At 61.3% G+C, this 57,671-nt stretch carries 51 protein-coding genes and 2 pseudogenes (2 of these 53 only partly in view); 28 read left to right on the top strand and 25 right to left on the bottom strand.

Features of this window, described 5'->3' with window-relative positions; all coding sequences use genetic code 11:
* Window positions 1-622, bottom strand: the 5' portion of a protein-coding gene (locus tag DIR46_RS01725; protein ID WP_109343700.1) for a sialidase family protein. The gene continues 542 nt to the left of window position 1, outside the view; 622 of the gene's 1,164 nt are visible here — the first part of the coding sequence; the start codon lies at window positions 620-622; its stop codon lies beyond the left edge, outside the window.
* Between the two features lie 338 nt (window positions 623-960).
* Here DIR46_RS01725 and DIR46_RS01720 point away from each other — a divergent pair, with 338 nt between their 5' ends.
* Entirely contained in the window at window positions 961-2,052 is a 1,092-nt protein-coding gene (locus DIR46_RS01720; RefSeq protein WP_109343699.1) for an MBL fold metallo-hydrolase, read from the top strand.
* A 57-nt stretch (window positions 2,053-2,109) separates the two neighbouring features.
* Here DIR46_RS01720 and DIR46_RS01715 read toward each other — a convergent pair whose 3' ends face one another.
* Window positions 2,110-3,216: a metallophosphoesterase gene (locus DIR46_RS01715; protein ID WP_109343698.1), complete on the bottom strand. Its 1,107-nt coding sequence runs from the start codon at window positions 3,214-3,216 to the stop codon at window positions 2,110-2,112.
* A gap of 140 nt (window positions 3,217-3,356) precedes the next feature.
* Between DIR46_RS01715 and DIR46_RS01710 the strand changes: the two genes are divergently transcribed.
* Both DIR46_RS01710 and DIR46_RS26315 read left to right on the top strand, forming a co-directional pair.
* Window positions 3,357-4,124: a YdcF family protein gene (locus DIR46_RS01710; RefSeq protein WP_109343697.1), complete on the top strand. Its 768-nt coding sequence runs from the start codon at window positions 3,357-3,359 to the stop codon at window positions 4,122-4,124.
* Window positions 4,125-4,169: 45 nt separating this feature from the next.
* Entirely contained in the window at window positions 4,170-4,370 is a 201-nt protein-coding gene (locus DIR46_RS26315; RefSeq protein WP_162819371.1) for a hypothetical protein, read from the top strand.
* Here the strand turns inward: DIR46_RS26315 and DIR46_RS01705 are convergent.
* From DIR46_RS01705 to DIR46_RS01690, 4 genes are all read right to left on the bottom strand, one after another.
* Window positions 4,344-5,480, bottom strand: coding sequence for an FtsW/RodA/SpoVE family cell cycle protein (locus DIR46_RS01705; RefSeq protein WP_162819370.1), 1,137 nt, complete (start codon window positions 5,478-5,480; stop codon window positions 4,344-4,346). The genes DIR46_RS26315 and DIR46_RS01705 overlap by 27 nt on opposite strands.
* Before the next feature lie 44 nt (window positions 5,481-5,524).
* Entirely contained in the window at window positions 5,525-5,836 is a 312-nt protein-coding gene (locus DIR46_RS01700; protein ID WP_109343695.1) for a PadR family transcriptional regulator, read from the bottom strand.
* A gap of 191 nt (window positions 5,837-6,027) precedes the next feature.
* The gene (recJ, locus tag DIR46_RS01695; protein WP_109343694.1) at window positions 6,028-7,731 is read right to left on the bottom strand and encodes a single-stranded-DNA-specific exonuclease RecJ; all 1,704 of its coding nucleotides are present in this window, start codon (window positions 7,729-7,731) and stop codon (window positions 6,028-6,030) included.
* Complete coding sequence (locus DIR46_RS01690; RefSeq protein ID WP_109343693.1) at window positions 7,728-8,753, bottom strand: hypothetical protein; 1,026 nt, start codon at window positions 8,751-8,753, stop codon at window positions 7,728-7,730. The genes recJ and DIR46_RS01690 overlap by 4 nt, the downstream gene beginning before the upstream one ends.
* 159 nt (window positions 8,754-8,912) lie before the next feature.
* Between DIR46_RS01690 and DIR46_RS01685 the strand changes: the two genes are divergently transcribed.
* The 14 genes from DIR46_RS01685 (at window position 8,913) to DIR46_RS01625 (ending at window position 25,569) form a co-directional block, all read left to right on the top strand.
* The gene (locus DIR46_RS01685; RefSeq protein WP_109343692.1) at window positions 8,913-10,196 is read left to right on the top strand and encodes a lipoprotein-releasing ABC transporter permease subunit; all 1,284 of its coding nucleotides are present in this window, start codon (window positions 8,913-8,915) and stop codon (window positions 10,194-10,196) included.
* Between the two features lie 48 nt (window positions 10,197-10,244).
* Window positions 10,245-11,510: a lipoprotein-releasing ABC transporter permease subunit gene (locus DIR46_RS01680; RefSeq protein WP_109343691.1), complete on the top strand. Its 1,266-nt coding sequence runs from the start codon at window positions 10,245-10,247 to the stop codon at window positions 11,508-11,510.
* Window positions 11,503-12,204: a lipoprotein-releasing ABC transporter ATP-binding protein LolD gene (lolD, locus tag DIR46_RS01675; protein WP_109343690.1), complete on the top strand. Its 702-nt coding sequence runs from the start codon at window positions 11,503-11,505 to the stop codon at window positions 12,202-12,204. Before DIR46_RS01680 ends, lolD begins: the two co-directional genes overlap by 8 nt.
* Before the next feature lie 3 nt (window positions 12,205-12,207).
* Window positions 12,208-13,014 (top strand): TatD family hydrolase, encoded by an 807-nt coding sequence (locus DIR46_RS01670; protein WP_109343689.1) that lies wholly within the window; start codon window positions 12,208-12,210, stop codon window positions 13,012-13,014.
* Between the two features lie 128 nt (window positions 13,015-13,142).
* Window positions 13,143-15,965, top strand: coding sequence for a type VI secretion system Vgr family protein (locus tag DIR46_RS01665; RefSeq protein ID WP_109343688.1), 2,823 nt, complete (start codon window positions 13,143-13,145; stop codon window positions 15,963-15,965).
* Window positions 15,962-17,668, top strand: a complete 1,707-nt coding sequence (locus DIR46_RS01660) for an esterase/lipase family protein (RefSeq protein ID WP_109343687.1) — start codon at window positions 15,962-15,964, stop codon at window positions 17,666-17,668. Before DIR46_RS01665 ends, DIR46_RS01660 begins: the two co-directional genes overlap by 4 nt.
* Window positions 17,665-19,335 carry a T6SS immunity protein Tli4 family protein gene (locus DIR46_RS01655; protein WP_109343686.1) on the top strand — a complete coding sequence of 557 codons (1,671 nt, stop codon included), beginning with the start codon at window positions 17,665-17,667 and terminating at the stop codon, window positions 19,333-19,335. Before DIR46_RS01660 ends, DIR46_RS01655 begins: the two co-directional genes overlap by 4 nt.
* Before the next feature lie 62 nt (window positions 19,336-19,397).
* Window positions 19,398-20,153 (top strand): ComEC/Rec2 family competence protein, encoded by a 756-nt coding sequence (locus DIR46_RS01650; RefSeq protein WP_229446457.1) that lies wholly within the window; start codon window positions 19,398-19,400, stop codon window positions 20,151-20,153.
* A 320-nt stretch (window positions 20,154-20,473) separates the two neighbouring features.
* Window positions 20,474-21,130, top strand: coding sequence for a ParA family protein (locus DIR46_RS01645; protein WP_109343685.1), 657 nt, complete (start codon window positions 20,474-20,476; stop codon window positions 21,128-21,130).
* A 6-nt stretch (window positions 21,131-21,136) separates the two neighbouring features.
* Window positions 21,137-21,589 (top strand): hypothetical protein, encoded by a 453-nt coding sequence (locus DIR46_RS01640; RefSeq protein WP_162819369.1) that lies wholly within the window; start codon window positions 21,137-21,139, stop codon window positions 21,587-21,589.
* Window positions 21,582-22,043 (top strand): hypothetical protein, encoded by a 462-nt coding sequence (locus DIR46_RS26310; RefSeq protein ID WP_162819368.1) that lies wholly within the window; start codon window positions 21,582-21,584, stop codon window positions 22,041-22,043. The genes DIR46_RS01640 and DIR46_RS26310 overlap by 8 nt, the downstream gene beginning before the upstream one ends.
* A 193-nt stretch (window positions 22,044-22,236) precedes the next feature.
* On the top strand, window positions 22,237-23,604 hold the full coding sequence (locus DIR46_RS01635; protein ID WP_205289059.1) for an HNH endonuclease: 1,368 nt from the start codon (window positions 22,237-22,239) through the stop codon (window positions 23,602-23,604).
* Between the two features lie 30 nt (window positions 23,605-23,634).
* A complete protein-coding gene (locus DIR46_RS01630) occupies window positions 23,635-24,066 on the top strand; it encodes a recombinase family protein (protein WP_109343683.1) in 432 nt (143 codons plus the stop codon).
* Window positions 24,067-24,069: 3 nt separating this feature from the next.
* On the top strand, window positions 24,070-25,569 hold the full coding sequence (locus DIR46_RS01625) for a recombinase family protein (RefSeq protein ID WP_109343682.1): 1,500 nt from the start codon (window positions 24,070-24,072) through the stop codon (window positions 25,567-25,569).
* A gap of 205 nt (window positions 25,570-25,774) precedes the next feature.
* On the opposite strand, the gene DIR46_RS01620 is transcribed toward DIR46_RS01625, so the two are convergent.
* Window positions 25,775-26,488, bottom strand: a complete 714-nt coding sequence (locus DIR46_RS01620) for a hypothetical protein (protein WP_162819367.1) — start codon at window positions 26,486-26,488, stop codon at window positions 25,775-25,777.
* 624 nt (window positions 26,489-27,112) lie between these two features.
* Between DIR46_RS01620 and DIR46_RS26305 the strand changes: the two genes are divergently transcribed.
* From DIR46_RS26305 to DIR46_RS01610, 4 genes and pseudogenes are all read left to right on the top strand, one after another.
* Window positions 27,113-27,760, top strand: a complete 648-nt coding sequence (locus tag DIR46_RS26305) for a hypothetical protein (RefSeq protein ID WP_162819366.1) — start codon at window positions 27,113-27,115, stop codon at window positions 27,758-27,760.
* A gap of 175 nt (window positions 27,761-27,935) precedes the next feature.
* Window positions 27,936-28,640, top strand: a complete 705-nt coding sequence (locus DIR46_RS26300; protein WP_162819365.1) for a hypothetical protein — start codon at window positions 27,936-27,938, stop codon at window positions 28,638-28,640.
* A 124-nt stretch (window positions 28,641-28,764) separates the two neighbouring features.
* Window positions 28,765-29,736: pseudogene (locus DIR46_RS01615) on the top strand (IS481 family transposase); the annotation flags it as partial.
* Between the two features lie 107 nt (window positions 29,737-29,843).
* Window positions 29,844-31,913 carry a plasmid replication protein, CyRepA1 family gene (locus DIR46_RS01610; protein WP_109343680.1) on the top strand — a complete coding sequence of 690 codons (2,070 nt, stop codon included), beginning with the start codon at window positions 29,844-29,846 and terminating at the stop codon, window positions 31,911-31,913.
* A 215-nt stretch (window positions 31,914-32,128) separates the two neighbouring features.
* On the opposite strand, the gene DIR46_RS01605 is transcribed toward DIR46_RS01610, so the two are convergent.
* On the bottom strand, window positions 32,129-32,722 hold the full coding sequence (locus DIR46_RS01605; RefSeq protein ID WP_205289058.1) for a tyrosine-type recombinase/integrase: 594 nt from the start codon (window positions 32,720-32,722) through the stop codon (window positions 32,129-32,131).
* A gap of 203 nt (window positions 32,723-32,925) precedes the next feature.
* Window positions 32,926-33,363: an EVE domain-containing protein gene (locus tag DIR46_RS27845; protein WP_162819364.1), complete on the bottom strand. Its 438-nt coding sequence runs from the start codon at window positions 33,361-33,363 to the stop codon at window positions 32,926-32,928.
* A 455-nt stretch (window positions 33,364-33,818) separates the two neighbouring features.
* Here DIR46_RS27845 and DIR46_RS26295 point away from each other — a divergent pair, with 455 nt between their 5' ends.
* Entirely contained in the window at window positions 33,819-34,994 is a 1,176-nt protein-coding gene (locus tag DIR46_RS26295; protein ID WP_162819363.1) for a phospholipase D family protein, read from the top strand.
* A gap of 68 nt (window positions 34,995-35,062) precedes the next feature.
* Here the strand turns inward: DIR46_RS26295 and DIR46_RS01595 are convergent, their stop codons facing one another.
* The 3 genes from DIR46_RS01595 to DIR46_RS26290 form a co-directional block, all read right to left on the bottom strand.
* A complete protein-coding gene (locus tag DIR46_RS01595; RefSeq protein WP_109343677.1) occupies window positions 35,063-36,166 on the bottom strand; it encodes a DNA methyltransferase in 1,104 nt (367 codons plus the stop codon).
* Window positions 36,163-37,143: a DNA methyltransferase gene (locus DIR46_RS01590; RefSeq protein WP_109343676.1), complete on the bottom strand. Its 981-nt coding sequence runs from the start codon at window positions 37,141-37,143 to the stop codon at window positions 36,163-36,165. Before DIR46_RS01590 ends, DIR46_RS01595 begins: the two co-directional genes overlap by 4 nt.
* Window positions 37,144-37,500: 357 nt before the next feature.
* Entirely contained in the window at window positions 37,501-37,863 is a 363-nt protein-coding gene (locus tag DIR46_RS26290) for a hypothetical protein (RefSeq protein ID WP_162819362.1), read from the bottom strand.
* Between the two features lie 330 nt (window positions 37,864-38,193).
* Here DIR46_RS26290 and DIR46_RS27840 point away from each other — a divergent pair, with 330 nt between their 5' ends.
* Window positions 38,194-38,895: an Nmad2 family putative nucleotide modification protein gene (locus tag DIR46_RS27840; RefSeq protein WP_162819361.1), complete on the top strand. Its 702-nt coding sequence runs from the start codon at window positions 38,194-38,196 to the stop codon at window positions 38,893-38,895.
* Between the two features lie 156 nt (window positions 38,896-39,051).
* Window positions 39,052-40,671, top strand: a pseudogene (locus DIR46_RS01580) (DNA internalization-related competence protein ComEC/Rec2); the annotation flags it as partial.
* Between the two features lie 5 nt (window positions 40,672-40,676).
* On the opposite strand, the gene DIR46_RS01575 reads toward DIR46_RS01580, so the two are convergent.
* The 4 genes from DIR46_RS01575 to DIR46_RS01560 form a co-directional block, all read right to left on the bottom strand.
* Window positions 40,677-41,678: a hypothetical protein gene (locus DIR46_RS01575; protein ID WP_109343674.1), complete on the bottom strand. Its 1,002-nt coding sequence runs from the start codon at window positions 41,676-41,678 to the stop codon at window positions 40,677-40,679.
* A gap of 20 nt (window positions 41,679-41,698) precedes the next feature.
* Window positions 41,699-42,187: a hypothetical protein gene (locus tag DIR46_RS01570; RefSeq protein WP_162819360.1), complete on the bottom strand. Its 489-nt coding sequence runs from the start codon at window positions 42,185-42,187 to the stop codon at window positions 41,699-41,701.
* Window positions 42,188-42,319: 132 nt separating this feature from the next.
* On the bottom strand, window positions 42,320-43,690 hold the full coding sequence (locus DIR46_RS01565) for a sensor histidine kinase (protein ID WP_109343672.1): 1,371 nt from the start codon (window positions 43,688-43,690) through the stop codon (window positions 42,320-42,322).
* A 1-nt stretch (window position 43,691) separates the two neighbouring features.
* A complete protein-coding gene (locus tag DIR46_RS01560) occupies window positions 43,692-44,378 on the bottom strand; it encodes a response regulator transcription factor (RefSeq protein ID WP_109343671.1) in 687 nt (228 codons plus the stop codon).
* A 135-nt stretch (window positions 44,379-44,513) separates the two neighbouring features.
* Between DIR46_RS01560 and DIR46_RS01555 the strand changes: the two genes are divergently transcribed.
* From DIR46_RS01555 to DIR46_RS01545, 3 genes are all read left to right on the top strand, one after another.
* Window positions 44,514-45,083: a Spy/CpxP family protein refolding chaperone gene (locus DIR46_RS01555; RefSeq protein ID WP_109343670.1), complete on the top strand. Its 570-nt coding sequence runs from the start codon at window positions 44,514-44,516 to the stop codon at window positions 45,081-45,083.
* Window positions 45,080-45,988 carry a peptidase associated/transthyretin-like domain-containing protein gene (locus tag DIR46_RS01550; RefSeq protein WP_109343669.1) on the top strand — a complete coding sequence of 303 codons (909 nt, stop codon included), beginning with the start codon at window positions 45,080-45,082 and terminating at the stop codon, window positions 45,986-45,988. The genes DIR46_RS01555 and DIR46_RS01550 overlap by 4 nt, the downstream gene beginning before the upstream one ends.
* 66 nt (window positions 45,989-46,054) lie before the next feature.
* Window positions 46,055-46,861, top strand: a complete 807-nt coding sequence (locus DIR46_RS01545; RefSeq protein WP_109343668.1) for an alpha/beta fold hydrolase — start codon at window positions 46,055-46,057, stop codon at window positions 46,859-46,861.
* Between the two features lies 1 nt (window position 46,862).
* Here DIR46_RS01545 and DIR46_RS01540 read toward each other — a convergent pair whose 3' ends face one another.
* Entirely contained in the window at window positions 46,863-47,117 is a 255-nt protein-coding gene (locus DIR46_RS01540; RefSeq protein WP_109343667.1) for a hypothetical protein, read from the bottom strand.
* Between the two features lie 169 nt (window positions 47,118-47,286).
* Between DIR46_RS01540 and dcd the strand changes: the two genes are divergently transcribed.
* On the top strand, window positions 47,287-47,853 hold the full coding sequence (gene dcd / locus DIR46_RS01535) for a dCTP deaminase (RefSeq protein WP_005670287.1): 567 nt from the start codon (window positions 47,287-47,289) through the stop codon (window positions 47,851-47,853).
* A 7-nt stretch (window positions 47,854-47,860) separates the two neighbouring features.
* Here dcd and DIR46_RS01530 read toward each other — a convergent pair whose 3' ends face one another.
* The 8 genes from DIR46_RS01530 to DIR46_RS01495 form a co-directional block, all read right to left on the bottom strand.
* Complete coding sequence (locus tag DIR46_RS01530; protein WP_109343666.1) at window positions 47,861-48,751, bottom strand: sigma-70 family RNA polymerase sigma factor; 891 nt, start codon at window positions 48,749-48,751, stop codon at window positions 47,861-47,863.
* An 84-nt stretch (window positions 48,752-48,835) separates the two neighbouring features.
* Entirely contained in the window at window positions 48,836-51,094 is a 2,259-nt protein-coding gene (locus DIR46_RS01525; RefSeq protein WP_109343665.1) for an arginine/lysine/ornithine decarboxylase, read from the bottom strand.
* Window positions 51,095-51,268: 174 nt separating this feature from the next.
* The gene (locus tag DIR46_RS01520) at window positions 51,269-51,901 is read right to left on the bottom strand and encodes a DUF4337 domain-containing protein (protein ID WP_109343664.1); all 633 of its coding nucleotides are present in this window, start codon (window positions 51,899-51,901) and stop codon (window positions 51,269-51,271) included.
* Window positions 51,898-52,401 carry a dihydrofolate reductase gene (locus tag DIR46_RS01515; RefSeq protein WP_109343663.1) on the bottom strand — a complete coding sequence of 168 codons (504 nt, stop codon included), beginning with the start codon at window positions 52,399-52,401 and terminating at the stop codon, window positions 51,898-51,900. Before DIR46_RS01515 ends, DIR46_RS01520 begins: the two co-directional genes overlap by 4 nt.
* Entirely contained in the window at window positions 52,398-53,192 is a 795-nt protein-coding gene (locus DIR46_RS01510; RefSeq protein WP_109343662.1) for a thymidylate synthase, read from the bottom strand. Before DIR46_RS01510 ends, DIR46_RS01515 begins: the two co-directional genes overlap by 4 nt.
* A 4-nt stretch (window positions 53,193-53,196) precedes the next feature.
* Entirely contained in the window at window positions 53,197-54,255 is a 1,059-nt protein-coding gene (locus DIR46_RS01505; protein WP_307719120.1) for a threonine aldolase family protein, read from the bottom strand.
* A gap of 116 nt (window positions 54,256-54,371) precedes the next feature.
* Window positions 54,372-56,393, bottom strand: coding sequence for a methyl-accepting chemotaxis protein (locus DIR46_RS01500; protein WP_109343661.1), 2,022 nt, complete (start codon window positions 56,391-56,393; stop codon window positions 54,372-54,374).
* Between the two features lie 157 nt (window positions 56,394-56,550).
* A protein-coding gene (locus DIR46_RS01495; RefSeq protein WP_109343660.1) for an ABC transporter transmembrane domain-containing protein crosses the window boundary here: on the bottom strand, window positions 56,551-57,671 show its 3' portion. Its footprint extends 727 nt past the window's final position; only the last 1,121 of its 1,848 coding nucleotides appear in the window; its start codon lies off the right edge, out of view; the stop codon is at window positions 56,551-56,553.

Below are 57,671 nucleotides of genomic sequence, written 5' to 3'. Positions count from 1 at the left end.
CGCCGTCGCTCAGCGCCAGCGGCGAGGTGCGCACGAGCGCGCTGGTATTGAATAGCGGCGAGGTCGGCAGCACGCGGCGTACGCGGAAGCTGGCGCCCTGGTCGCTTGACACGATGTGGGCGATGCGCGAGGCCGCCCAACCGCCCAGGCCGGTGGCGACGACGTACAGGTGGATCTTGCCGTCGCGGTCGGTCCATGCGACCGGATTGCCGATGCGGCGCACGCCGAAGCCGAGTTCGGCGCCGAGCGATTCACGGCTGGCGACCATCCACGGCGCGCTCCAGGCGCCATTGGCCCAGGTCGAGGCGTACACCTTGACGTCGGGGCCGCTCTCGCGGCTGCCGGCCCACCAGAAGGCCAGCATGCGGTTGCCCGGCAGCGGCGTCATCGAGCTGGCGTGGGCCGACGGCATGCCGTGCGGCGCCGGAATATGGGTGCTCGACAGTTCGGTGAGCGAGACCGGGCCGCCGCGCACGGCGCCGGCCAGGCTCGGCTGGGCGGCGGCATGGGCGCTGCGGCTCCAGCGCAGGGCCTCTGCGCCGAGCATGAGCAGCACGAGGAGCACGCAGCCGAGCAAGGCGAGGTTGCGGGGGCGCGGCCGAGGGATCTGGGGATTCTCCATTCGCTTCCAGTAGAGGGAACCCGGCTTTGCGACCTGCACCGGCGGGTTCGAGCATCGAAAGTCCCGGGAAGCGAGGATGTCGCTGCGGGATTGCCGACGCAAAATGGCCGGCCAGCAAAGGCGCTATCGTACCGGAAAGCGGCGGAAAACACATCAGGCAGGGGCGTTCAGCGGCCGAAATCGATGCCGAACACCGCGTCAGGACACCCGCCTGGGCCGCCAGGCCAGGCAGAACATGGCAAGCTTGCCAAGCTGTCGGCAATTTCTCGATGACAAGCCTGCAACGCTGCCCGCAACTCAGCCTATACTTGCGTTTTCGACAGTCTGGGCTTTGCTGCATGCGTACTTTACCCGCATTACTCATCCTGATCCTTGTCTTGCTCGGGTCCGGATGTGCGAATCAACATCCCTATTTCGACTCCACCAAGCCGCACCACCGGCCCCAAGGCTTCGCCAACAACTATCCGAACAATCCCGCCTACCAGCGGCCGAAACTCGGCTTCTTCGAGGGCTGGGCGGCGCGCATCAGGAACTGGACCGAGGACGAAGCCGTGCGCGCCCCGAGCGCGCCGATCCCGACCGTGGCGCCCGATCTCGCCTTCATCCACGCCAACCGCGACACGCCGGCGCTGACCTGGATCGGCCATGCGACCTTCCTGTTCCAGACCGGGACGGGCGTGAACCTGCTGTTCGATCCGGTGTTCGACGAACGCGCCTCGCCGCTGTCCTTCGCCGGTCCGAAACGTCAGCAGCCGCCGGGCGTGGCGATCGCCGACCTGCCGCGCATCGACGTCGTCCTGATCAGCCACTCGCACTACGACCACCTGTCGCGCGACTCGCTGCGCCGGCTGTACCGCCAGGCCGGCGGCCCGCCGTTGCTGGTGGCGCCGCTGGGCGTGGACCTCTGGTTGGAGAAGAACGTCACCGGCGGCGACCGCTCGCGCATCGTCAAGCTGGACTGGTGGGACAAGACCGTCTACCAGGGGCTCGAACTGCACCTGCTGCCGGTGCACCACTGGTCGGCGCGCTCGCCGTGGGATCGCAACGAGACGCTGTGGGGCGGCTTCGCGGTGACGCGGCCGGGGCATGCCTTCTTCTTCTCGGGCGACCTGGGTTACTCGAAGGACATCCAGGACATCGCGGCGCGTTTCGACGGCTTCGACCTGGCGGCGATCGGCATCGGCGCCTACCAGCCGGTCTGGTACCGCAACTCCCACGTCAGTCCGGACGAAGCGGTGCGCATCCACCGCGAGCTGCGCGTCAGGCGCAGTGTCGGCATGCACTGGGGAACGTATCCGATGGGGCAGGAGCGGCTGGACCAGGCGCCGATCGACCTGGCCACCGCACGCAAGGCGCAGGGCGTGGCCGACGACGCATTCTTCGTGATGAAGATCGGGGAGACCTACAAAGCGCAGCCCGAGGACAGGTAGGGAGCACGGCCATGCCGTCCACGCGTTGAAAGTCGTAGCGTCGAAATACTCGTGGCGTCACGGCGTGCGCAGCGTCAATTTGAGGATCTCGCCCGGCTGCCACAGCCGCATGCGCGGCCCCCAGCCGCCGGCGCCGCGGCTGATCACCAGCTGCATATCGCCTTCGCGGTGCACCCCGACCAGGTGCGGGAACTCGCGCTTGACCAGGTAGCTGAAGGGCCAGATCTGGCCGCCGTGGGTATGCCCGGACAGCATCAGGCTCACGCCTTCGCGCGCCGCGCGCTCGACCAGGCCGGGCGCCGGGATGTGCGCCAGCAGGATCGTGGCGCCTTGTGCGCGGTTCGGGATCGTGCGGCCCAAGCCGGCGTAGATGTCGCCTCCGCCGCGCATGGCGCGGCCGATGTCGTCCAGCCCGGCCAGGTGCAGGCCGGGCGCGATCTCGACCCGCTCGTCGCGCAGCCATTTCACGCCGCCGGCTGAGAATTCGGCGATCGTGCCGCCGGCGTCGCCATAGTATTCGTGGTTGCCCGTCACCGCCCACACGCCCAGCGGCGCGCGCAGGCGGCGCAGCACCGGCGCCAGCTGGTCGTCGTTGATCGGCTCGTCCTCGACCTGGTCGCCCAGCATCACGACCGCGGCCGGTTCCAGGTCATTGATCTGGTCGACCCGCTTGCCGAGCCAGGCGGCGCGGCGCTGGGCGCCCAGGTGGGTGTCGCTGATCGCGACCAGCGTCATGCCATCCAGCGCTGGGGGCAGGCCGGCCAGCGGGAGATCGTATTCCACGATCGCAGGCGCCCGCACCGCCTGGAAGATGGCGAAGGCGCTGACCGACACGCCGGCGATGGCGCCGGTTGCAAGAATCTTTGGCGCCCACTTGCGCAGCCACAATCCGAAGCCGGTCGCCAGGTCGGCCAGCAGCAGGTACTGGGTCATGACGAACAGGATGCCGAGCCAGGTCATGGCGAACTGGCCCGGCCACCAGCGCCAGTCGAGGGCGGCGTCGCCCAGGCGCACGCCGAGCAGGTAGATGGCCCAGACCAGCACGGCGCCGAGCCACCACCAGCGTGCCTTGACGCGCGTGCGTATCGGCGCCAGCGCATGCAGGCGATGCGCCACGTAGAAATGCATCAGCGTGCCGATGCCGTTGAGGATGAGTGAGAACATGCGTACTTACACCGGTTCAGGCCGGCGAGGATAGTCCGGAACCGGGCAAGCTTAGCTGGAATGCATTCTGCATGTCGCCAGGAACTATCCTGAGGTCCAGGGTTTATACTGCAAGGTCCCCGTCCATCACCCATCGCCCAGTGACAGAACTGCTCAGCGCGCTTGCGCGCAACCTGATTCTTCCTCCCGCCAGCCTGCTTCTCCTGACCGCGATCGGCCTGCTGCTGCGCCGCCGCTGGCGGCGCGCCGGCAGCATCGTCGCCGGCACGGCGCTGGCGCTGCTGGTCTTCTTGTCCAGCAATGCCGGCGCGGGCTTCCTGGTCAGGCCGTTGGAAGCCATGGCGATCCCGCTGCGCGATCCGGCAAACGCCGGCGCGCAGGCGATCGTGGTGCTGGCGGCTGGCCGCCTGCGGGCGGCGCCGGAATACGGCGAGCGCGACATCCCCGACCATATCGCGCTGGCGCGCCTGCGTTACGCGGCGCACCTGCACCGGCGCACCGGGCTGCCGATCCTGGTCAGCGGCGGATCGCCACGCCCAGGCGGCGCGAGCCTCGCCGATGCGATGGCCGTCGCGCTGCGCGAGGATTTCGGCGTGCCGGTACGCTGGGTGGAGGGGCGTTCGCGCAATACGGCCGAGAATGCCGCCTTCAGCGCGGCGCTGCTGCGCCTCGACAAGGTCGAGCGGGTGCTGCTGGTGACCGATGCGATGCACATGGAGCGCGCCCGCACCGTGTTCCAGCGCAGCGGGCTCCAGGTGACGGATGCGCCGACCATGTTCTTCGGCGAGCAGGCGCGCGGGCTGGGTGCATGGCTGCCGAGCGCCGAAGGGATGCGACGGTCATGGTATGCATGGTATGAGCTGGTCGGGATTGCCTGGTATCGGCTGCGTTCGAATGCATCGCGGTAGCACGAGCGGCACCTTCAACGCACACGACTTCATCCATCCAGGAACATGGAAAAAACGATTGTCGCCGCACTGATATTGGCCAGCGTCCTTGCCTTCGCTATCGGCGTCAACGGCGGTTGGGTCATGGGACACACGTATTTCACCATGAAGGCGCTGAGGAAAACGACGCCAGCTTCCTCAGCGGCACTGCCGGAAAAGCGAGAGAGCCGGTATGCGGCGTCAGGTGGGGAGCAAGTGCTCGAATAGATGCCGGTCTGGGGCCGCCGTATCGGCATCACCATCTACCTGAGAACTTGCTTCGCCATGCGCCGGCAGCAGTGTCGGGAGCGCCAGCAGGGCAAGTGCATAACCGATGATGGCGCTACTGCCGTAACCGACGATCGGCGTCGGGTAGTTTCCAAGGGCGGCAGCCACGATCGCGGCAAGCCAGAGCGCGCCGAAGACGGCATGGCTCGCGCGGTTCGACGGATCGCGGTGCCAGCCGATCACTGCCGGGACCAGGAGCAGGATCGAGCCGCCCACTACCGCCGCACCGGCAAGCGGGTGGACCTGGAACGACGAGTGGAGAATCCCGTCGACGAAGGGAACGGCCATCAGCGTATCGGAGCGTGCAAGAGTGATGGCGAAGCCGGCGATGCTTGCGCCGAGCGCCGTAACGACGAACCTGTCGCGGCGCCCGATGGCAAGCACGGCCAGCCCCACGGCCAGCATGCCGGCCATGGCCCGGTCTGGCTGGATCGCCAGCGCAACGGCGGCAGCGATCATGCCCGTTGTCGCAATCGCGCTACGGCATCGCGCGAATGCGACCAGCATCGCTGGCAACAGGATCAGGCTGGGTTGTACCGAGAACCCGCCCAGCCTCACCCAGCGGGCCGCACCTTCGACGCTGTGGCCAAGCAGCGCGGTGGACAACAAGGCGCCCGCCATCATCAGGATCGCAGCACTTGTCAGGCGCCGGCCCCCGGCCGAGGTGCGTCCGAGCAGCGCCAACAGCGCCAGGCCGAGGAGCAGGGCACAGGCATTGATGCCGAGATAGCGCGTCGGCGCGCCGGCAAGCGCCATATGGACGAGGCCCAGCGTGACTGCGCCGATGGCGCAGGCGACGCCCGCAACCCGTGGGCGACGTATCGTGGCGTGGTAGAGGTTCATCATGATCGAGTCTCCGTGGAAGGGGGCGCCATCGCCGGTCAGCGACGCGAAGGGACGGAGCAGATACCATGCGAGCGCACGCGGCATCAGCCCGTAAAAGCTTTCGAGCGCATACCGTAGCGCCTCGGTGTCGTCGGCGATGTCGGCCGTCTCGCAGCGAACCGCCAGACCCCATGGCTGCAACGGGGACGGCAGCGCCGCTTGCAAGACACGGCACGTGACATCGGCGACGCTTCGTCGCAGACTCGCCCTCATACGGCTGCCTTCCCGATCCGCATGGCCGGTGTTTGCGTGTCGGCGGGAGGATTGGCGCGCGCGAGCTGCACGCCGCTGGCTGTCAGCCGATACGCATGCCGCGGCGGCCGGCCCCCTTCGGATGGCTGCTGCCACTCGGCTTCAAGATAACCCTGTGCTTCCAGGCGAATGAGAAGCGGATACAACGTACCCGACTTGACGTCGGCAAGCCGGGCCAGTTCGTAGCCGTGGGACCATGTCCGATCGGCGTGGAGCAGGACGGCAAGGACCATCCTGGCGGGAGGAGATAGAGTGCGAGTGCGGGTCATGCGAAATTATCTATCTAGGTAGATTTAATGTCCAGATCTATTTCTGGGGTGTTGCGCGCTTTGACAGGCTATTGATTGATGAGCGGGATGCGGCAGCCAGGACGTCAATCGGCGCAAGACTGGCAGAACCCGCGCCGTCGCCCCGAGACCATGGCTGGGCGCTGGAACATGCGCCGCGGCTGGCGCGTGCCTCAAGCCGCTTCCGCGTGCTCCACCAGCAGCTGTACCTTGGTGACCCCATTGAATTCATTCGCATCGAGCCTGAACGCCACCCGCGCGCGCTCGGGCAGGCTGTCGGGATGCCCGAACCAGATCGCATCGTAGCGGCGGCCGTTCTTCTCCAGCAGCAGTTTCAGGTGGCGCTCCTTCAGGACGCGCTGGCTGATCACGCGGAACTCGTCGCAGAACACCGGCGGCGCGAAGCCCTGGCCCCAGACCTGGCCATCCATCAGTTCGATGAACTGGGTCGAGTAGAACTCATCCTCCAGTGGGCCGTCGGTCTCGACGATGCGCTCGAGCTGGGCCTCGGTCAGCCATGCCTGGCCGACCGCCTCGAAGGCCTGGCAAAAATGCTCGAAGGCGTCGTGGCGGATCGACAGGCCGGCCGCCATCGCGTGGCCGCCGAACTTGTCGATCAGGCCAGGCACGCGCTTGGACACCAGATCCAGCGCGTCGCGCAGGTGAAAGCCCGGGATCGAGCGGCCCGAGCCCTTGATCCAGCCGTCGCCGGCCGGGGCGAAGGTGATCGTCGGCCGGTAGAATTTCTCCTTCAGGCGCGAGGCGACGATGCCGATCACGCCCTGGTGCCAGCCTTCGTCGAACACGGCGATGGTGCTGGCGCTGGTCGGCTCGAAGCTGTCGAGGTGCAGCAGGGCGGTGTCCTGCATCTCGGCCTCGATCTCGCGCCGTTTGAGGTTGATCTCGTTGAGCTGCTGGGCGATGGCCCAGGCGCGGCCCTCGTCGTCGGTGGTTAGGCACTCGATGCCGAGCGCCATGTCCTCCAGCCGGCCGGCGGCGTTCAGGCGCGGCCCGACGGCAAAGCCCAGGTCGAACGGCGAGGCGCAGCGCGCTTCGCGGCCGGCCACGCGGAACAGGGCGGCCACGCCCGGATGCATGCGACCGGCGCGCATGCGCTTGAGGCCCTGGGCGACCAGGATGCGGTTGTTGGCATCCAGCTTGACCACGTCGGCCACGGTGCCCAGCGCTACCAGGTCCAGCAGCTCCTGGAGTTTCGGCTGGTTCTGATCGGTGAACACGCCGCGCCGGCGCATCTCGGCGCGCAGGGCCAGCAGCACATAGAACACCACGCCGACACCGGCCAGGTTTTTGCTCGGGAAGCCGCATTCGGGCTGGTTCGGATTGACGATCACGCGCGCCGGCGGCAGGGTGTCGCCCGGCAGGTGGTGATCGGTGACGACGACCTCGATGCCCAGCCGGTTGGCCTCGAGCACGCCGTCGATGCTGGCAATGCCGTTGTCGACCGTGACGATGATGTCGGGGTTCTTTTCGCGCGCCGTGATCTCGACGATGCCGGGCGTGAGGCCATAGCCGTGCACGACGCGGTTGGGTACGAAGTAGTCGACCTCGGCCCCCATCGCGCGCAGGCCGCGCAGGGCGACCGCGCAGGCGGTGGCGCCGTCGCAGTCGTAGTCGGCGACGATCGTCATGCGCTTGCCGGACTGGATCGCGTCGGCCAGGAACACGGCGGCGGTGTCGATGTGCTTCAGGCCCGAGGGTGGCGACAGCGCCGCCAGCTCGCTCGAGAGTTCGCGCACGTGCTCCAGGCCGCGCGCGGCATAGATGCGCGCCAGCACAGGGTGGACGCCATCCTGGCGCAGCAGTTCCGAGATGCGGAACGGGCAGGGGCGGGTGGAGATACGGGTCTTCTGGGTCAAGTCAGTGCATCCAATGTCGGGCGGCGCCAGAATTTGCGCTGCGCCATCGCGGTGGTCGTGTAGTCGGCAAGGGCCTCGCGGCTGCTCAGGACCAGGCGCAGTTCGCGCACGCGGCCATCCTTCAGGGCAGCAAGAAGCGGCGCGAACAGCGTGTCTTCGAGGTGCTGCATGCCCTGCAGCCAGCCGTTCCAGTCGGCGGCCAGCGCGGCCTCGCCCAGGTTGCCGGCAACCAGCAGGCCGCCCTGCGCCAGGACGTCGTCCAGGCGCTCGAGCGAGGTCAGGCGCTGCCGGCCCAGGGCGGCCAGCCAGCCGGGGACGGCGTAGCTGGTCATCGTCGTTGCGGGCGGCTGTGCCTGCGCGCTTGCACCCCACACCCAAAAGGCGTTCACCACCGGCAGCCGCCTTGCCTCGCGCGCCGCGTTCACGGGATGCGCGTGCCAGGCCATCTGCACCTCGTTCTGCAGGCGCCGGTAGGCTTGCGCCCCGGCGCCCTTGGGCATGAAGTCGGTCAGGTCCATATTGGCGACCGTGTCCGGGGTGGCGGTCTCGAAACCGGTCCAGTCGTCGGCGCGCAGGAACCAGGTGTGGGCGTCGCCATAGCGCAGTTCGTGGCCGATCTCCTCGCACAGGCTCCTGGCGGTCTCGAACAGCGAGCGGCCATCGGCGTCGTCCAGGCTCACCTGGCGCGTATCGGCCATCATCAGGTGGCTGCGCGCGATCTGGATGTGGGCCGGCGTGACGATATGCCAGCGCCCGGCGCCGGGTTCCATCCCGAAGCCGCGCATGGCGGCGACGGCGAACGGGGTGTCGCCACCGCGCTCGTCCGGAATCAGGCCGAGTGCGCGCGCCAGCCAGGTTTCATGCGGCAGGGCGTGGGCAATGTCGGTGTTGGGCGCTCGCCGGTCGCTCGACGTGCGCGACAGCAGCGCGGCCAGGGCCGGCGCCTGCAGGGCGCGGACCAGGTCGGGGGCGAATTCGGGAAGCGGGAGGGCGAACGGCAGGACAAGCGTAATATGAGCCATCCCGCTATTCTAGGCCAAAATCGGCCGGTCGGCGGATTCGATCTCGGCTTGCCTGGTGGCGTTTGCCCATGGTTTTTTGCTAATCCGCGCCACAAAAGTGGTTTGTCTGGCAAACTGCCGGGTTGGCGAAGCCAAAAGAACAAGAACCGACAGGATTGTATGAGCATCACCCATAAACTTCCGTACGAATGGCAGATCGGCCTGCGCTATACCCGCGCCGGCAAGCGCAGCGGCCGCAACAGTTTTATTTCGTTCATCTCGATGGCCTCGGTGGCCGGCATCGCCCTCGGCGTGGCCGCCCTGATCGTGGTGCTGTCGGTGATGAACGGCTTCCAGAAGGAAGTCACCAACCGCATGTTGTCGATGCTGGCCCACGTCGAGGTCTTCGATGCGCGCGGCGCGCTGCCGGACTGGCGCGCGACAAGCGCGCAAGCGCTGCGCCATCCCGAGGTGCGCGCCGCCGCGCCTTTCCTCGATGCGCAATCGATGCTGCTGGTCGATGGCGTCATGAAGCCGGCCCTGCTGCGCGGCGTCGAGCCGAGCGAAGAAGCGAAGGTCTCCGACGTCGCAAGACAGATGAAGGAAGGCAGCCTCGATTCGCTGCGCGCCGGTTCCTTTAACGTCATTCTGGGCCGCGCGCTGGCCAGGTCGCTCGGGGTGGAAGTTGGCGACCGCGTGTCGCTGCTGGTGGCCAGCAGCGGCATCCTGGGTGGCGCCGCCTCGCCCGGCGAAAATCTCTTGCCACGCTCGCGCGCGCTCACCGTCTCGGGCATTTTCGAGGCCGGCCACTTCGAGTTCGATTCCACGCTGGCGCTGGTGAACATCCGTGATGCCGAGACCGCGACCGGGGCCACGGCGCCGCTCGGCCTGCGCCTGCGCCTGGCCGACCTGCAGCAGGCGCCGCGCGTGGCCTACGAGCTGCAGCAGTCGATGGCGGGCGACCTGATCATGCGCGACTGGACCAAGGTTAACACCGTGTGGTTCGCCGCCGTGCAGTCGCAGAAGAACATGATGTTCATCATCCTGACCATGATCGTGGCGGTGGCAGCGTTCAACCTGGTCTCCACGCTCGTCATGACGGTCAAGGACAAGCAGGCCGACATCGCCATCCTGCGCACCCTGGGCGCTTCGCCGCGCGGCATCATGAAGATCTTCATCGTGCAGGGCACGCTGGTCGGCATGCTGGGCGGCCTGCTCGGCGTGGCCCTTGGCGTGCTGGTGGCGCTGAACGTCGACGTGATCGTCCCTGGCATCGAGCGCCTGCTCGGCGTGCACTTCCTGTCGCAAGAGGTGTACCTGATCAGCGAGATGCCGTCCGAACTGCTATGGCGCGACGTCGGCTGGATCGGCGGCGTGGCCGTGCTGCTGTCCTTCCTGGCCACGATCTACCCGAGCTGGGCGGCGTCGCGCGTCAAGCCGGCCGAGGCGCTGCGGTATGAATGAAAGCGGCGCGATGGCATACTCCGGTTCACTTTTTCGATTCAGGAACGCATGAGCATCATCCACAAACTGCCATATGAGTGGCAGGTCGGCCTGCGCTACACGCGGGCCGGCAAGCGCAGCGGGCGCAGCAGCTTCATCTCCTTCATTTCGCTGATCTCGGTGGCCGGCATCGCCCTCGGCGTCGCGGCCCTGATCATCGTGCTGTCGGTGATGAACGGCTTTCAAAAGCAGGTCACCGACCGCATGCTGTCGGTGCTGGCCCATATCGAGGTGTTCGACGATTCCGGCAGCATGCCCGACTGGCGCGCGTCGGCGAAGGAGGCGCTGCGCAATCCGAACGTGCTGGGCGCGGCGCCTTTCGTCGAGACCCAGGGCCTGCTGGTGCGCGACGGCGTGATGCGTCCGTCGATCGTGCGCGGCGTGCTGCCGGGCGAAGAAGACAATGTCTCGACCGTGGCGCGCCAGGTGCGCGCCGGCAGTTTCGACGCCTTGAAGCCCGGCAGCTTCAATATCGTGCTGGGCTATGCCCTGGCGCGCGCGCTCGGCGTCGGCCTGGGCGACAAGGTCACGATGGTGCTGGCCCAGGGCCAGGTGACGCCGGCCGGCATGGTGCCGCGCACCCGCAGCTTCACCGTCGCCGGCATCTTCGAGGCCGGCCACTTCGACTTCGATGCGGCGCTGTCCTTCATCCACGTGGAAGACGCCCAGCGCCTGGAGCGGCTGCCGGCGCCGTCCGGCCTGCGCCTGCGCATCGCCAATATGCGCGAGGCGCCCGAAGTGGCCGAACAGCTCAAGGGCCAGATGACGGGGGACCTGACCGTGCGCGACTGGCCCAAGCTCAACGCCAACTGGTACGCTGCCGTACAGACCGAAAAAAAGATGATGTTCATTATCCTCACCCTGATCATCGCGGTGGCCGCCTTCAACCTGGTATCGAGCCTGGTGATGACGGTGACCGAGAAGCAGGCCGATATCGCGATCCTGCGCACGCTCGGATCGTCGCCGCAGTCGATCATGAAAATCTTCATGGTGCAGGGCGGGGTGATCGGCGTGCTCGGGACGCTGGCCGGCGTCGGCATGGGGGTGGCGGTGAGCCTGAACATCGATGTCATCGTTCCGTTCATCGAAGGTTTGCTGGGAGTGGAGTTCTTGTCCAAAGATATATATTTGATCAGTACCGTGCCGTCCGACCTGCATGGGCCCGACGTCGCGATCATCGGCGTCATCTCGGTGCTGCTGGCGTTTGCCGCCACCGTCTATCCAAGCTGGGCCGCATCGCGTGTGAAACCGGCGGAGGCGCTGCGCTATGAGTGATGCATTCAACGGCGCCCCGGTGCTCGCCTGCCGCGGCCTCGGCAAAACCTTCAAACAGGGCGACGCCAATGTGCGCGTGATCGACGGCATCGATTTCGCCGTCCACCGCGGCGAGCGGGTGGCCATCGTCGGCGCCTCCGGTTCCGGCAAATCGACCCTGCTGCACCTCCTGGGCGGCCTGGATACGCCGAGCAGCGGCTCGGTGACCCTGCACGGCGAGGATTTCGCCAACCTGTCCGAGGCGCGCCGCGGCGAACTGCGCAATACGGCGCTGGGCTTCGTCTACCAGTTCCACCACCTGCTGCCCGAATTCACGGCGCTCGACAACGTCATGATGCCGCTCCTGATCCGGCGCGAACAGCGCCCGGTCGCCATGGAGCGCGCGCAGGCGATCCTGGAACGCGTGGGCCTCGGCAGGCGCGTGGTGCACCGTCCGGGCGAACTGTCGGGCGGCGAGCGCCAGCGGGTGGCGCTGGCGCGCGCGCTGGTCACCCAGCCCGCATGCGTGCTGGCCGACGAACCGACCGGCAACCTCGATCACACCACGGCGCAGATCATCTTCGACCTGATGCTGGAACTGTCGCGCACCCTCGGCACCGCCTTCGTGATCGTCACTCACGACATGGAGCTGGCGCGCCGCTGCGACCGCGTGCTGCGCATGACCGAGCACGGCCTGCAGCCGGCGGAAGGCTGAGCGATGTGGATCGATACCCACGTCCACCTGGATGCGCGCGAGTACGGCGGCGACGGCGCGGGCGTGGCGCGCAAGGCGCAGGAGGGCGGCGTGTCAATGATCGTGATCGTGGCGGTCGAGCGGGGTAATTTCGACGCCGTGGCCGACCTGGCCCACGGCAGCCCGAACGCCTGCTATGCGCTCGGCATACACCCGATCTGCGTGCCGCAGGCGCAGGACGACGACCTGGCCTGCATGCGCACCCGGGTGGAGCAGGCGATGAGCGACCCGCGCTTCGTGGGCATCGGCGAGATCGGCCTGGATTTCTTCATCCCGGAGCTGACCACGCCCGCCATGCGCGACAAGCAGGAGCGGTTCTTCCGAGAACAGCTGCGCATCGCGCGCGACTTCGGCCTGCCGGTCTTGACCCACGTGCGGCGCTCGCAAGACCAGGTGCTCAAGCACCTGCGCCAGATTCGCCCGCCAGGGGGGATCGCCCATGCATTCAACGGCAGTTTTCAGCAGGCGCAGAATTTCATCGAGCTTGGATTCCACCTGGGATTCGGCGGCAATATGACTTTCACGCGTGCGCTGCAGATCCGGCGCCTGGCGGCCGAGCTGCCTCTGGAATCCATCGTTCTCGAAACCGACTCGCCCGACATCGCGCCGAGCTGGATTCATCCGGGACGCAACAGTCCCGAACAGCTCCCCGCCATCGGCGCCACCCTGGCCGAACTGCGCGGCATCAGCGTCGACGAGGTGCGTATTGCGGCATATCGTGCTTCGCTCGCCGCGATTCCCCGTCTTTCCGGGCTGTGTGGCGCCATGTAGACGACCATCAGTCCTTTGGGAAGTTCAATCGATCTCACTCGACAGTTGCTGACACGCCCCAAATCCCGTATTGACCCGCTGTGACAAGATGTGCTTCCTCATGAGTAAACACCGGACGGGAGAGACACTTGGACAGCGCGAGCGAATTCCTGCGCATGCTGCAGCACGAGAAATCGCTGACGACGGCCCATCGGGCCATCCGGCTGCGGCTCGGTCACGCCGACCACCTCGCCGATGAAGTGCTGCTGCCGCAGCGGGTCAGCGGCAGCGAATCGGTCTGCGGCGGCCTCGAATACATCGTCACCTGCGTCGCCTCGACCCCGCGCCTGCCGCTCAAGGAACTGATCGCCCTGCCGGCCGAGATCCAGTTCGTCACCGACCGCGGCCAGTTGCGCGGCGCCTGCGGCATCGTAGCCGAAGCCCGCGCCGGCGACTACGACGGCGGCCTGGGCGTCTACCAGCTGGTGATCCGCGACGCGCTGGCGATCATGGAAAAGCGCGTCAACAGCCGCGTGTTCCGCTACCAGAACGAGCTCGAGATCGTGCAGGTGCTGTTCGACGAATGGCGGCAGTCGAACGGCGTGCTGGCCAGCGCCTTCGAATACGAACTCGATCCGCTGTTCGACATGCGCCAGTTCCCGTCGCGCGAACAGACGATGCAATACAACGAGTCCGACGCCGCCTTCGTGCGCCGCCTGCTGCGCCGGCGCGGCGTGGCCTGGACCTTCCGCCCCGGCCATGCGCGCACCCGGAGCCTCGAGGTCGAGCGCGACGCGTCGCCGGTGCACACGCTGGTGCTGTTCGCCGATGCCAACTCACTGCCGCGCAACGCCGCCGGCACCGTGCGCTACCACCGCGGCGGCGGCAGCGAAGAGCGCGACACCATCATCTCCTGGAGCGCCGCGCGCCGCCTGCAGCCGGGCAGCACCACGCGCCACAGCTGGGACTACCGCAACCCGCTCGGCACCCAGTTCATGACCGCCACCGCGCGCAGCATGGCCGACCAGGGCCGCAGCGGCAACCAGCTCGCCGCCAGCCTCGACGACTACCAGGTCGAGATGCCGCATGCCGGCAACGACGTCGAAGACCACTGGCGGCTCGGCCAGGTGCGCATGAACCGCCACGAATTCGAGACCAAGTGCTTCCACGGCGAGGGCGGGGTACGCGACCTGCGCGCCGGCGAATGGTTCACCCTCAGCGGCCACCCCGAGATCGACACCCACCCGGCGGCCGAGCGCGACTTCACCATCACCGCGCTGCACGTCGAGGCCGAGAACAACCTGCCGTCCGACGTCTCGGCGCGCGTACGGCGCCTGATGGGCGCCTGGATGGACGACGCCGCCTTTCCCGAGCATCCGCCATCGCTCGACGCGGTGCGCGTGCGGGTGAGCTTCGACGCGGTCCGGCGCGGCATTGCGCTGGTCCCCAGCTTCGATCCCCGGGTCGACCTGCCGCATCCGCAGCTGCAAAGCGCGATCGTCACCGGTCCGCCCGGAGAAGAGGTGCATTGCGATGCGCTGGGCCGGGTCAAGATCCGCTTTCCCGGCATGCGGACCAGCGACCACCGCCATGCGCACGGCGCCGGCGCCTCCGACACGCCGGCCGATTCGGCCTGGGTGCGGGTGGCGTCCAACTGGGCCGGCGCCGGGCCGGGCAGCCGGCAGCAGGCCGGCGCGCTCGGCCTGCCGCGCGTCGGCACCGAGGTGCTGGTGGCCTTCATGGGCGGCGACCCGGACCGGCCGGTGATCCTGTCGCAGCTGTACAACCAGCGCGCGCAGCCGCCGGCGCTGAGCAGGGCGGGGGAGTTGCCGGGCAATCGGTATCTGTCGGGGATGCGCAGCCGCGAGATCGGGGGCGCGCGCGGCGGCCAGCTGCTGTTCGATGACACGCCAGGCCAGATCGCGGTGCAACTGGCCAGCGAGCATGCGGCTTCCGAGCTGAACCTCGGTTGGCTGTCCGAACCGCGCGCGAACGGACAGGCCGGCCCGCGCGGTGAAGGCGCCGAACTGCGCAGCGACAAGGCGGTGGCGCTGCGCGGTGGCGAAGGCATTCTGCTCAGCGCGGGCGGCAGGCAGGACGATGCCGGCGCCCAGCTGGAGCGCGCCAGCCTGGTCGGCATCATGGAAACGATGCACGGCGTGCTGGACACGCTTGGACGACTGGCGGGCGAACATGGCGAGAACGAAGAAGCCAGGCCGCGCCTGGACGCGCTGGCGGAACGGCTGCGCCATTGGCACGACGGCTCGAACGTCGCGCCCGGTTCGGGAACGGGGGGCGAGCCGCTGGTGGCCGTGAACGCGCCGGCGGGCGTGGCGATCGCAAGCGACGACAGCATCGCCCTCGGCGCCCAGACCAAGGTCGACATCGTCTCGACCGGCGACGCCGAACTGGCGGCCGGCCGCAGCCTTTTTTTGCGCGCCTCGCGTGCGCTCAGCATGTTCGCCTACGAGCTGGGCATGAAGCTGATCGCCGCCCGTGGCGACATCGTGGTGGAGACCCACCGCGGCGACATCGAGATCAAGTCGTCCAGCCGCATCCGCCTGATCGCCGCCACCGGCATCGAGCTCGAAGCGCCGTCGGTGAAGGTGGTGTCGCAGGGCACCCAGACCGACTGGGACGGCGGCACCATCACGCACCAGAGCAGCGGCAAGCACGTGGTCAGGGCGGCCTCGGTCGAGCATCTGTCTCCGGGCGGCGGCACGCCGGCCGGCCTGCGCCTGCCGGCGACCGAACTCGAAACGGACGAGCGGGTGGTCGTGATCGACCGCCAGACCAATCTGCCGGCGCGCGGCAAGCGCTACGTCGCCCGCCACGAAGACGGCACCCGCATCCAGGGCGTCACCGACGACGAGGGACGCACGAGCATCCTGAGCAGCTACGCGATGGGCGACATCGAAATTCGCCTGTTGCCCGACGACGAACCAGACGATCCCGGTGTGGGCCGGGCATGAAGGAGCCGACCCGTCCAATCCCCCAGCCAACTGTCGACAGCGATGGAAGCCTGGTGGCGCATACGGTCGCGACGCCGACGGCCTTCAAGGTGAGGGCCAGGGTCACGATTGGCTCGCGCAAGGTGATTCCGGTGATCCTCGTGCCTGGAATCATGGGGTCCAATCTGCGGGCCAGGCCCGACATGCAAGCGAGTGACGATGCCATCCTGAAGCCTGGCCAGGCGGCCTGGCGTCCGCCGAGCGGCAACGTCGACGGCTATCTGGAATCGTTAAAATGGTCTGCGCGCAGTCCTTCCGAACGCCAGCGCATTCTGGACGCCAGCATCCTCGAAGTGGACCCTGGCGGCGAGTTGGCATTCGCACCGCTCGTGTTCGATCCGAGGGTATTGCGTGAGCGGGGCTGGGGAGAAGTGCATGCGGGATCCTACGGTGCGCTACTCGTCGACTTGCAGCGACACCTGGACAAGACATTCCAGGTATCGCCGCGCGGGACGCGCGAGATACGCCACTTCTGGCGCAGGGTCATGCAGACCGAGGCGTCGTCGTGGGGTGTGCGGCAGGTAGACCGGGTGACAGAGGCCGAGCTGGAGAAGTATGCCGCCTATCAATACCCGGTGTATGCATTCGGCTACAACTGGCTCAATTCATGCGAAGACTCGGCGCGCCGGCTTCGAACGCGCATCGACGCGATCAAGGCATTCTGGGCCGAGCGCAAGCACCAGTGCGGTAAAGTGATCTTGATAACCCATTCGATGGGAGGCCTGGTCGCGCGTGCCTGCGCGCGGCTGAGTCCCCCCGGGGACGGGAGCGCACCGGATATTGCGGGGATCATCCATGCGACGATGCCGGCGCTAGGCGCGCCAGTCGCCTATCGGCGCATTGCATGCGGCACCGAAGGCGGCCGCTTCACGAACGGCTTTGGCGATAATCGCAAGGCTTCCGCCATCGCCGACATCATCGGCGAAAGCAGTGCCGAAACGACCCCGGTGATGGCGGTGTCCCCGGGCGCCCTGCAACTGTTGCCGAACCATCTATATCCCCGGCCCTGGATCGTCGTCAAGTCGATGCGGTCGGTAAATCGCCGTGATGAGGTGCGCGATCTGCTATCGCTACCGGATGGCAATCCTTACGATTTCTATCGCGATATGAAATCCTGGTATCGCATGATCGATCCGGAACTCGCCGATCCGGCCAGGCGTTACAGTAAGGTTGGCACGGCTGTCGTCGACCTCATATCCGATGCAATTGGTGCCGCTGAAAAGTTACATACGAAACTGCTGATGACGGGGGGTGATGGCAGCGCGCCACCGAAACCCTATTACCATCCGCACACTTACGCGTTCTACGGCGCGGACAAGGAATTGAAGGCGTTTGGACAAGTCCGATGGGTGGCCCGAGAGCCGTCGATCAATCCCACCGCGTTGTCCCCATCGCTGATTCGCGCCGCGACGCTCGTCTCGGCGACGCGCAACGGCGACCGCGAAGTACGCGTAGGGCGGAATCTGCATCTGCGCTTCTTCATTTGGCCGGAAGACGCCCATGGTGACGAGACCGTGCCGGTCCAATCCGGTGCCGGACCTTCGTCGCATGTAAGGCAGACGTTCGCGCCGATCGGATTTCGGCATCAGCAAAGCCTCGAGCCCGAGGCGATGCGCCTCCTGGTACGCCATCTGATCGTCAAGATCGTCCAGGAAATCCAATGAAGCGGCTCGGCGGCGGGCGAGTGCGATGGGTGTGTGGGCTGACAGCGCTCGTGCTGGCGCTCATGTCGCTGATCGCCAGTTCGGTGCAGGCGCACTACGACAAGCGGAAGGTGGCGAAAATGACCGAGAATATGAAGACGCGCTGCGTGGGCCGCTTCCTGATCGATTTGCCGGCGGATGCACAGGTCACCATGCGGTATGGCGCGGTAGGCGGCTTTGATATCTCCACTTCCAATGCCGACTCCGGGGAGGAGTTTGCCGAGCGCTTGCGCAAGCGAGAACTCGAGATAGCGGGCGCCGTCAACGAGGATGGTCAACCCAGCATGGAGGCCAGCAAGGAGCTCATTGTTGGCACGGGGCGTGGAAAAACCTTCGTGCATAACCGGCGACGCACGAAAATACTGGGAGATAACGGCTATTTTTACAGCGAAAACCTCCAATTTCTCAGCATGCTCCGATTTCCCGGGGTGAGCGTCACCGGAAAGATCGAGTGGGTCGCACCCGGATATATCGACGGCTTGACCAGGATACTCAGCCGCATCCGGCCACTTGCCGACGGCGAAATACCGAGGGAGAGCGGATTTTGCCTTGGACATGTCATTCTCCAGGACCCCTACGAACACGACAATGTCGAGAGTGTCGTGATGTTCGCCGGAATCCCTGGTCACCCGGACGTCAACATCGCCCTGTCGTCGATGTCGGGGACCGGCCCGGCGCCAGGCCTCCTGGCACGCCATGCCAAAGCCGTGGACCGCGCGCCGGTGTTCATGCGGCTGGCATTTTCCCATCTACGTGAACACGAGCGCGCGGTCAACGGCCTGCCGGGCGAAGAGCTGGTGTTGCGCGCGCGTGAGCCGAATTTCACGACCGGCTATTCGTTTCAATGGGAGATGGCCGGCAATCAGGACGATGTCCACGCGCCGCGCCTGAAGCTCGAACTGGAGTCGGGCGTCAACCCGGTATCGGGCGGCAAGCCGGTACAGTCGACGCTGACCGAAGAGGCCATGTTCGAACTATGGGAAAGCATCGTCACCAGTATCCGGCCAAGACCGGCTGCCCCGGCGGCGAATACCAAGCCTGACCGTCCCGCGGTAGCGCTGGGAACCAGCGTCCTGGCCGGGGAGACCTGTCCCCAGACTGGATGGTGGCACTGTGGCGACGGAGGGAATGGCATTGCCGTTCTGGGCGGGCAGCGTCAGTTCCTGAAGCAGGGCCAGACCATGCCGCAGGCCCTGTTGCTCCCTGAGCCAACCATGTGGCAGCGCTTGCGGGGAGTGCAGCCCAGCTACGAGAGTGCGAATGCGACCTTATGGGCACTGGTGGACAAGCGCAACAGCGAGCGCAAGACGCAGCCGCCCGGGCTGGAGCAGGCACTGGGCGTTTCCGAGCCGGGCAATATGCCCGCAGGGGCGGCGCCTTTCGATCATGTCGACATGGCAATCGGGAGTGTGGCGAAGACCGGATGGAAGTGCCCGGCGAGCGGCTGGTGGCGCTGTGAAGACAGCCAGGCGCTGGACGGCACCCGCTGGTTCGCGGCTGGCGCCCTGCTGCCAGCCGCGACATTCCAGGCGCTGCCGCGCCGGAATGGCGTCGCCCACACCGGGTTGATCCGTCGACGCAGCGCCTGGCAACTCGTACGCACGGCCGATTCCGCCTCGGCCAGCTAGATCGTTGCGGCCACCAGGTTTTTCCGTTCTGTCGACAGCGACGAGGATCGAGACACTCAGCCATGCGCCTGGCCATCCTCGCGTTTGCAGCCGGTGCGGCCTGGATGCAGCTGCAGGCGGCGCTGCCCTCGGCGCCGAACCTGCTTGCGTGCGCACTTGTCGCGGTGCTGGCGTGCAGATGGCGAACCTGCGCGCCGACCGTCATCTGCGCGGGCGCACTTCTCGGGTTCGCCTGGGCAGGTTTGACCGCCCACCTGGCCCTGCACAATGCATTGCCACATCAGGACGAAGGCCGCGACATCACCGTCACCGGCGCCATCGCCAGCCTGCCGCATCGTTTCGATGGCGGCGTGCGCTTCCACTTCGACGTCGCGCACACCGAAACCCGCGGCGCCACCGTCCCTCCGAAAATCGTCCTGTCCTGGTACGGCGCCACCGCTGCCGATCCCGATTTCATCCATCCCGGCGAACGCTGGCGCCTGGTCGTGCGCCTGCAGCGGCCCCACGGCAACGCCAATCCGCACGGCTTCGATTACGAGGCCTGGCTGCTGGAGCAGGGGGTGCGCGCCACCGGCTATGTGCGTCCCGCCGGCAGCCGGAACGAGCGCCTCGACGACTGGACCCCCGGCGCCGGCTACGCGATCGAACGCGCGCGCGGCTACCTGCGCACGCGGATCCTGGCCATCCTCGAAGGCAAGCCATACGCGGGCGTGATCGTGGCCCTGGTCATCGGCGACCAGCGCGGCATCGACCAGGACGACTGGGACGTCTTCAACCGCACCGGCATCGGTCACCTGGTGTCGATATTGGGTCTATGAATACATCGGCCGCTCTGCCATATATCGTCGTTACTTCTCTGGCAGCGGTACGGACGCAAGTACACATCAATCTATGACCCTTAGTCAGTAGCAAGAAATTGAAGCGGCATGAGAAGCACGCAAGTTGAGTCTTTCCATGAGGCACCACAGACATGATATATTGGGCAACAACACCTTTGCTTGGTGACATGCAAAAGTATTTGGCTACGCTGGCGGTGCACGCGACATTTGTTTGCTAACATAACTGCGTGTCGCCTAGGGCTGTAGATAGAATCTTTCCGGTTTTAAAAAATCATTTATATAGAATATAGAAAAATTATATGAAAGTCTTATGTATTCATTTCAAAGGCGGTGTCGGTAAATCAACGACTGCCATTCACGTAGCTGGGATATTGCAGCAGCAGGGAAAAGTTCTTTTGGTTGACGGAGACCGACAAGTAAATAGTTATTGCTTTTTCAACTTTGGGGATCCTCCATCGACTGATGAAGTTGAGATGCTAAATAATGGCTCGGGCATAATTCCGTTGCACCCGCTAAGACAGATCACGAAGTTCGACCTAAGCAAACGTATATCAAAAATACTGAAGCTGGACTTTGATCATTTTGTGTTCGATACGACTCCTGATCCATTGACGGCAAACAGCATCATAAGCGAAGTGAGGCCTGATCTAATTCTCGTACCTGTTAAATACGATGACTTTGGTGGATTGGCCCAGTTGATTACTGTGCTGGAAACGATTCAGCGACTCTCAGCAATTGGGGTAACAGCTCGGGTCAAAGTAGTTCCGATTGGGATATCAGGTCAGAGTATAAGAGATTCTTTAGGTCAAGCTTTTGGTAGTGTCGAGATCACCGATGCTTTGCCGATTAATCCACAATTGTTTGGTAACGCAGTATTTGTTGATTATAAATTCGCCTGGAGTTACCCAACAAACGTCGATATTGGTAAAATATATACCGATATTGCTCTTGGGTAGACAGTTATGATCCAAAAGAATTTGATTAATGTAGAGTTGCCTGAAAATCCTGGGCCAAGGCGTCGAAACGATACTCGACCTTCCTTGGATGAGGACGATTATTACCTTAATATATCTGTGCAGTCACTAGTTGAGAAATATGCTGGGCGTAAGAAGGGGTATCCGATCAATGTCGAACTTCGCCAGATTGAACAGCTGAAGAAGATGCAGGCGATGTTCGGAGAAAATTTCGGATGGAATGAAATAATTTGTTTCGGATTTTATTCTGTCAAAAAACATCGACTCGGTCCTTTCAAGTCTAAGTTCGATATCGATGTGGAGAACTGTGAGCAATTATATGTAAAGCCTACCCGCAAAACCTTGTTCGCGATTGTGGCAGTGGGTCAACAGAACGCAGCGGAGCAGTTAATTGATATCGGCTTTCATTTTCTTCTAGAGAAGTTCAGCGAAAATGCATAGCTATCACATAAACAATATGGTAGACGGCGTCGTAGGTGGCACAAATGCTACAAAGCAAATAATTGGCCAGCGGCTTGCTTCACATCTCTCGTTCATCCCGGGACCTCGGGGCAAAGACGGGTCTGTTGACGGTGCGATAACTGATAGCAAAGATGTGTTAATCGCTCATTTTCAAAGCAAACTTTCAGCTGATTTAATAGGTGTTGATGAGGCAAAGATGCTTCACTCTGATTTGCTTCGTCTTAAGCCAAAGCTATGTATCTATATCGCTGGGATCGGCTATCAGGATAGCTTCGCTCGTCTTTTGCGTGGGCAGCCGGAATTGTCGTCTACAGATATTCATTTGCTTGATCTAAATGATGTGTTTTCGCAAACTGCAGCGTATCTTGCGGCTCTGGCTGTAATTCCTACGCATCAAGGTGGAACAATCAATTTTTCCCGTTTCTTGGTATAGCTATAGGTTTGCCGAAATGTCTGTTTGCTGTCGCTATTAAGCAAATCTTCGGCAACTTTACTCTAGACGGTATCGGATATTGTTTCATATTAAGAAGGCGAGGCTGGGTGAATACATAGGTACAATAACCTACTTGGTAAGGATTTTGACGTCTTTAGGTGCGCACCGCTAATTAAAGCCAGAGGAAAGAATTTTGAATAAGCAAGAGGACCAAGAGTTTACTAATTTCCTACGTAGCAAAGCTGCTGAGGCAAAGCGAGACCTTGGATTTCCGGCAACTGCGTTTCTCGGTATGTTAAGTGCCGACGGCGGTTATGCGACAGCGCGCAAGCTGTTGAGCAAAAAAACTCCATCAGATGGGTTCGCGGACCTTTGGAAACATGGCCGTCTGGACCTAACCGTAGAAGCGCTTGTCGTTGAAACGAAGTGGCGAGCCTATTTTGATGAGATCCTGATTTCAAGAGCAGAGATGCTACTGCATAAGTCGAACTATGCATTCAAGCCATATCAGCTCAACGCGAGTAATCCTCTCTCAGTGCACGCCAAACAGGAAGTACGGAGTGATGCCGTGAGCGGCATTGACGTTGTTTCCACGAAGAGCTTGCGGACGTTGCTTCAATCTACAAACCGCCGCTACTGGTGGGTCAACCAAAATCAGACGTACAAGACCGAGGTGCCGGGTGGGTTTCTATGGTCGCCAAAGACAAGAGCGGATGGCGTTCGAAATCAGTTTTATGACAACATGATGGATGTCAACATTGGCGATGTCGTCTTCTCGTTCTGCGATACACGCATCAAAGCAATTGGAGTGGCAATTGGCAAAGCTGAGACATCGACTAAGCCAGATTTCGGCGACGCGGGAGCGAGCTGGGCTAAGGACGGATGGCTTGTTCCTGTCGAGTTCAAAGAACTCCATTCGCAGATTCGCCCGAAGGATCATATTGAAGCGATTCGTGCCCATCTCCCTGCCAAATACTCACCGCTGCAAGAGTCGGGCGACGGACTACAGTCGGTGTATTTGGCAGCTGTTCCAGCGTCGATGGCGGACGTTCTGGCGACACTGATTGGAAAAGAATTCACCTTAACCTTAAAGGCGCTTCAAGGTGAGCTTGATGAGAGCGAGATTGCTGCAGATCAGCAAGAGGAAGCAATTCGGGGGCGAACAGACATTGGTGCTACCACTAAGACGCAACTTGTGAATGCGCGGCGGGGCCAAGGGGTGTTCAAAGCGAATGTCCGGCTCAATGAGAAAGGGTGTCGAATTACTGGCGTGACCGATCCGCTTCACTTACGCGCTAGCCACATTAAGCCATGGAAGGATAGTAGCGACGACGAGAAGTTGAACGGTTGTAACGGGCTACTGCTTGCTCCCCACATCGATCATCTCTTCGACAGGGGACTTATCTCGTTCTCTTCCGATGGTAGGTTGCTGATCTCAAAGCAACTCGATCAAATGATTTTAGCCAAATGGGGGATTCCGGAGGTGAAGTATGTAGGAACGTTTAATTCAGATCAAATCGAGTTCCTTCGATATCACGAGCAATCGGTATTCAAGCGTTGACCGTTGGCAACGGTGTCCGGGACGTGAAGGTTGTATTCCGCATTGTGGGATTTCTTCACATTTGCTGCTGGTAAGTCATTTCGATATTGGGTCTATGAATACACGAAAATCAGGTGTATAATTGTTGCACTGCATCAATATTGGATTGCCACCTTGCCCGTCGCTTACAGCTACATCCGCTTTTCCACTTCCGAGCAGCAGAAGGGGGACTCGCTTCGAAGGCAGACCGAGCTATCAGAACGGTACGCTTCGGCGCACGGCTTGACGCTTGACACATCTCTCCACCTTCACGACTTGGGTCTTTCGGCGTTTGATCGTTCAAACATCGATCGTGGCGCACTTGGTGGGTTTCTCGAAGCAGTAAAGCGTGGCCGGATTGCCCATGGGTCCTTCTTGTTGGTCGAATCGCTTGACCGTTTGTCCCGTGACAAAGTGCTGGCCGCGCTTGAGATTTTCATCTAGATTTTGCGCCAAGGCGTTACGGTTGTCACGCTGGCCGACAACATGGTGTACAGCGCAGAATCGGTCGGGAACAACTTTTCCAGCTTGATCATCTCGATCACAATCATGGCGCGCGCTCACGAAGAGTCGGCGATGAAGAGTCGTCGCGTGTCTGCTGCATGGGAAGCCAAGCGTGCCCGAATCGATGAGAAAAAATTGACAGCTCGATGTCCAGCTTGGATGGAACTTAGTCCGAACAAGACCGAGTTCATACTCATCCCTGAGCGTGTCGAGCTGGTCATGGAAATCATCGACATGGTCAAGTCAGGGATGGGGCAGGCGCTTATTGCCAAGCGGTTGAATGAACGTTCGCTGCCACCGGTTTCTTCGCATGGGAAGGGCTGGTATCCGTCGTACATTAACAAAATCATCACCAATACAGCACTGTACGGCGAGTTTCAGCCTCAGCTTTGGAACAGTGGGAAGCTCGCACCCCATGGTGCGCCTGTACCTGACTACTACCCTGCATTGATCACGAAAGAAGAATTTTTCTACCTACAGAATCTTCGGAAGGAGCGGCTTTTTAGTGGCGCAAGGGCAAGGAAAGGAACAGAGGTACCGAACTTGTTAAGTGGGCTAATCAAGTGCGGCTATTGCGGGAGTACGATGATTTTGGCTGGCGGCTCGGCGCAGCGAACAAGGTCCGCAGATGGCAATAATGTAACGAGGCCGGGTAAGAAGGTCTTGGTGTGTGATGGCGCTCGCCGTGGGCTAGGATGCTTCGCGGTCCAATGGCCCTATAAAGATTTCGAGAGCAGTTTCCTGACGTTCTGCCGGACCATACAGTTGAAGGAAATATTGTTTGACGTGGACGCTGTAGAGGGAGAGCAAGATCGGCAACTTTCGCTGGTCGGACGACTCCAATCTGTTGAGTCCGCCATCAATGAAGCGAGTACTCGGCTCGCACGTCTGATGGATGCGCTTGAACTCGGCGACGCGCCAGCGGCGGTGATTAAGCGCATTCGTGAACTGGAGCACGAAGTTGGAATAATGAACAGCTCGAAGACGCAGCTTGAGGATGAGCTTCTTACGGTCCAGCTATCAGCGAAGCGTCGTACGGATGAAGTTGAAACAGTTCGCGCCACGCTTGAGAAGCTCGACGGACTCAGTGGCGATACACTGTTCATGGTCCGGGCAAAGATCTCCGAGCACATCCGGCATTTGATCGAGATAGTTCGTGTCTTCCCAGCAGGGACACTTACGTCACCAGAGGAGATCGAGGCTTTGCGTGCCGGGTTAGTGGAGAGTGGATTCTCTGCGGCGCGAGTCGAGGCCTACATCAGCGAACACATGCGTACAGAACCTAAACGTACAGGGCGAGGCGTTCGCGGTCGCTACGTCACCCGGAAGGATACAGGACGCTACTTTACGATCAAGGCAAAGAACGGGGGCTTCCGTGTCGTGCATCCGAATTTTGATGATCCGACGCAGGTCACGGTTGAACTTGGGATACGAGGCGGATGAAAGCCCCCAAGTGGTACAGACATGCCAGCGGCCGAGCCTGGTCACGACTCAAACTTGGCCACCCAGCTTCCGCCTCCGTCTTGTGTACCAGCATCAAGGCATGACCAGGAACGCCCATGGGATCACGGTCGTCAAAGTAGAGTAAGGCAAGGTCAGGCCGAACGGAAATCCGACCTAAGCGGCTGACGACCCGGTCCAGCAGGTCTTACTGAGTATCGTGCAAATTCGGCAAGGTAGTCAGCGTACTATTTGCGACCGACGACGGCCACAAAATATTGCAGATCGGATTCGTTTCACGTAAGTGCTTCACCATTTGCAGACCGGACGTGTTGCGAATCAAGAACTCAAATGCGTCTAGTGTCTGATCGTCGAAGATCGACGAAGCCACCACGATCAATGTTGGCTTGAAGGAAGACATCGACGCCACAAAGTCTTGCTCAACAGCCATGTCCCCACAGTCTTCGACGTTGCAGAAATCAATCCACATGTTCATCATTTCGGCGCGTGCATCCATCAGGTCAAGGTACTTGATCACGTCGAATTGAACCTCTGTGCCCTCGGTAGGAAGTTCGAGCCCGGCAATTTTGAACAAGAGCTCGTCCGACATGCGATACAGATCCGACGTCGTTCCGACCCAGATGACGTGCCCGCCGGCGCGTGCAAATTTTTCTGCGAGCGTAATGGCGAGCATGCCCTCGTCGATCGGTGACGTGCCATGGATCACATAGTCCTGGGCAGCCTCGAAATTCTGATGCGGGCTGTCGAGCGAATCTCCGCTCAGGCATACTGTCTTTGGAAGCCAGTTCGACAGCCATCCGTTAGCATATGTGCAAATATTCGGGGTCTCTGCCTGTGCAGTCGATTGGGTCAGGTTAGGTTTGGGGTCGCTAGCCACCGGACTGATATATGTATTGTTCAAGTGTGTTCTCGTTTCGCCGCCAGAGGGCAAAAGTTGTTCTGGCTGTAGCTATTTATGTGCAGAGGTAAGAGCGGGTCAAAGGAAGGCTTCTGCTAGTCCGTGGGGACAACTCGATGGGTCTGTGTACTACTGACAGAGACGCCCGTTGTCTCCGACCAATAGGTGCGCTGGACGGCCGGCAGATCTGCCAGAGAATGCTCGATGTTTCCTGAAAGAAACTTGAATTTTTTGCTGAGCTATTGACGTCAGTAAACTGGCTCGGCTATTCTGTCCTAAGCGTTCAGTGCTTCAACCCAGCTACGCTGCCAGATTTTGCGGAAATATCCGCGCCTCGTGGGTAACACGGCCGTCAGAGAGCGGCACCATCACCTAGCATGATGGAAGGGGCAGGCTTGAAATTCTTTCATCCGGTATATCGGATGTTGGGGTTCGCCTGCAAATCTGTCAGAGTCAGTCTAACGGCACCTTTGCCGTTTTCTCTTTCCGTTATCGCAGGCGTTCTGCCTCCATCAATCCGCACGACCATCTTGATTCCGTTCGACTTTATTTCGTTCGGAGCCGAGCTGCGCATTGGGCGCCGAAAGAATTTCACATTTAAATTAACATTTATATTTGAAATTCAACATGAAGAAGAACCGTTCTGTGCCTCACCACTCCCTTTATATTCCTCCTAATCACTTTAACGCGAGCATTAGCAAATACTACAGTTCACTCCCAATTGACGCTCTATTTTGTGAGGATTGCTATGAGGGCCATCGCAAAATAAATACTGACTGGGGCACCTTCCTGGTATTGCTATCAGTTAATAATGGAGTTGATACAGATGACATTTTTCCGCACGGCTATTGTGCATGGCCTGAAATTACGTCGCGCAAGCGCACAAACAAGTCTTCGTTACTTGTGATTGATTTTCCGGAAAGATTTAATATAACTGAATTGGCTCCTCAGTTTGCCGATCTCGAACACGCGAGTTACACGGCGCTGGACCCGAGGTTCGAACGGGAAGTGTTTCGTATTGTCTTCCCGTTACTCAAGCCGATTTCAGTTAGGAAATTTTTGGAACTCGCGCCTTCGATTCAAAAATGGGCAAATGGAGATGGTAGACACCCGGAATCTTTTCCGTACAGCTATGATATTGGAAATTTTTGCACGCTCCCAAGCTACCATAAGGGCGATTCTGGGCTGCGTGTCGAATGCGTATCGCCAGGGTGGATAATGTGTGAATCGATGCTCGATGAGCTTAAGGACACTGGTTTTCTTACGTTGACCTAAAGTCCCATGACTCGCGCAGGTGGCTGAAAACACAAACAAAAATTTAAAGGCAAGAGCTATGCGGAAAGCGGCTGTCCATCCGCATAGCCCAAAGAAATCGTGCTAGATAAGATAGACCCGATTGAATCGTAAAATAGTGATCAATAAACAATCTTGCGAAAAAAACTAAAATAAAATGTCTACAAAATTACTTAAAGTTGCCGTAAACTGGCTGATCAGAGATAAAATCGAAAAGGGAGACCTTAAATTATTTGGAACTCTCACCCGAAAATGCGAAAACGTATCGGTGACATTGGCGGAATTAGCCTCCATTGTGAACGATGGCCACCCGTTCTGTGCACAACACCGAATTAGTCGTAAGGATGAGAACTTCATATGTTCAGATGTACTAGCGGTCGACATCGACGGTGGCATGAAGATGTCTGACGCCCTGAACAACGATTTTGTCAAGCAATACGGAGGTTTCGTTTATCGGACTCCATCACACACTGAATCGCACCACCGCTTTCGGATTGTATTCCAAACCGAGCGAACTATTACCGATCCGACCCAGATGACTGCTGCCTATCAAGGGCTGATTCGCAAGTTCGGTGGGGACAAGACTTGTAAGGACGCGTGTCGCGCGTTTTATGGGTCACAGGGTAGCGACCCGATTATGCTTGGCAACGTGTTGTCGAATGACCAGCTAGACCAGCTCATTAAACTTGGACACGATCCTGCATCTGTACCGGATAAAAGTAGCACAAACGGAAAGAAGAATTACCCGAATGTTGTGCGCCGTTCCGACGTGGACATTTCTCCTGATCATCCAGTGACACGGGCAAATGGTGTGACAGAAGCGTTCTGTTCGATACCATTTGAGGAGAGCGTACATGTTTAGTTTCGTGTGATCATGTTCCCCGACGCAGCATGGCCTTGTTCCGTGCAAAGGACGTGCTCGATGAGATAATTGCTGGCTTCCCGCATCGTTCGTCAGCCCCTCGCAGAACATCACCATATCGAGCATGAGTTCACGCATTCACCCGCAAGCCCGCACCACGCCAAAAATCCGTCAGGAGATCAAGGATTCCGGCCTGTCCGACCGTCAAGCGGCCAAGGTGTTCAATATCACTCGGGCCACCGCTGCCAAATGGCTCAAGCGGGACGATGTGCAAGACCGCTCGCATCGTGCTCACACCCTGCATACGACCCTGAGCGCAGCCCAGGAACTGGTCGTGCTGTCCCTGCGCCAGACGCTTTACTTACCGCTCGACGACCTGCTCTACATCACCCGGCAATACATCAATCCCGAGGTCTCTCGTTCAGGCATTGCGCGACTGCTCAAACGCGAAGGCATGGCACGACTGGAGGACGTGATCCCTCAAGCTGAAGGCGAAACGATCAAGGCCAAGAAGACCTTCAAGGACTATGAGCCAGGCTTCCTGCACGTCGATATCAAGTACCTGCCACAGATGCCTGACGAAACCTCACGCCGCTACCTGTTTGTTGCCATTGACCGCGCGACGCGCTGGGTTTTTCTGCATATTTACAACGATATGACTGAACGTAGTAGCGTCGATTTCCTGCGCCGTTTGAAGCTCGCATCGCCGATCAAGATCACCAAGATACTGACCGACAACGGCTCGCAATTTACCGACCGCTTCGCCACCAAAGACAAGAAGCCCAGCGGCAATCACGCCTTCGACAAGGCATGTGGCAGCATGGAAGTCGAGCATCGCCTGGCGCCTCCGCGCCACCCGCAAACTAACGGCATGGTGGAACGCTTCAATGGCAGGATCAGTGAGCTGATCGCGCAGACCCGCTTCGATAGCAGGGCCGATCTGGAGACCACATTGCACAATTACCTCAAGCTTTACAACCACCATATCCCGCAGCGAGCTATCGGCTCAACGACACCGATTCAGGCGCTCAAGGATTGGCAGAAACGCAAACCTGATCTATTCGTCAAACGCGTCTACGATCAGACGGGACTCGACACGTACACTGTCCGGTTCACATTGATCATAACCCGAGTGCATTCGTTGTTAGGAGCAAAGCAGGCAACAAGGGGGTGTATTGTCATGCTTGTGCCGCAACGTTTTGGATGAAATCGACCACAGCCCGCTCAGACTTCGACTTTTATCGCACTGAATCGCTTATTCGTCAGATGGAATACGAACAGGACCCCGGTAGCTATTACGACGAAGATAACGATGCTGTTGAATTAATTACGCAAGTACGCGCTGAGCGAACTGCCCATACGTTCAACCAAAAATTTCTGAAATCTGCGGACATTCCAATCGCTCAAGGAGTGACATTCTTATCTAGCGAAAAAGGATCGGGGAAATCAGAAATCCTTGCAGACAAGGTCGCAGAATTCCGTGCGATGGGATGTTCTGTGTTGTTGGTAGGACATCGTCAAACGCTTCTGCAAAGTATGGCTGCTCGGCTGGGGCTAACATGCTACTTCTACCTCAACAACGGCGAATACAAGAATAATCCGCCAACCTCCTATTATGCTATCTGTGTTGATAGCATGCATAAGCTATTGAGGCCTTTGCGCAACAAGTTTGACGTGGTAATTTTGGACGAGAGCGAACAAATTTTTGGACATCTAACTGGGAGCACATTACAGAACAAACGTCGTGTCTGCTATATGCAATTATTTCACTATCTTGCAGCTGCAAAATATGTTGTTGTCGCTGATGCTGATTTGGGGCCGATTACAGTTGAGGGCGTATATCAAGCTTGCGGTCCGGATAATCAATATCATTTTTACATGAATGATCATAAGGCTAGTAGGCACACGCAGAAGGACTTTTACTATTACCGTTCAGAATCTCATCTAACACAAGAAATGCTCAGCGCCATTGGATCAGGTGGACGCCACTACATTGCGACCAATTCGATTACGAAGGCGAACGAGTTACAGACTGCTATTCGACTTACACATGGCGATGCCCTTAACGTCATGTTGGTGACGTCAAAAACGTCATCTACTGCTGAAGTACAAGATTTTATCAAGTCCATTAAGACAGAAATCCTGAATTATGATGTTGTTATAGCCACGCCCACACTAGGAACTGGAATTGATATCACATTTCCTGACGCTGCACAGCACGTTGATACAGTATTTGGATTTTTCGTAAGTAGGGTAAATACGCACTTCGACATCGACCAGCAACTTGCTCGTGTGCGGAATCCGAAAGCGGTAAAGGTATGGATCGCGGGCGAGACCTTCACTTTCGAGACTGAGGCGGATGTCATACTGCGCGAGGCAGAGCTAAATGGCCTATTAAACGACGTTTTGATTGGCTATCGCAAAGACGGCGCACCGGCTCTGGACAGCACTTATCTTAATGTCTATGCCCAAGTAACAAGCATAGCCCGTGCCTCAAAAAATAATGTGCGACAGAATCTTTTAAAACTTCGTGAAAGGAATGGTTGGCATCTTGTTTACGTCGGCGTTGATGATCAGGATGCGGAGCTCGGCAAAGTCGTGAAAGGACTTGCTAAGGATGCGGTTGAGGAAAGGCGAATCGCAGATATATGTGGTTCAGTGCAGCTTTCAGCTGAAAGCTACGACATATTACGTGAAAACTCCTCACCCCTTACAAAAGCCGAAGACGATGCGGTGCAGCGATATGAAATCGAACATTTCTACGGTGAAAATGCCTCAGCAGATCTACTCGCTTTGGATAACAAGGGCAGCTATCGGCGACAGTTGAGCTTACTGGAGACCTATTTTTCGCCAACGTCCGAGTTGGCAACGAAGGATTTCCGCGATTCTGAGCTGGCAACAATTGTCACCGACAAGAAGAAGAGGACACTAAAACAATTAATGTTGAAAGCATTGCTAACACAGGCCGGTCTAGCCGATGAAGCGACTCCGCTCAAACTTGACGCCGTAATTACGTCCGACGATCTGGGCGGGTTTACGCAATTTTGCCAGAAAAATTCAGCCCGTCTTCAGGACCTCTTCGGCATGTCCGTGCGACAAGACGTGCAGAAAAAGCCAATGATGCAACTGGGAAATGTGCTTGGTCGAATGGGACTATCGCTGGCAGTGGTCAGGGAACAGAAGATCGCGAAGAGGAAGGTATATTTCTACGCTATCGACGTCGAAGGCTGGCAGACTGCCTCTCGGTACCTGGCACGCCGCAAGCAACGCTAAATCTCAGCGCCATTACTACTGGCTGCGTAGCGGATTGGCGGGCGGGGACAACACGTTATCCCTTCTATATACATCGGGCGAGCCGTGTTGTCACCCCTCAACGGGGAGCAACACGCTGTCCCCGCTTCTAACTGCTTAGCAGTTCAAAGCGGGGACAACACGCACTCTCTCTTCTCTACATATAGGAAGCGCCTGTTGTTCCCGCTGTCGCCTGTTCAAAACAGATCCGTACAGATTTGTTTAAGCCGGGCTGGATTGTTCTCTACGTACTTCGCAGTCATTGCGATGGAAGAGTGTCCCATCAGCGTAGACACCGCCTTGATGTCCACGCCCTTTTCGATCAGCGTCGTAGCGAATGTGCGCCTTCCGGAGTGGCTGGAAGCGCCGTGTAACTTCGCGTCGCGGTACATACGATGAAAGAGTTGTTGTAGGCTATTCGGTGAAAACGAACTGCCTTTCTGTGACCTGAACAGCGGCGCCTCTAAGTTGAACAGAATACCTTCACGGTTCTTCCGCTCGCTGATGAACTCTTGAAGTGCGTTGACAACTTTGGGGTTCGCCAAGTACGCATGTCGCTGCTTGCTTCCCTTTGTCATCCCCGCTGTGAGGTTGATTTCGTCCAGAAGGCCGCCGTCGACGCCAAGCACATGCTTAATTCGTAACGCGGCCATCTCCTTCGCACGCAGGCCGAGGCCGAATGAACAGTAGAGCAGGGCGACATTGCGCTTGGCGTGCGCCTTCTTCTTTACCAAATTGATGACGCGAGACAGCTCGCGCTCGCTTAGCACCTTAGCTTGACCTTCCCGCATCAGATCGCCTTAAAATGGTTAATTATTGCTTGGTTGCAATAATTTCTAACCATTCTATCCAGCCTTGTCGCGCTCGTACATCGGAAGAGTGGCACATGGGGCCACATTGTTTACTAATTGCATTTAGTAAACATTTGTATGCAGACCCTTCCTAAACTGATGGCCTAGAGTTTCGACGACCTCATCCGTTTTCTGGGCCGACCTTAGACCTTGGAACTCGTAAGCTTGAGGGCTGTCAATGCTGACTTCATTTGTTCGAAGATACGGGTCTCGAGTTTGAATGCTGTGCCTTGAAAGTTTTTCCTGACGGGCTCGCTGCGGCTCAGTGCAACATTTTGCTTCATTTGCGCAGCGGTCAAGCTTCGGGCAAAGCACTCGATGATCCGAATTTCTACATAGTGGAGCCGCGTCGTCCCATAGGTAGCGCAGTTGCAGTTCTCTGCCCGAGTAGGGGAGGGTGACGACAAGACTTCTGCTTCCGAAAAAATCCCTTGCTTCTCAGCGCTGAGGGAACGGGGACAGTAGAAAAGAATTCGATCGCCCGGCGCCGCCGTGTGAGGGAGGCACCACCAAGATTCGGCACCTTCCGTCTGCGAGAGGTGTGACCGTGACACTACGCCCAACCAGTTGCTATGGCTCATACCTACCTTCGTATCCATGTGGGCTGACATTGTATGCGACGCAAGTCCGAGTCAGCAACCTTACAGGGAGGGCGCGAGTTCATTGTGGTATCAAAAGCCGTGGAAGGTCTGGGCACAGCCGTTCCATGTATTCGGAAGGTACTACTGCTAGTTGGGCGGCGTGATCTCAGCCCTATGCCAAATATTCGCCGGCTTCAATGGTGACGATGTGAAAGTTACAACATGCCCGGAGAACAGATTCTCTTGTATTTTTTATGCGCGGGTTGTAGACTAGCTTCTGTCCAGATTCTCTTGTATGTTTCGTGGGCTGAATGTGGGTGTCTTCGTGTTGGAGATGAGCAGTGCTAGCTCCAATCTTGCGCACGTTATGCCGATGGGTTCAAGGCTGCTTGGCTCGCGTCCCAACGTTGCATAGGACTTCTCGAATTTTTAACGCACTTAAGTTTGGAGGTTGTATGGAAGTAAGTTTTATCGGTCAACCGTTTTCTCGTACATCAATTGGGAGCGCGTTAAAGGCTGCCTTCTCTGATCCGAAAAATAAGCAATTTACCGCCTTGGTAGCGTGGGCAAAAGCCTCAGGGCTGGGGAGGATCGCTGATGACGTCAATGCCTTCCGAAAAACACGCAAAGGGAATTTCGCAGAGCTCTTAGTTGGTATTGATGAAGGAGGTGCTACGTTTGAAGGTTTGACCTTAGCACAAAACATTTTCGATGAAGCTTATGTTTTTCATGATAAAGGACCCAGAACGTTTCATACTAAGATCTATCTCTTCAAGGGCGACGATACGGCGACCTTAATCATCGGTTCCGGCAATCTTACAAAAGGCGGCCTATGGACAAATTACGAGGCTGCCAACCTTATCAAACTTGATCTAGACGAGGCTGGTGACATTCGTTACCTCAACGATGTTCTCAAATATATCGCTGAATTCCGGAATGCCCAAAGTTGTTGCATAAAACTTACTGATGAGAATATGACTGCGCTTAGGGCAGGGGATTATAATATTAAATCCGAAGCCGAAATGAACAAGCAGCGCTCTTCCGCAGGTAACAAAAAAGCCAAGGGTGACCTGTTTACTACGATGAAAGGACTGGGGAGCGCACCCAAGTCAACCTTGGTAACGGAAAAAGACGACGCTGACTCTGATAAGAACATCGTGGTGCCCGCACAGATCATAACTGCTAATTCGCCTCTAGTAACAACCCACACAAACTGGCCTGAGGACCAGCGATCCTTTTATAAGAAACTCAGTAAGCACGACGCGTCGCTGACGCAAGCACCTGGTCAGATTATCATTCCTATTGAATTCAAAACGTTCTTCCCGCCTTTAACTTTGCAATGGGATAAGATCAATGATGGGGGCTCGCGGCAGTCGGAAGTGAAGTTTCCAGCCATCTTTAAAGATGGAAAATACAGCAAAGACCTTGCTGACGCCCGATTTGTGCTATATGAACCTGCTCCAAATCAGAAGCGAAAAAATCCAGAGTCGCGCTTTACATTCCATGACAGGGAGGTGTTCAAGAGATTTTCTGAGGGCGACGTCATTCTTTTCAAAACTGAGAGCGGCAAGGTGGTAATTGAAAGGCACACCGATGCAGGAAATAGGGAGAAGAAGTACGCCTGGCTTTAGAAAATATAACGGCGAGTCAACCCATACGTGGGTGACTCGCCGTTTAACCGCTTGAGCTTCCTGGGCCGTTATCGCATTTGATATACCAACACGTGCGTTTCCTTTGCTTGAGTTCGCATATTAGGTGTAAAAGCTCGCGTGTATTTGCGCTGATCAAAGCTGAACTGGTCTATTTTCGTGAACCCCTCGGACTCATAAACATGGTCAAACATCTCGTCCGCTTTGTATAGGATCCCCCGTACTACGCCGTCCCCAACAACAGAAGCATAAATGGCTCCCGGCTCGAGAAACTGTTTTAGGCTCTGCACATGTGACGCTATTGACTGTTGGTAAGACTCTGCACCGAGGCCCTTATCGTTGTGTTTGTTCCTAGATCCGAATTCTTGCGATTGAACAATGTAATGATCAAAACCGAGCCAAGCTAACCTATGCTTGTGGTACAGGTAGTAGTCATAACTATTTAAATATGGTGGAGAAGTAACCACCAAGTCGACCTTTCGAGGAAGATGTTTTAGATTAGTTGAGTCTGCATTTATTACTGTTGACGAAATCGCCGGATCATGTTCTACAAGTGATGCTCTTCTCGTGAGCATTGTGGTAATTTTTTCAGAGAAAAGTGTCGAACAAATACCAAGCGGAAGTTCTTTTGGGACTGCTCTATATCGCGTATCGCTTTCCTGAAACGAAACTTTTATCAAGATTGAAGAAAAAGCCACGAGCATGAATTCGCGCGCTGCCTGACTTTCTGCCTTGAGGATATTGTCACGTATCCAGCAAAGTTCATCCTGAATGTGGTTAGCGAACCATTTGTCAATGTTGAAGATCGGTGGTGGAGGATTTGTCGCTCCACGTTCGGTACTGTCGATCGCACATATAGTTTTATGAATCTGCTCGATATCCTCCTGCGTAATGGGCGTAACTTTTACCTTTGAAATAAGGCATGCAAGTGGATTGACGTCCGTGCCAATCGAATGGCGGCTCAGTGATTTTGCCTCGACTAATGTTGTTCCACTTCCACAAAACGGATCATATATTGTATCGCCAACGGAACTATACCTAAGCATAAGTTCCTTAGGAATCTGAGGTACAAATTTCGCTGGATAAGCGTGAAAGTTGTGCGATCCGTAAGTATTATTTTTGTAGGACTCAAGGTCAAACTCTAATTTCGTCATTGTACCTTTTTGAAAACCAATATATAAGAGTGCCCAATGTTCAAATAATAATTTCTCGAAGGATAGCCCAGAACGACTAGTGGTCTATATTTCGTTTGGTCATATATCCGGATGTCCCACAGCGTAAATCCGGCTCGCTCGGCTGCAGCAATCATGTCGCCGTGAAAATTCACATACGGTGTCTTTGCTTTAAGGTCGCGATAATCTTTCACAACCCAAACGGAATACGTATTCGCTTTTAATGCCGTATAACACTGGCTGAGAACCACGGAGATCTCCTCCATGAATTCGCCATACGGCAAATTTCCTAGATCGGCAGCATGTTCAGAATAGGGCGGTGGATTGGCCTGAACCGACAAATCAGAATGTTCGCGCCATTTGTATCCAAAATTCCCCTTAATTGTTTTCAGCAACGTTGCATAGGGGGGGCTCGTAAACACAAAGTCAACGGAATTTGGCTCGAGATATTGTGGCATCCTACGGCAGTCATCACAAATGATGCGGTGGGCAGTCAAATCTCGCAAATCATCCCTCGCTAAAGCAGCAAACTCAGGATTGAGTTCAAAGCCAACCGACCGCCTGCCTAGTTCTTCAGCAACTTCATTAGTGGTGCCAGTGCCGGCGAATGGATCAAGAACTAGATCTCCAGTTTTGGTGTAAATCTTAATATGGGAAGCAACTAGCGACTTAGGAAAGGCCGCTCCATGAAGTTTCTGCTTTGGTGTGCGGGTGCCCTCGTATTGCTCAACGCTCTTGCTAAGTGCAGCCCACTCGCTGCCAGTTAGTTCGTTCAGTTGGTTAACACGCTCGTCTTTGCGCTTTCCGAAACAGTTTTTACATAAATCTTTTTCTGCTCGTTCGGTTTGGACTGGAGCTTCAGCTTCTTCCCCGCACGTTGAGCATTTAAACAGACGCTTTTGGTTATGAGCTTTGGCCTCTTCTAGCGGCACATGTTCTGAACGCCAAGGCGATTTCATCAAGTATTACCTTCAAATGCATTTCGCCGCGAAAGCGGCTTTATATTTGGATTCGAGCTATTTCCGAAAAATGAAATGGACGACACTAAGTTATTGGCTCACTGCACCAACTCCGAAATTCGTCTATTCGGTCTCAAGTAGCCTAGCGGTAGGCTGAGTTCGGACGGAAAAGTCACCACTCTACATTATAGACGAGAACAGGTGGCGGGATGATCAAGATTCTTGTGATGGCGCAGCAGTTCGGCTACCTACCCGGAGGATATGCATGCCAAAAAAGCAATATTTGCACTTTGACACCAGGCCGCACCAGCAAAAATCTCCTAACGCAGCCCTCTGGCGATGATAATTAAGCAAGACTCAAAGCTCGATAATTTGATGAACAATGGCGTGTACGCTGGTAGGGTTGTGTTTAAGCAACCATGCGAAGTGCGCGACGATGAGTCGGTTTCTCAAGGTTTCGATCTTATTGACCTTGCGGACGACGCCCGCGTCGAAGGTCCTGCCCGGCTTGATGCAATCGATAGCGTTCTTCACCAACTCTGTTCGCTCTGCATCGAGAGCTTTCAACGCTTCGCGAAATTTTGTATTGAGAACTTGCTCCGAGCTATGCCCAGTACTGATGTTGCTGGGATGGCTGGAAGTAGGAGATGATGTATTACCAGGTAGACCAGTGTTGTTGCTGGAACTGATGGCAGCTTTACGCTCATTGGAAGTCGTCATGGAAAGTTTGAGAGTTGTATTAAAGACAAGGTTATATTATCCAGCGTCTTGAATTTCGTAAACAAATATTGCGGTAATTGCAAGTCCTTTCGGCCGATCTTCTGCTTCGGTATTTCTTCGACCATGTAGCAGAGCATCCATTAGTGCGTTGAATCGGTTTGCCATACAGAAGTACTGTGCTCGACAGTGCGCCTTCCCATGGAGTTTGTCAGGTCAGAGTTTTGCAATTTGATACGGTCGTGTATACGATGTACGCTTCACTGGAAGGTGCAGCTAAGAGTTCGTTTTTAAACGAACAACTTGGACGATTTCTTTTTAGATGAGTAAGGTATGACTAGACTCTTTACATACACCATTCCGTATGACGATGGTGCCGCGCCTAATCCATTTGACGGTATGTGTTCTCTTGCTATATGTAAGCCAGGGATCCGTCGAACTGCGCGCATAGGCGATTGGGTAGTTGGTCTCGGGGCGAAAGGACGCGCTAATGGAAGAGACCTGAGCGGAAGGTTAGTTTACGCGATGCGCGTCGAAGAGGTTATTTCATTATCGGAGTATGACAGACGCGCTCTGGAAGAGTGGCCACGACGTATACCTAATGTTAAAAGCAAAAAATATGAAGACAGACTAGGGGATTGTATTTACGACTTCTCATCCGGAGCTCCATTGCAACGCCCAGGTGTTCATAACGCTGGCAACGTTAAGACCGATTTAAGTGGAGTCAACGTGTTGATTTCGCGGGACTTTTACTACTTTGGGGCAAGTGCGATACAGCTCCCTCGTTCTCTGATGCCTATATGTCATCAGACACAAGGGCATAAGAGTAATTGTAATGCTCCATATGTTGACACGTTTGTTGAATGGGTGCGCTCATTAGACTATGCGAAAGGCCAATATGGACAACCAGCTAGCTTTCTGGCGGATTCGTTGGGCCAATCATGTGGAGGGTGTGCTACGCGCGCCGATGATTCAGATAACGAATTTAATGAGTACATTACTCCGCTAGCGAGTCCATGCGCCACTAGATGTTAGTGCATATAGCATCGAAATCAATGCGCTGATTTGGCGCAATTGCAAGCTATTTCTGATTCAATTCAGAAGCGGCGACTCGTCAGGCCATTAGCGAAGATCGATAATTCTTTAACCTTATCGGAGTGCATTCAGCATTTTTGATGTATTCATGGACCCTTGATCTCGATCTCCGGCCTGCACATCACGATGGTGGCGGGCCTCGCGGCCTGGATCGTCGCCAGCCTGTGGCGCCGCTCGTTCTGGACCGACGCCCAGCTGCCGCTGCGCCTCCCGGCCCAGAAGGCCGCCGCGCTGGCGGGGGCGATGGTGGCGCTGATGTACGTGCTGCTGGCTGGTTTCGGCGTGCCGGCCCAGCGCACTTTCTACATGCTGGCCGTGGTCGCGGCCGCGGTCTGGTGCGGCCGCATCGCAGCCAGCTCGCACGTCCTGTGCCTGGCGCTGGGCATCGTCGTGCTGTTCGATCCGTGGGCCATGCTGTGGCCCGGTTTCTGGTTGTCCTTCGGCGCCGTCGCCGCCATCCTGTACGCCTGCAGCGGGCGGCTCGGCGAACGGACGCGCGGCTGGCGCGCCGGGCTGCTGGTGGCCGCGCGCACCCAATGGGCCGTCACCATCGGCCTGGCGCCGCTCACGCTGCTGCTGTTCGGCCAGATTTCCCTGGTCAGTCCATTGGCGAACGCGGTGGCGATCCCCGTCATCAGCCTGTTCGTGACGCCGCTGGTGCTGGTCGGCTGCATCCTGCCGTCGCCGCTGGCCGGCCCGGTCCTGGGTGTGGCCCACCTGGCGATCGAATGGCTGGCCTGGCCCCTGCAGCGGCTGGCGGCGCCGGCGCTGGCGGTATGGACCGCGCCGGCGCCGGCGCCCTGGATCCTCGCGCTGGCGCTGTTCGGCACCGCATGGATGCTGGCGCCGCGCGGCTGGCCGCGGCGCTGGGCCGGCCTCGCGGCCTGGACGCCGCTGCTGACGCAGCTGCCGACGGCGCCGCCGCCCGGCGCGTTCAGCGTCACCGCCTTCGACGTCGGCCAGGGCATGGCGCTGCTGGTCGAAACCCACCGTCACCGCCTGCTGTACGATACCGGCCCGCAGTACGCGCCGGGCGCCAGCGGCGCCACCCGCGTCATCCTGCCTTACCTGCGCGGGCGCGGCGTCGGGCGCCTGGATACCCTGGTGGTTTCGCACAGCGATCTCGATCACGTCGGAGGCGCCGACGCCGTGCTCCAGGCGCTGGAGGTCGAAACCCTCGTGTCATCCCTGCCGGCCACGCATGCCCTGCTGCGCACGGCGAAGCGTTCGCGCCGCTGTGCGGCCGGCCAGGCGTGGACGTGGGATGGCGTGCGTTTCGACATGCTGGGCCCCGACCCGGCCAGCTATGCCAATCCGCGCCTGAAGGCCAATGCACGCAGCTGCGTACTGCGCGTGAGCGCCGCCGGCACCGCCATGCTGCTGGCGGCCGACATCGAAGCGGCGCAGGAGGCCGAACTGCTCGTCACGGCCGGCGAGCGCCTGCGGGCCAAGGTCTTGCTCGCGCCGCATCACGGCAGCGGCACGTCGTCGACTGCCGCTTTCCTGTCGGCGGTGCGCCCCGATCTGGCGCTGTTCCAGGTTGGCCACCGCAACCGCTATCGCCATCCCAAGAAAGAGGTGGTCGAGCGTTACCGCGCCATGGGCATCGCCCAGATGCGGACCGACCAGGCTGGCGCCATCACACTCGACTCAGCCGATGGCCTGGCCGCGCGCGTCTACCGGATCGACCACGCCCGCTACTGGCACGGCCGCTGACGACCCTAGCGACGCGGCACGCAGGTGAATGGCGCATGCAGGTACTCCCATTCGCGCGAGACGTCACGTACGTCGTGACCTTGCAGCGTTTCGCCTGCGGCGCACAGCCCGGGCGGGGCGCTCCGGTTCGATCGATGCCGCATGATCTTGGTCGGCTTGCCGTCGACCCCGAATACCGAGATGCTGTCTTTCGGCAGCGGCAGGGTGACCCGTTTCTGGTTGCGGGCATGGAAGATCTCTGCTTCGGGGTTGTAGTACTGCGGGATGTGGCTGAGCGCCCAGCGTGCCGGCGCGGAGTGTTCGATGAAGATGGCCTTTTCTCCCAGCAGGCCGGTGCCCGACAGCACCACTGCCTGCAGCGCCACGCCCGCGAACAGCAGCCCGATGCGCCACCTCGGCGACGACAGCCGCGCCGCCAGCAGGGCCAGCACCAGCAACGGTACGCTCAGCCAGTAGCTGTAGCGCGTCATGACCACGCCACCCGAGTTCCAGTTGATGGTGCTCAGCGCGGGCAGGGCCATCAGGACGATCAGTGCCAGCAGCAGCGCCGCCATGACCAGCCACGGGGTGCGCAGCCGTTTGGGCAGCGCGAAACATCCGAGCAGCACCGCCAGGGCGATCCCGGGGCTGCCGATGACCATGCCCTGGTTCAGGTCGAAGAACAGCGAGAACATGCGGGCGCCGGTGACGAATTCGGATCCGTTGAAGTCGCGCGCGATCACGCTCGGCGTGCCGAAGGTCCACTGGAAGAAGGCGAGCGGCGCCAGGGTCAGCAGGATGCCGGCTGCGGCCAGTACGAGCTCGCGCCAGTCCACGGGCGCGGCGCTGCTGTCCGGCCATTGCAGCCTCGGATACCTGACGATCAGGACGCGCCAGGCACAAGCAAAGGGAATCAGCAGTGCCAGCGGTGGATTCTGGCTCGCGGCCAGGCCGGCGCACAGGATGGCCAGCCCGGCCTGGCCACGCAGGCTGGCGAGGCAGGCGATCAGCACGCAGCTGGCGGTCATCACCTCGGGGCCGGTCCAGTTCAGGTAGAACGTCGTGCCCCCAGCAGGAACAGCAGCATCGCGAGCGAGGACTGCTCGGGCACCGCGCGCCTGATGTACAGGAACGCGCCGGCGCAGAAGCACAGGTTGAGCAGGGTGAACGCGTAGTAGGGCTGCGCGCCGAAGGCTTTCAGCAAGGCGTAGAAGGGCAGGGCCAGCAGCGAGTACAAGCCAAAATGGATGCCGTAGAAGCGGCCCGCATCGTTGGGCATGACCGTGAAAGTGTAGGCCGGCGTCTTCTCGGGTGCGCGCAGATGCTCATGGAGTAGCGGCATCAGGTCGTTCAGGGTTCCGCCATAGAACGGCATGCCTCCCGCGCTGAGTTTCAGCGACTCCAGGTCGGCGTGGGTGATGTCGGGCGTACCGTGCTCGTACAGCGCCTGCATGGTCAGCATGTATTCATAGCCGTCGCCGGTCAGCGAGGTCGTGACCAGGGCGAAACCGGCGATTGCCAGGAGCAGGGGGCACACCAATAGGTGGACAGGCGCTTGAGCAAGATCGCTCCTAATATGCGAGCGATAGCACTCAGGTGGAGAAGGCCGCCGTATTCTACCTCCCCGCTGGTTCCCCGGGCAATATCGAAGGGTTGACGGCCAGCCGATTCAGGCGCGCGGCAGCGTGATCGTCACCTGCAGGCCGCCGCCCTCGCGGTTGCGCGCCACGACCTCGCCGCCATGGGCCGCTACCACGCGCTGGGCGATCGCCAGGCCCAGGCCGTGGCCATCGACGCCGGTGCGCGAGGCGCCGGCGCGGAAGAAGGGCTGGAACACCGCCGCCAGGTCTTCCGGCGGGATGCCCGGCCCCCGATCGAGCACGTCGATGCGCGCCAGGGCCTGGTCGGCGCTCAGCGCGACGGTCACGATGCCGCCCTGGGCTCCGTGCTTGGCGGCGTTGCGCACCACGTTTTCCAGGGCGCTCCACAGCAGGTCGGGGTCGCCGGTCACGCCGACCGCGCCGTCGGCCTCGATCAGGATGCGGGTCGACTCGGCCGCTTCGAAACGGGCGTCGCCGACGATGCCGTCCGCCAGTTCAAGCAGGTCGACCGGCTCGCGCCGCAGCGCGTCGGGCATGGCTTCCAGGCGGGACAGGGTTAATAGCTCGCCGACCAGCTTGTTCATGCGGTTGCTCTCGCGCTCGATGCGTTCGAGCGTGCTCGCGAACTTGTCCGGCTGCTGGTGCGCCAGCCCGACCGCGGCCTGCATGCGCGCCAGCGGCGAGCGCAGCTCGTGCGAGACGTCGTGCAGCAGGCGGCGCTGGCCGTCCATCAGGGCGCGCAGGCGGCCGCTCATGCGGTCGAAGTTGCGTCCCAGGTCGGACAGTTCGTCGCCGCCCTTGGTGGCGCGGCCGAAGCGCGGCGCCAGGTCGCCGGCGGCCGCCGCTTCGAAGGCGCTGCGCAGGGCGCGGATGGGACGCGAGAAATACCAGGCCAGCAGGGCGGCGAACAGCAGGCTGGCGACGACGGCGGCGCCGATCACGACGCTCTGGCCGATGCGGCGGCGCGCGCCGGGGTCGAGCGCCGGCGCCAGCGGGTCGGGCGGGCCGCCGCGCAGTCCCTCCGGCCGTCCAGACTGGCGCGGGACGAAGGCGAGGTACTGCTCGCCGTTGGGCCCGACCAGATGGCGTGCGCCGCGCCAGGCGCTGCGCCGTTCAACGCTCCCGAGCTGGCGCTCGGCCTCCTTCAATAGCTCGGCCGGCACCGGGCGCCCGAGCAGGTCGCGCCGCGCCGCGCCGAGCACGTACAGCTGCGGGCGCCGCAGGTCGGCCAGCAGGCCGCGCAGCGCCGCTTCTCCGCCGTGGCGCAGGGTGGCGGCCGCGGCGTCGAGGGCGACCGCGGCCGGCGGGCCGGAATCGAGGCTCGAGGTGGCCTTCTGGCGCGCCTGGTCGCGCAGCCAGAAGGCGCCGCCGATGGCGATGGTGGCGCTCAGCTGCGCCAGCAGAATGCAGAGGAAGAACTTCCAGAACAGCCGCCCCATGCTACTCCTTGATCAGTTGGTAGCCCTGGCGGTAGATGGTCTGCAGGCATGAACGGCCGTCCGCCAGCGGTCCCAGCTTGTGGCGCAGGCTGCTCAGGTGGACGTCGATATTGCGGTCGAAGCGCGCCAGCGGCCGCCCCAGTCCCTGTTCGGACAGCTCGTTCTTGCTGACCGGCTTGCCGGCATTGCGCGCCAGCACTTCGAGCAGGTTGAATTCGGTGCTGGTCAGGTCCAGCGGCGCGCCGTCCCAGGTCGCGCGCCGCCCCTCGGGATGCATGGTCAGCTTGCCGACGGTGAGGGCCGCGCCCGGGGAGCTTTCAGGCTGGGCCTGGGTGCGGCGCAGGATGGCGCGCACCCGCGCCGTCAGTTCGCGCGGCGTGCAGGGCTTGGCCACGTAGTCGTCGGCGCCTAGTTCGAGGCCGAGGATGCGGTCGGCGTCGTCGCCGCGCGCGGTCAGCATCAGCACCGGGATGCGGCTGGCGGCGCGGATCTGGCGCAGCGCGTCGATCCCGCTGGCGCCCGGCATCATGACGTCGAGGATGGCGATGGCGTGGCGGCCGCTGAGCGCTTCGCGCGCGCCATCGTTGCCGTTGTGGACGCAGGTGACCCTGAAACCCTCCTGTTCGAGATATTCGGCGAACATGCCGACGAGTTCGACGTCGTCGTCGATAAGCAATACATGGTTCATGGCGACAGGATAACGCAGTCGCGCGTTCCGGTCTTTTCCGCATGGGGTGGCTTTACCCGGATTTACTTCGCTTAGGCGCGCTTTACACCTGCGCGCCACACAATGGCCGCGTTCAACACCACAGGAGGACCCTCGATGACACTGCCAACCACATTCACTGCCTTGCGCGCCGCCGCCGCACTGTGCGCCTGCCTGCTGGCGGCGCCCGCCGTCCTGGCGCAACCGATGCCGCCCGCCGACGGTCCCGACGCCGGACCGGGCTTCGAGCAGCCTGACGCCCGCGCCGGCGGCCCATTCGGCCCGTTCGGCGGATTCGGCGGATTCGGCGAAGGCATGCGCGGCGCGCCACCGTTCCTGCGTGGCCTCGACCTGAGCGAGGAACAGCAGGATCGCGTGTTCGCCATCCTGCACGCCCAGGCGCCGAAGCGGCGCGAACTCCACAAGGCCGAGCGCAAGGCGTTCGAGTCGCTGCGCGAGCTGGCGCGCGCGCCGCAGCTCGACGAAGCGCGCGCTTCCGCCAGCGCCCGGGCACTGGGCCAGGCAATCGCCGACCAGGAGTTGCTGCGGCTGCAGACCGGCGCCCGGATCAAGGCGGCGCTCACACCCGCGCAGCGCGCGCAGCTCGACGCGCCGCGCGCCGAGAAACGCAAGGGCCGTGGCGACAAGGCAAGCGCGCGTGAGAAACAGCGCGAGGCCGGCCAATGAGCGCGCCGACGGCCGTGCGGGCCGTGCACAAGGAGAATGACGATCACCACCTCGGCCTGGACGCCGACCTCGCGCGACTGCTGGCGCGTACGGTCACGCGCCGCCAATCCCTGCGCTGGCTGGGCGCTGGCGTCGGCGCGGCGGCCATGCCGCTGGCCGGCTGCGGCGGCGGCAGCGCCGACGATGGCTACGGCATCTCCACCTCGACCACCACGACCGGCAGCGGCACGAGCGGTGGCACGGTGGGAGGCAGCGCGGCCTGTTCCGTGATCCCCGAGGAGACCGCCGGCCCCTATCCGGGCGACGGCACCAACCGCAACGCCAATGGCGTGGCCAACGCCCTGGCCCTGTCCGGCATCGTGCGCAGCGATATCCGCGCCAGCGTGGGGGGCGCCAGCGGCGTGGCCCAGGGCGTGCCGCTGGTCATCCGCCTGAAGATCGAGAACGTGGCGCAGGGCTGCGCCGCGGCCGGCGGGGCGGCCGTTTACCTCTGGCATTGCACCCGCGAAGGCGGCTACTCGATGTACTCGAACGGCATCGTGGACGAGAATTACCTGCGCGGCGTGCAGGAAGCCGACAGCGACGGCTGGGTCACGTTCACGACGATCTTCCCGGGCTGCTATGACGGCCGCATGCCGCACGTGCACTTCGAGGTCTATCCAAGCCTGGCCAGGGCGAACAGCGCGACGAACCGGATCAAGACCTCGCAGTTCGCGTTTCCGCTGGCGACGCTGAATGATGCCTACGCAAGCAGCGGCTACGCCAGCAGCGTGCGCAACCTGGGGCGCATCAGCTACGCGACCGACACCGTCTTCAGCGACGGCACGGCGCTGCAGATGGCGAGCGTAACAGGCAATGCGGCCCAGGGCTATACCGCCGAGCTGCTTGTAGGCGTTTCCTTCTAAAGGCGGACCGCCCGGCGGCGCTGGACATTACAATGGGGCGCTCCTGCATTCGATCGCGCCCGCCCCATGTCCAGACCCCTGCTTCATTTCGCCCATGGCAACAGCTACCCGGCCGGCACCTACAACCGCCTGCTGGCGCAGCTGCGCGAGCACTACGACGTGCGTACCCTCGACATGCATGGCCACGATCCGCGCCACCCGGTGGCCGACGGCTGGGGCGCGCTGGTCGACGAACTGGTCGAGCACCTGGAAGGCTACGGCCGGCCGGCGATCCTGGTCGGCCATTCGCTGGGCGGGATGCTATGCATGCTGGCGGCCAAGCGCCGCCCCGACCTGGCGCGCTGCGTGGTGATGCTCGATTCGCCGGTGGTGGCGGGCTGGCGCGCGCTGGGCTGGCGCCTGGCGAAGCTGGCCGGCTGGGGCGAACGCCTGTCGCCGGCGCGCCTGTCGCGCAAGCGCCGCGAGCTGTGGCCGAGCCGCGAAGCCGCCTTCCAGCACTTCAGCGCCAAGCCGATCTTCCAGGCCTGGGCCCCGGGCGCCTTGGACGACTACCTTGAGCACGGTCTGGCGCCGCACCCGGACGGCGTGACGCTGCGTTTCCGGCGCGACGTGGAATCGGCCATCTACCAGACACTCCCGCACCACATGGACACCGTGATCCGCGAACCGTTCCCGGTGCCGGTCGGCTTCATCGCCGGCACCCGCTCGGAAGAGATGCGCCAGGCCGGCATGGATGGCACCCGCAAGCTGGTGGGCGAGAACCTGGTGATGATCGAAGGCGGCCACCTGTACCCGCTCGAAAAGCCGGAGGAGACGGCGCGCCTGGCGCAGGCGATGATCGAGCGGCTGCTGGCCGCACCCATGCGCCCTTAGCTTACTGACGGTCCATCGGCTTGGCCTGGTTGTCGAAGGCGTCGCGCGCATCGCGCGAACCGACGGTCTTGACGGTACGGTCGCCGCCGCCTTTTTTCGGAATGCGCGAGCCGGTCAGGGTTTCGTCGTCGACCTTGGCCACGATGGCCGGCGCCGCGGCGGCGGCAGGCGCGGGCTGCTCGCTGGTGGGCGCGGTCGTGCATGCAGCCAGGGTCAGGACGAATGCGCCGATCAGGGCCAGGGTCAGGTGCTGCATGGAGGGCTCCATCGAGTAGGGGTGACGATACGGTAATAGCGGGGTGACTTATGGTATTCACAATTTCGCCTGTCTGCAATGAATATTGACAGGCCGGCCATCCTCGACCCTCACCGACGCCGCCATTTCGCGTAAAATCGCGGGATTTTCTCCCCGCTGGAAACCGACAATGACTATCAAGAGCGACAAATGGATCCGCCGCATGGCGGAAAGCACCGGCATGATCGAGCCGTTCGAGCCGAAGCAGGTACGGGAGCAGGACGGCCGCCGCATCATCTCGTTCGGCACCTCCTCGTACGGCTACGACATCCGCTGCGCCGACGAATTCAAGGTGTTTACCAACATCAACAGCACCATCGTCGACCCGAAGAACTTCGACTCGAACTCCTTCGTCGACGTCAAGAGCGACGTCTGCATCATCCCGCCGAACTCGTTCGCGCTGGCGCGCACCATCGAATACTTCCGCATCCCGCGCAACGTGCTGACGGTCTGCCTGGGCAAGTCGACCTATGCGCGCTGCGGCATCATCGTCAACGTGACGCCGTTCGAGCCGGAATGGGAAGGCTATGTGACCCTGGAGTTCTCGAACACGACTCCGCTGCCGGCCAAGATCTACGCCGGCGAAGGCTGCGCCCAGGTGCTGTTCTTCGAAAGCGACGAAGTCTGCGAGACCTCGTACAAGGACCGCGGCGGCAAATACCAGGGCCAGCATGGCGTGACCCTGCCGAAGACCTGACCGGTCTTCAATCTTCCTGGCGCGCCCGCTGGCCCGAGTACGCCAGGTGTCCCAGCTTGTCGGGATTGCGCATCACGTAAATGGCCTTGATGCGCCCGTCGTCGATCTCCAGCGCCATCGTCTGCAGCATGGCGTCGGGTTCGAGCGTGACCCGTCCCGGCAGGCCGTCGATGCCGGGCATGCCCAGCAGCTCGGCGGCGTCCCACGCCGCCTTCACCTTCTGCGCCAGCAGGAAGCGCAGCACCTTCTCCTGCCCGAAGATCGGGTTCATCGAGGCCTGGCGCTTGCCGCCGCCGTCCCCATAGAACACCACGTCGCTCGACAGCAGCCGGGTGAGCTGGGCCACGTCGCCGCTGCGCGAGGCGGCGAAGAAGGCGGCGGCGATCTCCTTCTGGCGGGCCGGGGACACCGGGAAGCGCGGCCGCGCGCCGGCCACATGGGCGCGCGCGCGGCTGGCCAGCTGGCGGCAGGCAGCCGCTTCGCGGCCGATCGCCTCGGCCACCTCGTCGAACTCCATGTCGAACACGTCGTGCAGCAGGAACGCGGCGCGCTCCAGCGGCGACAGGCGCTCCATCGCCAGCATCAGGGGCAGGGTGATGTCGTCCTCTTCGTCCCCGGCGGGATCGATGAATGGTTCCGGCAGCCAGGGGCCGATGTATTCCTCGCGCTTGACGCGGGCCGACTTGAGCACGTCCAGGCACAGGCGCGTCACGGTGCGCACCAGGAAGGCTTCCGGCTCGCGCACCGCCGCCTGGTCGGCGCCGTGCCAGCGCAGCCAGGCGTCCTGCACCACGTCCTCGGCCTCGGCCACCGAACCGAGCATGCGGTAGGCGATGCGCTGCAGGCGCGGGCGGCGGGCGGTGAAGAAGGATGCGGAGTCGAAGTCGTCGGCGTTCATGATCCGCGATGATACGCGAAAAAAAAGGCCAGGATTCGGGCCTGGCCTCTCTCGGCGGGCAGAGGCCGTGGCCTCCTGCGCCGTTTACGCGTCCTGCATCACGCAGTCGACGAAGTAGCCGCGCTTGCCGTCGACCTCGCGCTTGACCAGGCCGTGCACGTCGGTCTCGAAGCCCGGGAAGCGTTCATTGAAGTCGCGCGCGAAGCGCAGGTAGTCGACGATGGTCTTGTTGAAGCGCTCGCCCGGGATCAGGAGCGGAATGCCCGGCGGGTAAGGCGTCAGCAGGATCGCCGTGATGCGGCCTTCCAGCTCGTCGATCGCGACGCGCTCGATCTTGCGGTGCGCCATGTTGGCGAAGGCGTCCGACGGCTTCATGGCCGGCACCATGTCCGACAGGTACATCTCGGTCGTCAGGCGCGCCACGTCGCGCGACTTGTAGAAGGTGTGGATCTCGGTGCACAGGTCGCGCAGGCCGCGGGTTTCGTAGCGCGGGTTGGCCGAGGCGAACTGCGGCATCGCGCGCCACATCGGCTGGTTGCGGTCGTAGTCGTCCTTGAACTGCTGCAGCGCCGTCACCAGGGTATTCCAGCGGCCCTTGGTGATGCCGATCGTGAACATGATGAAGAACGAGTACAGGCCGCACTTCTCGATGATGACGCCGTGCTCGGCCAGGTACTTGGTGACGATCGAGGCCGGGATGCCGGTCTCGCCGAACTGGCCCGACAGGTCCAGGCCCGGGGTCACGATGGTGGCCTTGATCGGGTCGAGCATATTGAAGCCCGGCGCCAGCTTGCCGAAGCCGTGCCAGTTCTCTTCGGCGCGGATCATCCAGTCGTCCTGGGTGCCGATGCCTTCTTCCGAAAACTTGTCCGGACCCCAGACCTGGAACCACCAGTCGTCGCCGTAGTCCTCGTCGACCTTCTTCATCGCGCGGCGGAAGTCCAGCGCTTCCAGGATCGATTCCTCGACCAGGGCGGTGCCGCCCGGCGCTTCCATCATGGCCGCGGCGACGTCGCACGAGGCGATGATCGAGTACTGCGGCGAGGTCGAGGTGTGCATCAGGTAGGCCTCGTTGAAGGCGTCCTGGTCGAGCTTGACCGATTCCGATTCGCGCACCAGCACCTGCGACGCCTGCGACAGGCCGGCCAGCAGCTTGTGGGTCGACTGGGTCGAGAAGATCATCGACTCCTTGGCGCGCGGGCGATTCTCGCCGATCGCGTGCATGTTCCGGTAGAAGCTGTGGAAGGTTGCGTGCGGCAGCCAGGCTTCGTCGAAGTGCAGGGTGTCGATCTTCCCGTCCAGCATTTCGCGCAGGGTCTCGACGTTGTACACCACGCCGTCATAGGTCGACTGGGTGATGGTGAGGATGCGCGGCTTCTTGTTGACGGCGTCGCGCGCGAACGGATTCGCCTCGATCTTGCGGGCGATCGACTCGGGCGTGAATTCCTCGAGCGGGATCGGGCCGATGATGCCCAGGTGATTCCGGGTCGGCATCAGGAACACGGGGATCGCGCCGCACATGATGATCGAGTGCAGGATCGACTTGTGGCAGTTGCGGTCGACGACGACGATGTCGCCCGGCGCCACGGTCGAGTGCCACACCATCTTGTTCGAGGTGGAGGTGCCGTTGGTCACGAAGTAGCAGTGGTCGGCGCTGTAGATGCGCGCGGCGTTGCGCTCGGACTTGGCCACCGGGCCGGTGTGGTCGAGCAGCTGGCCCAGTTCCTCGACCGCGTTGCAGACGTCGGCGCGCAGCATGTTCTCGCCAAAGAACTGGTGGAACATCTGGCCGATCGGCGACTTCAGGAAAGCCACGCCGCCCGAGTGGCCCGGGCAGTGCCACGAGTAGGAGCCGTCGTAGGCGTAGTTGACCAGCGCGCGGAAGAACGGCGGCGCCAGGCTGTCCAGATAGGCCTTGGCCTCGCGGATGATGTGGCGCGCCACGAATTCCGGAGTGTCCTCGAACATGTGGATGAAGCCGTGCAGCTCCTTCAGGATGTCGTTCGGGATGTGGCGGCTGGTGCGCGTCTCGCCATAGATGTAGATCGGGATATTGGCGTTCTTGTGGCGGATTTCCTTCACGAAGGCGCGCAGGCCGACCAGTGCGAAATCGGTCTCTTCGAGCGAGCCGCCGCCGAATTCCTCGTCGTCGATCGACAGGACGAAGGCCGATGCGCGCGATTGCTGCTGCGCGAACTGGGACAGGTCGCCATAGCTGGTCACACCGACGACCTCCATGCCTTCCTGTTCCATCGCGGCCGCCAGGGCGCGAATGCCGAGACCGGAGGTGTTCTCCGAGCGGAAGTCCTCATCGATGATGACGATAGGGAAACGAAATTTCATGGACAGCTCCAAAACGAAGCGCCGTGGAAGCGGCAGGTCCCCGGATCGTTCCGGAGGGGCTGGCCGCCGCGCACGGCACCGTAGAAAAATGAGAAGCGGATTTTCGCAGAAAACACGGGTCCCGGTGCAAGTTTTTTTGCTAGGTTAGCCACTGTTCCGGAAGGGTGGCGCACTCTAGTCGATTCTTCGCCCGGCGCGTCGGATGCCCTCGGTCAATAGCGCGGCAACGAGAGCGCCGACGAGCGGGATCGGTGACAGCGCCGTGACGCTGCCGTGCAGGAAGGCGAACAGCCCCAGCGTGATGCCGAAGGCCGCCACCGCCCCGGTAAGCGTGAGCAGCCAGGTGCGGCGCGCCAGCAGCGTGATGGCGGCAAGCGAGATCGCGATCTGCTGGGCCACCGAGGCGGCGGCCCACTGGCGCTGGCGGTGCAGGGCTTCGTCCGAGCGGCGGTTCGATTCGCCCGACGCCGCTTCCCAGCGCTCGGCTTCCTTGCGGATGACGTCCTTCTCTTCCCGGTAGCGCTCGGACTCGTCGCGGTAGCGCGCGCCGTCGACGCCGGGGAGGGTCGCGGCCAGCTCGGCCAGGTTCTGGCGGCTCGACTTGGCCTGGTAGTGGCTCGAGGCATTGGCGGCGCTGGTCTTTTCCATCGCCGCCTGGGTCTTGTACAGGCTGGCGTCGTTGTGCGACGACGTGCCGAGGAAGGCGAACAGGGTGCCGAGCGTGGCCAGCACCGCGATCAGTACCGCGATGCGGCCGGCGAAACCGTCGCCGCCGCGCGAGCCTGGTGGGCGTGCCGGCTCGTTCACTGGATCGCCTCGCGCCGCGCATACGTCACGAAGGCGTAGTCGAAGCCATTGGCTTCGCTGTGGTGGGGCTCGCGCGCGGTTTCGCGCCACACGGCCGCGTCGATCGGCGGGAAGAAGGTGTCGCAGTCGAAGATGCGGTCGATGTGGGTCACGATCATGGCGTCGGCCACGTCCATGGACTGGGCGAAGACCTGGGCGCCGCCGATGATGCTGGCCGGTGCGCCACCGAGCATGGCGATGGCCGCTTCCAGCGACGCCGCGCGTTCGGCGCCTTCGTGCGCCCAGTCGGCGTTGCGGGTGATGACGATGTTGCGGCGTCCGGGCAGGACGCGGCCGATCGAGTCGAAGGTCTTGCGGCCCATGATCACCGGCTTGCCGAGCGTGACGCGCTTGAAGTGGGCGAAGTCCTCGGGCAGGTGCCAGGGCATCTTGTTGTCGATGCCGATGCCGCCCTTGGCGTCGATGGCGACCACCAGGGTCAGGTTGGCGGCGTCCCTCATACCGCCACCGGCGCCTTGATCGCGGGATGCGGATCGTAACCCGTGACCTCGAAGTCCTCGAAGCGGTAATCGAACAGCGAATCGGGCTTGCGCCTGATTTCGAGGCGCGGCAGCGCGCGGGTTTCGCGCGACAGCTGCAGCTCGACCTGTTCCATGTGGTTCGAATAGAGGTGGCAGTCGCCGCCGGTCCAGACGAAGTCGCCCACCTCGAGTCCGGCCTGCTGGGCCATCATGTGGGTCAGGATCGCGTACGAGGCGATGTTGAAGGGCACGCCCAGGAAGATGTCGGCGCTGCGCTGGTACAGCTGGCAGGACAGTTTGCCGTCGGCCACGTAGAACTGGAACAGGGCGTGGCAGGGCGGCAGCTTCATCGCCGGCACATCGGCCACGTTCCAGCTTGATACGATCATCCGGCGCGAGTCCGGCGTGGTGCGGATCTGTTCGAGCACCTGCGCGATCTGGTCGATGTGCTGGCCGGATGGCGTCGGCCAGTTGCGCCACTGGTAGCCGTAGATCGGCCCCAGGTTGCCCTCGGCATCGGCCCACTCGTCCCAGATGGTGACGCCATTGTCCTTCAGGTAGGCGATATTGGTCGAGCCCTGCAGGAACCAGATCAGTTCATGGATGATCGACTTCAGGTGCACCTTCTTGGTGGTCAGGAGCGGGAAGCCTTCCTGCAGGTCGAAGCGCATCTGGTAGCCGAACACCGAGCGGGTGCCGGTGCCGGTGCGGTCGGTCTTGATGGCGCCATGCTCTTTCACATGGCGCATGAATTCGAGATATTGGCGCATTGCGTTATGGGACTGGTGAAGCGGGGTTGGGACAATCCGACATTCTAGCATTGGCCGTCAGTGCCGCGGCGAACTGCCGCAGCGTTTCGCGCACCGTATCGTCAGGCATCGACAGCAGGTTGTCGCCGACATAGATCTCGACGACGCTCGACGCCGGCAGCGCGCCATGCACGGCGCGGTTGAACATCCAGATGCCATGCTCGCGGGCCAGCGCATCGCGTACCGCGAGCGCGCGTTCGCGGTCGACCGGCAGATGAATATGCAGCATGTTCGCCTGCGGCGCGACCGGGTTGACCCGCAGCTCGGGATGCGCGCGCAAGGCCTGGTAAAGAAAGCGGGTGCGCTCGAAATACGCGGGCATCGCCGCCAGCCGCGCGTCGAATCCCATGGCCGCCGCCACGATGTACGGGGAGCGATGGATGACGTTGCCGCCCTGGCGCCGGAACCATTCGGCGCAGCGGTCCACGAAGGCGCGGCTGCCGAGCAGCATGGCGCCGCCCAGCCCGCCGATGCCCTTGTACAGCGACACGTAAACGGAATCGAAGCCGGACGCGATGTCGGCGGCATTGCGGCCATAACCGGCTTGCGCCTCCCACAGGCGCGCGCCGTCCATGTGCAGGTGGATGCCGCAGGTGCGGCAATGGCGCTTGATCGCTTCCAGCTCGTTCCAGCTTGACAGCTGGCCGCCGATCTCGCGCATGGGGATCTCGAGGCCGACGGCGCCGAGGCGTTCCGGCACCGCCGCCAGGTCGGCCTCGACCCAGGGACGGTGACGGTCGCCGACCGACAGCGCCTGGAAATGGTCCAGCAACTGGTAGTTGGAACGTTCGTGAACGAAGATGTGCGAGGTGGGATGCAGGGCCACCAGGCGGCTGCCCCCGTTCCTGGCAAATTCGTGGGCGCCGAGGCGCAGCGCCGTGACCTGGGCCATGGTGCCGCTGATGCAGAACACGGCCGCCTCGAAGCCCAGCAGGGCGGCGACCTTGCGCTCGAAGTCCTGGATCAGGGCGCCGTTGCCGTAGACGTCGTGGTCGACGTCGTGCTCCTCGCACCAGGCGGCCATGGCGGCGAACAGTTCGGCCGGTCGCTGCTGGCGATGGCCGGGAAGACGGTGTGGCAGCGGCGCTGCAGGTCGGTGTCGGGCAAGACGGGCTCCTGGAAGGCGAGCCCGCTACTTTATCAGTTCTCGATCAGCGCGCGGCGCTTCGGCGCGGCCAGCGCCGCGGCCTCGCGCTCGTCGGCCAGGCGGAAGCGGCGCACCGAACGCGCCAGCGCGTCGGCCTGCTCGTGCATGGCCTGGGCGGCGGCGCTGGCTTCTTCGACCAGGGCTGCGTTCTGCTGGGTCACGGTGTCCATCTCGACCACCGAGCGGTTGATCTCTTCGATGCCTTGCGTCTGTTCCTGGCTGGCGCTGCTGATTTCGGAAATGACGTCGGTCACGCGCTGCACGCTGTCCAGCACTTCCTGCATCGTCACGCCGGCCTGGGCCACCAGCTGGCTGCCGGCATCGACTTCGCTGTTGGACGCCTCGATCAGGACCTTGATCTCCTTGGCGGCCGCCGCCGAGCGCTGGGCCAGGTTGCGCACTTCGCTCGCCACGACCGCGAAGCCGCGGCCCTGTTCGCCGGCGCGCGCCGCTTCCACGGCCGCGTTCAGCGCAAGGATATTGGTCTGGAACGCGATGCCGTCGATGACGCCCGTGATATCCGAAATCTTGCGCGAGGCCTGGGAAATGGAATCCATGCGCGCCACCACCTGCGACACCGTGCTGCCGCCCTTCTGGGCGACCTCGGAAGCGCTGCGGGCCAGCTGGTCGGCCTGGCGCGCATTGTCGGCGTTCTGGCGCACGGTCGTGGTCAGCTGGTCCATCGACGAGGCGGTGGTGGCCAGGCTGGCCGCCTGCTCCTCGGTGCGGCTGCACAGGTCCAGATTGCCGGTCGAGATTTCCTGCGAGGCGGTGGCGATGTGCTCGGCGCCGTCGCGCACCTGGCCGACCACGCTCGAGAGGCGCGCCCCGATCTCGTTGATGGCGCCGGTGAGGCGGCCGATCTCGTCGTCGCGGCGGGTCCTGGCCTGGGCGGTCAGGTCACCGTCGGCGATGCGGGTGGCGACCGCCTGCACCTCGGCCAGCGGACGGGTGACGGTGGCGCGCACCAGGAAATACAGCACGGTGGCCAGCACGGCGAGCGCCGCCAGGCCGAACACGATGAAACGGTTGCGCAGCTCGGTCGCGGCGGCGGTGATCTCGTCGCGGTAGGTGCCGCCGGCGATGACCCAGTTCCAGTCCTTCATCTCCGAGTAGGCCGCGAATTTTTTGCGCGCGCGCAGTTCGCCCGGGTTCTGCCAGTCATAGCTGATCGTGCCTTCCTTCTTCTCCAGCATCTCCTTGATGAAGGCGTGGCCGTCGGCCGACTGGCTGTCGAGGATGTTCTCGCCTTCCTTGTTCGGGTGCACGATCAGGTCGCCATAGGTCTTCGGCGCCGACGACAGCACGAAGAAGTAGCCGGTATCGCCGACCTTGACGGCGCGGATGCGCTCCTTGAGGGCGGCCAAGTCGGCGCTGATGTCCACCCCGACGTAGAGCGCGCCGACGACCTTGCCGGCCGCGTCGCGCACCGGCTCGTACTGGGTGATGAACTGCTTGCCGAACAGCGTGGTCAGGCCGACGTAGGTGCGGCCGGCGCGCAGGGCCGGGTAGGCCGGCGAGGCCTTGTCGAGGGCGGTTCCCACCGCGCGCTCGCCGTTTTCCTTCTTGACCGAGGTCGTCACGCGCACGAAGTCCTCGCCGGCGGCGGCGAAGATGGTGGCGTTGCCGCCGGTGCGTTCGGTGAACGCGTCCGGGGCGCTGAAATCGAGGTTGAGCGGATGGCCGGCCACGCTCAGGGTCGGCACCTGGCGTCCGGCGACGTCGACGGTGCTCGCCTCGTCGAGCGCGAAGTCGCCCGGCAGGCCGGCGCGGAAGATGCGCCCGAAGCTGACGGCCTGGCTGCTGACGGTCTTGTTGAACAGCTCGACGGTGCTGGTCACGCCGTGCAGCTCGTTCCTCACGCTGTCGATGGCGCGCCGCTCCAGCATGCCGGAGGTCAGGACGGTGATGGTCGCGATCAGGGCGGCGATGATGGCGCCGGCCAGCAGAAAGGTGACCGCGCTGATGCGCGTGCCTACATTCCAGCCGGCTGGACTAAATTTACGGTTGCTCATGGTTTGTGAGGGAAAATAGAGGGATATAACCCCGGATCATACCTCGCAAACTTTTCGCGCCGCAACATTTAGTGAGTTTAGGAATGCTACCCGGTAGCCTCGGCACAACAGCTTGGCGGATTGCTACGTAACACTACGGATTGCCCTCGCGGCCGTGTCATGCCGCCACCGGCGCATGGGTCTGGAACTGGAGCGCCGCCAGGTTGGCGTACACGCCACGCAGCGCGATCAGCTCGGCGTGGGTGCCGGATTCGACGATCCGGCCCTCGTCCAGCACGACGATGCGGTCGGCGCGCTGCACCGTCGCCAGGCGGTGGGCGATGATGATGGTGGTGCGGCCGACCATCGCGGCTTCGAGCGCGCGCTGCACCAGGCGTTCGGACTCGGCGTCGAGCGCGCTGGTGGCTTCGTCCAGCAGCAGCAGCGGCGGGTTCTTGAGCAGGGCGCGCGCGATGGCGATGCGCTGGCGCTGGCCGCCCGACAGGCGCACCCCGCGCTCGCCCAGGAACGATGCATAGCCCTGCGGCAGGCGCTCGATGAAATCGTGGGCCGCGGCCATCTTCGCCGCCGCGATCACTTCGTCGTCGCTGGCGTCCGGGCGGCCGTAGCGGATGTTTTCCATGGCGTCGAGCGAGAAGATCACCGTGTCCTGCGGCACGATGCCGACCGCGCCGCGCAGCGACTGCAGCGCCAGGTCGCGCACGTCGACGCCGTCGAGGCGAATGCTGCCTGCCTGCGGATCGTAGAAGCGCAGCAGCAGCTGGAACAGGGTGGTCTTGCCGGCGCCGGAAGGACCGACCACGGCCACCGTCTCGCCGGGGCGGATGTCGAGCGCCAGGTGCGACAGGGCGGCTTCGTCCAGGCGCGACGGGTAGGCGAAGGTCACGTCGTCGAGCGTCACGCGGGCGCCGTTCTCGGTGCGCGCGGGAAGAAGCCTGGGCTGCAGCGGATCCTGGATCTCGGATTGCGCGCCGAGCAGCTCGAGCAGGCGTTCGGTGGCGCCGGCGGCGCGCTGGGCGTCGCCCATCACTTCCGACAGGGCGCCGACCGACCCCGCCACGATGCCGGCGTACAGGATGAACTGGCCCAAGTCGCCGCCGGTCATCGTTCCTTCGACGACGGCGTGCGCGCCGAGCCACAGCACGAACACGATGGCGCCGAACACCAGCACGATGGCCAGCATGGTGAGCGTGGCGCGGGCGCGGATGCGGCGCATGGCGGTGATGAAGGCGCCTTCGACCTCCTTGCCGAAGCGGCCGGATTCATGGCCTTCCCGGG

It is taken from the genome of Massilia oculi, assembly GCF_003143515.1.
GTDB lineage: Bacteria > Pseudomonadota > Gammaproteobacteria > Burkholderiales > Burkholderiaceae_D > Telluria > Telluria oculi.
The sequence above is the reverse complement of the archived record's forward strand: the minus strand, read 5'-3'. Positions and strand labels throughout refer to the sequence as shown.

Coding starts and splice junctions, on each gene's coding strand:
- DIR46_RS26290 (WP_162819362.1), bottom strand. CDS start 37,863: ATGACGACTTCCAATGAGCGTAAAGCTGCCATCAGTTCCAGCAACAAC.
- DIR46_RS01590 (WP_109343676.1), bottom strand. CDS start 37,143: ATGAAATCGCCTTGGCGTTCAGAACATGTGCCGCTAGAAGAGGCCAAA.
- DIR46_RS01700 (WP_109343695.1), bottom strand. CDS start 5,836: ATGACCCGCACTCGCACTCTATCTCCTCCCGCCAGGATGGTCCTTGCC.
- lolD (WP_109343690.1), top strand. CDS start 11,503: ATGAGTGATGCATTCAACGGCGCCCCGGTGCTCGCCTGCCGCGGCCTC.
- DIR46_RS01540 (WP_109343667.1), bottom strand. CDS start 47,117: ATGCAGCACCTGACCCTGGCCCTGATCGGCGCATTCGTCCTGACCCTG.
- DIR46_RS01510 (WP_109343662.1), bottom strand. CDS start 53,192: ATGCGCCAATATCTCGAATTCATGCGCCATGTGAAAGAGCATGGCGCC.
- DIR46_RS01650 (WP_229446457.1), top strand. CDS start 19,398: ATGCGCCTGGCCATCCTCGCGTTTGCAGCCGGTGCGGCCTGGATGCAG.
- DIR46_RS01525 (WP_109343665.1), bottom strand. CDS start 51,094: ATGAAATTTCGTTTCCCTATCGTCATCATCGATGAGGACTTCCGCTCG.
- DIR46_RS01560 (WP_109343671.1), bottom strand. CDS start 44,378: ATGAACCATGTATTGCTTATCGACGACGACGTCGAACTCGTCGGCATG.
- DIR46_RS01640 (WP_162819369.1), top strand. CDS start 21,137: ATGATCCAAAAGAATTTGATTAATGTAGAGTTGCCTGAAAATCCTGGG.
- DIR46_RS01505 (WP_307719120.1), bottom strand. CDS start 54,255: ATGGCCGCCTGGTGCGAGGAGCACGACGTCGACCACGACGTCTACGGC.
- DIR46_RS27840 (WP_162819361.1), top strand. CDS start 38,194: ATGACTAGACTCTTTACATACACCATTCCGTATGACGATGGTGCCGCG.
- DIR46_RS01720 (WP_109343699.1), top strand. CDS start 961: ATGCGTACTTTACCCGCATTACTCATCCTGATCCTTGTCTTGCTCGGG.
- DIR46_RS01645 (WP_109343685.1), top strand. CDS start 20,474: ATGAAAGTCTTATGTATTCATTTCAAAGGCGGTGTCGGTAAATCAACG.
- DIR46_RS01515 (WP_109343663.1), bottom strand. CDS start 52,401: ATGAGGGACGCCGCCAACCTGACCCTGGTGGTCGCCATCGACGCCAAG.
- DIR46_RS26295 (WP_162819363.1), top strand. CDS start 33,819: ATGGAAGTAAGTTTTATCGGTCAACCGTTTTCTCGTACATCAATTGGG.
- DIR46_RS26310 (WP_162819368.1), top strand. CDS start 21,582: ATGCATAGCTATCACATAAACAATATGGTAGACGGCGTCGTAGGTGGC.
- DIR46_RS01545 (WP_109343668.1), top strand. CDS start 46,055: ATGTCCAGACCCCTGCTTCATTTCGCCCATGGCAACAGCTACCCGGCC.
- dcd (WP_005670287.1), top strand. CDS start 47,287: ATGACTATCAAGAGCGACAAATGGATCCGCCGCATGGCGGAAAGCACC.
- DIR46_RS01715 (WP_109343698.1), bottom strand. CDS start 3,216: ATGTTCTCACTCATCCTCAACGGCATCGGCACGCTGATGCATTTCTAC.
- DIR46_RS01670 (WP_109343689.1), top strand. CDS start 12,208: ATGTGGATCGATACCCACGTCCACCTGGATGCGCGCGAGTACGGCGGC.
- DIR46_RS27845 (WP_162819364.1), bottom strand. CDS start 33,363: ATGAGCCATAGCAACTGGTTGGGCGTAGTGTCACGGTCACACCTCTCG.
- DIR46_RS26305 (WP_162819366.1), top strand. CDS start 27,113: ATGAAGAAGAACCGTTCTGTGCCTCACCACTCCCTTTATATTCCTCCT.
- DIR46_RS01530 (WP_109343666.1), bottom strand. CDS start 48,751: ATGAACGCCGACGACTTCGACTCCGCATCCTTCTTCACCGCCCGCCGC.
- DIR46_RS01655 (WP_109343686.1), top strand. CDS start 17,665: ATGAAGCGGCTCGGCGGCGGGCGAGTGCGATGGGTGTGTGGGCTGACA.
- DIR46_RS01680 (WP_109343691.1), top strand. CDS start 10,245: ATGAGCATCATCCACAAACTGCCATATGAGTGGCAGGTCGGCCTGCGC.
- DIR46_RS01605 (WP_205289058.1), bottom strand. CDS start 32,722: ATGCGGGAAGGTCAAGCTAAGGTGCTAAGCGAGCGCGAGCTGTCTCGC.
- DIR46_RS01555 (WP_109343670.1), top strand. CDS start 44,514: ATGACACTGCCAACCACATTCACTGCCTTGCGCGCCGCCGCCGCACTG.
- DIR46_RS01575 (WP_109343674.1), bottom strand. CDS start 41,678: ATGACCGCCAGCTGCGTGCTGATCGCCTGCCTCGCCAGCCTGCGTGGC.
- DIR46_RS26315 (WP_162819371.1), top strand. CDS start 4,170: ATGGAAAAAACGATTGTCGCCGCACTGATATTGGCCAGCGTCCTTGCC.
- DIR46_RS01565 (WP_109343672.1), bottom strand. CDS start 43,690: ATGGGGCGGCTGTTCTGGAAGTTCTTCCTCTGCATTCTGCTGGCGCAG.
- DIR46_RS26300 (WP_162819365.1), top strand. CDS start 27,936: ATGTCTACAAAATTACTTAAAGTTGCCGTAAACTGGCTGATCAGAGAT.
- DIR46_RS01660 (WP_109343687.1), top strand. CDS start 15,962: ATGAAGGAGCCGACCCGTCCAATCCCCCAGCCAACTGTCGACAGCGAT.
- DIR46_RS01550 (WP_109343669.1), top strand. CDS start 45,080: ATGAGCGCGCCGACGGCCGTGCGGGCCGTGCACAAGGAGAATGACGAT.
- DIR46_RS01685 (WP_109343692.1), top strand. CDS start 8,913: ATGAGCATCACCCATAAACTTCCGTACGAATGGCAGATCGGCCTGCGC.
- DIR46_RS01690 (WP_109343693.1), bottom strand. CDS start 8,753: ATGGCTCATATTACGCTTGTCCTGCCGTTCGCCCTCCCGCTTCCCGAA.
- DIR46_RS01595 (WP_109343677.1), bottom strand. CDS start 36,166: ATGACGAAATTAGAGTTTGACCTTGAGTCCTACAAAAATAATACTTAC.
- DIR46_RS01610 (WP_109343680.1), top strand. CDS start 29,844: ATGAAATCGACCACAGCCCGCTCAGACTTCGACTTTTATCGCACTGAA.
- DIR46_RS01500 (WP_109343661.1), bottom strand. CDS start 56,393: ATGAGCAACCGTAAATTTAGTCCAGCCGGCTGGAATGTAGGCACGCGC.